Origin of the sequence: Nocardioides acrostichi (assembly GCF_015319165.1) — a bacterium.
GTDB classification, from domain to species: Bacteria; Actinomycetota; Actinomycetes; order Propionibacteriales; family Nocardioidaceae; genus Nocardioides; species Nocardioides acrostichi.
Window position 1 is genome coordinate 853462 of the sequence record NZ_JADIVZ010000001.1, and the last position, 54451, is coordinate 907912.

At 71.4% G+C, this 54451-nt stretch carries 61 protein-coding genes (2 of these 61 running past the window's edge); 27 read left to right on the plus strand and 34 right to left on the minus strand.

The window, feature by feature from the left end; genetic code table 11:
• Positions 1-642: the 3' portion of a hypothetical protein gene (locus tag ISG29_RS04005; protein WP_194502012.1), read on the plus strand. The gene continues 81 nt to the left of window position 1, outside the view; the window shows 642 of its 723 coding nt (coding positions 82-723); the start codon falls outside the window, past its left edge; its stop codon occupies positions 640-642.
• 99 nt (positions 643-741) lie between these two features.
• Here the strand turns inward: ISG29_RS04005 and ISG29_RS04010 are convergent, their stop codons facing one another.
• Complete coding sequence (locus ISG29_RS04010) at positions 742-1644, minus strand: alpha/beta fold hydrolase (protein WP_194502013.1); 903 nt, start codon at positions 1642-1644, stop codon at positions 742-744.
• A 136-nt stretch (positions 1645-1780) separates the two neighbouring features.
• On the opposite strand from ISG29_RS04010, the gene ISG29_RS04015 reads away from it, so the two are divergent.
• Genes ISG29_RS04015 through ISG29_RS04025 form a run of 3 tightly spaced genes read left to right on the plus strand, consistent with a single transcriptional unit; the run spans position 1781 to position 5720 of the window.
• The gene (locus tag ISG29_RS04015; protein ID WP_194502014.1) at positions 1781-4222 is read left to right on the plus strand and encodes an enoyl-CoA hydratase-related protein; all 2442 of its coding nucleotides are present in this window, start codon (positions 1781-1783) and stop codon (positions 4220-4222) included.
• Between the two features lie 28 nt (positions 4223-4250).
• The gene (locus ISG29_RS04020; RefSeq protein ID WP_194502015.1) at positions 4251-5159 is read left to right on the plus strand and encodes a cation diffusion facilitator family transporter; all 909 of its coding nucleotides are present in this window, start codon (positions 4251-4253) and stop codon (positions 5157-5159) included.
• A 36-nt stretch (positions 5160-5195) separates the two neighbouring features.
• Positions 5196-5720 carry a glycine cleavage system protein R gene (locus tag ISG29_RS04025; protein WP_194502016.1) on the plus strand — a complete coding sequence of 175 codons (525 nt, stop codon included), beginning with the start codon at positions 5196-5198 and terminating at the stop codon, positions 5718-5720.
• A 147-nt stretch (positions 5721-5867) separates the two neighbouring features.
• On the opposite strand, the gene ISG29_RS04030 is transcribed toward ISG29_RS04025, so the two are convergent.
• Both ISG29_RS04030 and ISG29_RS04035 read right to left on the minus strand, forming a co-directional pair.
• Positions 5868-6284, minus strand: coding sequence for a CBS domain-containing protein (locus tag ISG29_RS04030; RefSeq protein WP_194502017.1), 417 nt, complete (start codon positions 6282-6284; stop codon positions 5868-5870).
• Entirely contained in the window at positions 6281-6892 is a 612-nt protein-coding gene (locus ISG29_RS04035) for a TetR/AcrR family transcriptional regulator (RefSeq protein ID WP_194502018.1), read from the minus strand. Before ISG29_RS04035 ends, ISG29_RS04030 begins: the two co-directional genes overlap by 4 nt.
• A 115-nt stretch (positions 6893-7007) precedes the next feature.
• Here ISG29_RS04035 and ISG29_RS04040 point away from each other — a divergent pair, with 115 nt between their 5' ends.
• Genes ISG29_RS04040 through ISG29_RS04050 form a run of 3 tightly spaced genes read left to right on the plus strand, consistent with a single transcriptional unit; the run spans position 7008 to position 9604 of the window.
• A complete protein-coding gene (locus ISG29_RS04040) occupies positions 7008-8132 on the plus strand; it encodes a Rieske 2Fe-2S domain-containing protein (protein ID WP_328827883.1) in 1125 nt (374 codons plus the stop codon).
• The gene (locus tag ISG29_RS04045) at positions 8129-9220 is read left to right on the plus strand and encodes an NAD(P)H-dependent amine dehydrogenase family protein (RefSeq protein ID WP_194502019.1); all 1092 of its coding nucleotides are present in this window, start codon (positions 8129-8131) and stop codon (positions 9218-9220) included. Before ISG29_RS04040 ends, ISG29_RS04045 begins: the two co-directional genes overlap by 4 nt.
• Before the next feature lie 60 nt (positions 9221-9280).
• Entirely contained in the window at positions 9281-9604 is a 324-nt protein-coding gene (locus ISG29_RS04050; protein ID WP_194502020.1) for a DMT family transporter, read from the plus strand.
• A gap of 178 nt (positions 9605-9782) precedes the next feature.
• On the opposite strand, the gene katG is transcribed toward ISG29_RS04050, so the two are convergent.
• Both katG and ISG29_RS04060 read right to left on the minus strand, forming a co-directional pair.
• Complete coding sequence (katG, locus tag ISG29_RS04055) at positions 9783-11975, minus strand: catalase/peroxidase HPI (RefSeq protein WP_194502021.1); 2193 nt, start codon at positions 11973-11975, stop codon at positions 9783-9785.
• A 45-nt stretch (positions 11976-12020) separates the two neighbouring features.
• Positions 12021-12482 carry a Fur family transcriptional regulator gene (locus ISG29_RS04060; RefSeq protein WP_194502022.1) on the minus strand — a complete coding sequence of 154 codons (462 nt, stop codon included), beginning with the start codon at positions 12480-12482 and terminating at the stop codon, positions 12021-12023.
• A 154-nt stretch (positions 12483-12636) separates the two neighbouring features.
• Here ISG29_RS04060 and ISG29_RS04065 point away from each other — a divergent pair, with 154 nt between their 5' ends.
• On the plus strand, positions 12637-13536 hold the full coding sequence (locus ISG29_RS04065) for a DUF1295 domain-containing protein (RefSeq protein WP_328827887.1): 900 nt from the start codon (positions 12637-12639) through the stop codon (positions 13534-13536).
• Positions 13533-14666: an FAD-dependent oxidoreductase gene (locus ISG29_RS04070; RefSeq protein WP_328827889.1), complete on the plus strand. Its 1134-nt coding sequence runs from the start codon at positions 13533-13535 to the stop codon at positions 14664-14666. Before ISG29_RS04065 ends, ISG29_RS04070 begins: the two co-directional genes overlap by 4 nt.
• 4 nt (positions 14667-14670) lie before the next feature.
• Here ISG29_RS04070 and ISG29_RS04075 read toward each other — a convergent pair whose 3' ends face one another.
• From ISG29_RS04075 to ISG29_RS04100, 6 genes are all read right to left on the minus strand, one after another.
• The gene (locus ISG29_RS04075; RefSeq protein WP_194502023.1) at positions 14671-16344 is read right to left on the minus strand and encodes an amidohydrolase; all 1674 of its coding nucleotides are present in this window, start codon (positions 16342-16344) and stop codon (positions 14671-14673) included.
• Complete coding sequence (locus ISG29_RS04080; protein WP_194502024.1) at positions 16341-17573, minus strand: NAD(P)/FAD-dependent oxidoreductase; 1233 nt, start codon at positions 17571-17573, stop codon at positions 16341-16343. The genes ISG29_RS04075 and ISG29_RS04080 overlap by 4 nt, the downstream gene beginning before the upstream one ends.
• A gap of 64 nt (positions 17574-17637) precedes the next feature.
• On the minus strand, positions 17638-17967 hold the full coding sequence (locus ISG29_RS04085) for an antibiotic biosynthesis monooxygenase family protein (protein WP_194502025.1): 330 nt from the start codon (positions 17965-17967) through the stop codon (positions 17638-17640).
• 28 nt (positions 17968-17995) lie between these two features.
• On the minus strand, positions 17996-18193 hold the full coding sequence (locus ISG29_RS04090; protein ID WP_194502026.1) for a hypothetical protein: 198 nt from the start codon (positions 18191-18193) through the stop codon (positions 17996-17998).
• Between the two features lie 120 nt (positions 18194-18313).
• The gene (locus tag ISG29_RS04095) at positions 18314-19963 is read right to left on the minus strand and encodes an MXAN_6640 family putative metalloprotease (protein ID WP_194502027.1); all 1650 of its coding nucleotides are present in this window, start codon (positions 19961-19963) and stop codon (positions 18314-18316) included.
• Between the two features lie 124 nt (positions 19964-20087).
• Positions 20088-20489 carry an adenylyltransferase/cytidyltransferase family protein gene (locus tag ISG29_RS04100; protein ID WP_194502028.1) on the minus strand — a complete coding sequence of 134 codons (402 nt, stop codon included), beginning with the start codon at positions 20487-20489 and terminating at the stop codon, positions 20088-20090.
• Between the two features lie 83 nt (positions 20490-20572).
• Between ISG29_RS04100 and ISG29_RS04105 the strand changes: the two genes are divergently transcribed.
• Positions 20573-21853, plus strand: a complete 1281-nt coding sequence (locus ISG29_RS04105; RefSeq protein ID WP_194502029.1) for a DUF445 domain-containing protein — start codon at positions 20573-20575, stop codon at positions 21851-21853.
• A gap of 17 nt (positions 21854-21870) precedes the next feature.
• Positions 21871-22140 carry an RNA-binding S4 domain-containing protein gene (locus tag ISG29_RS04110; RefSeq protein ID WP_194502030.1) on the plus strand — a complete coding sequence of 90 codons (270 nt, stop codon included), beginning with the start codon at positions 21871-21873 and terminating at the stop codon, positions 22138-22140.
• A 27-nt stretch (positions 22141-22167) separates the two neighbouring features.
• On the opposite strand, the gene ISG29_RS04115 is transcribed toward ISG29_RS04110, so the two are convergent.
• Positions 22168-22536 (minus strand): FKBP-type peptidyl-prolyl cis-trans isomerase, encoded by a 369-nt coding sequence (locus ISG29_RS04115; protein WP_194502031.1) that lies wholly within the window; start codon positions 22534-22536, stop codon positions 22168-22170.
• A 120-nt stretch (positions 22537-22656) separates the two neighbouring features.
• Here ISG29_RS04115 and lepB point away from each other — a divergent pair, with 120 nt between their 5' ends.
• Complete coding sequence (gene lepB / locus ISG29_RS04120) at positions 22657-23481, plus strand: signal peptidase I (protein ID WP_328827897.1); 825 nt, start codon at positions 22657-22659, stop codon at positions 23479-23481.
• Between the two features lie 8 nt (positions 23482-23489).
• Here lepB and ISG29_RS04125 read toward each other — a convergent pair whose 3' ends face one another.
• From ISG29_RS04125 to ISG29_RS04150, 6 genes are all read right to left on the minus strand, one after another.
• A complete protein-coding gene (locus tag ISG29_RS04125) occupies positions 23490-23861 on the minus strand; it encodes a hypothetical protein (RefSeq protein ID WP_194502032.1) in 372 nt (123 codons plus the stop codon).
• Positions 23862-24132: 271 nt separating this feature from the next.
• Positions 24133-24567 carry a CBS domain-containing protein gene (locus ISG29_RS04130; RefSeq protein WP_194502033.1) on the minus strand — a complete coding sequence of 145 codons (435 nt, stop codon included), beginning with the start codon at positions 24565-24567 and terminating at the stop codon, positions 24133-24135.
• A 105-nt stretch (positions 24568-24672) separates the two neighbouring features.
• Positions 24673-25587 carry an inositol monophosphatase family protein gene (locus ISG29_RS04135; RefSeq protein ID WP_207792780.1) on the minus strand — a complete coding sequence of 305 codons (915 nt, stop codon included), beginning with the start codon at positions 25585-25587 and terminating at the stop codon, positions 24673-24675.
• Positions 25588-26610: a ribosome small subunit-dependent GTPase A gene (gene rsgA, locus ISG29_RS04140; protein ID WP_194502035.1), complete on the minus strand. Its 1023-nt coding sequence runs from the start codon at positions 26608-26610 to the stop codon at positions 25588-25590.
• Between the two features lie 6 nt (positions 26611-26616).
• Positions 26617-27915 (minus strand): 3-phosphoshikimate 1-carboxyvinyltransferase, encoded by a 1299-nt coding sequence (aroA, locus tag ISG29_RS04145; RefSeq protein WP_194502036.1) that lies wholly within the window; start codon positions 27913-27915, stop codon positions 26617-26619.
• Between the two features lie 37 nt (positions 27916-27952).
• A complete protein-coding gene (locus ISG29_RS04150) occupies positions 27953-28483 on the minus strand; it encodes a DoxX family membrane protein (RefSeq protein ID WP_194502037.1) in 531 nt (176 codons plus the stop codon).
• A 53-nt stretch (positions 28484-28536) separates the two neighbouring features.
• Here ISG29_RS04150 and ISG29_RS04155 point away from each other — a divergent pair, with 53 nt between their 5' ends.
• The 4 genes from ISG29_RS04155 to rsrA all read left to right on the plus strand — a co-directional run bounded on the left by ISG29_RS04155 (position 28537) and on the right by rsrA (position 30972).
• On the plus strand, positions 28537-29280 hold the full coding sequence (locus ISG29_RS04155) for an SOS response-associated peptidase (protein WP_194502038.1): 744 nt from the start codon (positions 28537-28539) through the stop codon (positions 29278-29280).
• The gene (locus tag ISG29_RS04160) at positions 29277-29930 is read left to right on the plus strand and encodes an alpha/beta hydrolase family protein (protein WP_194502039.1); all 654 of its coding nucleotides are present in this window, start codon (positions 29277-29279) and stop codon (positions 29928-29930) included. Before ISG29_RS04155 ends, ISG29_RS04160 begins: the two co-directional genes overlap by 4 nt.
• Before the next feature lie 110 nt (positions 29931-30040).
• A complete protein-coding gene (locus ISG29_RS04165; protein ID WP_194502040.1) occupies positions 30041-30682 on the plus strand; it encodes a sigma-70 family RNA polymerase sigma factor in 642 nt (213 codons plus the stop codon).
• Positions 30679-30972: a mycothiol system anti-sigma-R factor gene (gene rsrA, locus ISG29_RS04170; RefSeq protein ID WP_194502041.1), complete on the plus strand. Its 294-nt coding sequence runs from the start codon at positions 30679-30681 to the stop codon at positions 30970-30972. Before ISG29_RS04165 ends, rsrA begins: the two co-directional genes overlap by 4 nt.
• A 93-nt stretch (positions 30973-31065) precedes the next feature.
• On the opposite strand, the gene ISG29_RS21805 is transcribed toward rsrA, so the two are convergent.
• The 8 genes from ISG29_RS21805 to ISG29_RS04205 form a co-directional block, all read right to left on the minus strand.
• Positions 31066-31140 carry a 50S ribosomal protein bL37 gene (locus tag ISG29_RS21805; protein WP_407921286.1) on the minus strand — a complete coding sequence of 25 codons (75 nt, stop codon included), beginning with the start codon at positions 31138-31140 and terminating at the stop codon, positions 31066-31068.
• Positions 31141-31328: 188 nt separating this feature from the next.
• Complete coding sequence (locus tag ISG29_RS04175) at positions 31329-31931, minus strand: hypothetical protein (RefSeq protein ID WP_194502042.1); 603 nt, start codon at positions 31929-31931, stop codon at positions 31329-31331.
• Between the two features lie 4 nt (positions 31932-31935).
• A complete protein-coding gene (locus ISG29_RS04180; RefSeq protein WP_194502043.1) occupies positions 31936-33027 on the minus strand; it encodes a DNA glycosylase AlkZ-like family protein in 1092 nt (363 codons plus the stop codon).
• A gap of 6 nt (positions 33028-33033) precedes the next feature.
• Positions 33034-33561: a mycothiol transferase gene (locus ISG29_RS04185; protein WP_194502044.1), complete on the minus strand. Its 528-nt coding sequence runs from the start codon at positions 33559-33561 to the stop codon at positions 33034-33036.
• Positions 33562-33613: 52 nt separating this feature from the next.
• The gene (locus tag ISG29_RS04190; protein WP_194502045.1) at positions 33614-34006 is read right to left on the minus strand and encodes a thioesterase family protein; all 393 of its coding nucleotides are present in this window, start codon (positions 34004-34006) and stop codon (positions 33614-33616) included.
• Positions 34003-34482, minus strand: coding sequence for a GNAT family N-acetyltransferase (locus tag ISG29_RS04195; protein WP_194502046.1), 480 nt, complete (start codon positions 34480-34482; stop codon positions 34003-34005). Before ISG29_RS04195 ends, ISG29_RS04190 begins: the two co-directional genes overlap by 4 nt.
• The gene (locus tag ISG29_RS04200) at positions 34482-36206 is read right to left on the minus strand and encodes an acetolactate synthase (RefSeq protein WP_194502047.1); all 1725 of its coding nucleotides are present in this window, start codon (positions 36204-36206) and stop codon (positions 34482-34484) included. Before ISG29_RS04200 ends, ISG29_RS04195 begins: the two co-directional genes overlap by 1 nt.
• Positions 36207-36269: 63 nt before the next feature.
• Entirely contained in the window at positions 36270-37166 is an 897-nt protein-coding gene (locus tag ISG29_RS04205) for a DUF2785 domain-containing protein (protein ID WP_194502048.1), read from the minus strand.
• 111 nt (positions 37167-37277) lie between these two features.
• On the opposite strand from ISG29_RS04205, the gene ISG29_RS04210 reads away from it, so the two are divergent.
• Positions 37278-38756 (plus strand): sensor histidine kinase, encoded by a 1479-nt coding sequence (locus ISG29_RS04210; protein ID WP_207792782.1) that lies wholly within the window; start codon positions 37278-37280, stop codon positions 38754-38756.
• 49 nt (positions 38757-38805) lie between these two features.
• On the opposite strand, the gene ISG29_RS04215 is transcribed toward ISG29_RS04210, so the two are convergent.
• Positions 38806-39057: a WhiB family transcriptional regulator gene (locus tag ISG29_RS04215; protein WP_194502050.1), complete on the minus strand. Its 252-nt coding sequence runs from the start codon at positions 39055-39057 to the stop codon at positions 38806-38808.
• A gap of 276 nt (positions 39058-39333) precedes the next feature.
• Between ISG29_RS04215 and ISG29_RS04220 the strand changes: the two genes are divergently transcribed.
• Positions 39334-39729 (plus strand): hypothetical protein, encoded by a 396-nt coding sequence (locus tag ISG29_RS04220; RefSeq protein ID WP_194502051.1) that lies wholly within the window; start codon positions 39334-39336, stop codon positions 39727-39729.
• Between the two features lie 29 nt (positions 39730-39758).
• Here the strand turns inward: ISG29_RS04220 and ISG29_RS04225 are convergent, their stop codons facing one another.
• The 3 genes from ISG29_RS04225 to sodN form a co-directional block, all read right to left on the minus strand.
• The gene (locus ISG29_RS04225) at positions 39759-40640 is read right to left on the minus strand and encodes an RNA polymerase sigma factor SigF (RefSeq protein WP_194502052.1); all 882 of its coding nucleotides are present in this window, start codon (positions 40638-40640) and stop codon (positions 39759-39761) included.
• Positions 40637-41092: an ATP-binding protein gene (locus ISG29_RS04230; protein WP_235958426.1), complete on the minus strand. Its 456-nt coding sequence runs from the start codon at positions 41090-41092 to the stop codon at positions 40637-40639. The genes ISG29_RS04225 and ISG29_RS04230 overlap by 4 nt, the downstream gene beginning before the upstream one ends.
• A 181-nt stretch (positions 41093-41273) precedes the next feature.
• Positions 41274-41675: a superoxide dismutase, Ni gene (gene sodN / locus ISG29_RS04235; RefSeq protein ID WP_194502053.1), complete on the minus strand. Its 402-nt coding sequence runs from the start codon at positions 41673-41675 to the stop codon at positions 41274-41276.
• A gap of 50 nt (positions 41676-41725) precedes the next feature.
• On the opposite strand from sodN, the gene ISG29_RS04240 reads away from it, so the two are divergent.
• The 4 genes from ISG29_RS04240 to ISG29_RS04255 all read left to right on the plus strand — a co-directional run bounded on the left by ISG29_RS04240 (position 41726) and on the right by ISG29_RS04255 (position 45295).
• A complete protein-coding gene (locus ISG29_RS04240; protein WP_328827910.1) occupies positions 41726-42130 on the plus strand; it encodes a S24/S26 family peptidase in 405 nt (134 codons plus the stop codon).
• Between the two features lie 135 nt (positions 42131-42265).
• Positions 42266-43465: an NAD(P)-dependent malic enzyme gene (locus ISG29_RS04245; protein ID WP_194502055.1), complete on the plus strand. Its 1200-nt coding sequence runs from the start codon at positions 42266-42268 to the stop codon at positions 43463-43465.
• A gap of 190 nt (positions 43466-43655) precedes the next feature.
• Positions 43656-44624 (plus strand): zinc-binding dehydrogenase, encoded by a 969-nt coding sequence (locus ISG29_RS04250; protein WP_194502056.1) that lies wholly within the window; start codon positions 43656-43658, stop codon positions 44622-44624.
• Entirely contained in the window at positions 44621-45295 is a 675-nt protein-coding gene (locus tag ISG29_RS04255) for an SDR family oxidoreductase (protein ID WP_194502057.1), read from the plus strand. Before ISG29_RS04250 ends, ISG29_RS04255 begins: the two co-directional genes overlap by 4 nt.
• 43 nt (positions 45296-45338) lie before the next feature.
• Here the strand turns inward: ISG29_RS04255 and ISG29_RS04260 are convergent, their stop codons facing one another.
• On the minus strand, positions 45339-45977 hold the full coding sequence (locus ISG29_RS04260) for a TetR family transcriptional regulator (protein ID WP_328827913.1): 639 nt from the start codon (positions 45975-45977) through the stop codon (positions 45339-45341).
• Positions 45978-46114: 137 nt separating this feature from the next.
• Between ISG29_RS04260 and ISG29_RS04265 the strand changes: the two genes are divergently transcribed.
• The 5 genes from ISG29_RS04265 to ISG29_RS04285 are packed head-to-tail and all read left to right on the plus strand — an operon-like array spanning position 46115 to position 49941.
• Positions 46115-47209, plus strand: coding sequence for a flavin reductase family protein (locus ISG29_RS04265; protein WP_194502059.1), 1095 nt, complete (start codon positions 46115-46117; stop codon positions 47207-47209).
• Positions 47210-47263: 54 nt separating this feature from the next.
• Positions 47264-48433 (plus strand): fatty acid desaturase family protein, encoded by a 1170-nt coding sequence (locus ISG29_RS04270; RefSeq protein ID WP_194502060.1) that lies wholly within the window; start codon positions 47264-47266, stop codon positions 48431-48433.
• Between the two features lie 26 nt (positions 48434-48459).
• Positions 48460-49116 (plus strand): hypothetical protein, encoded by a 657-nt coding sequence (locus tag ISG29_RS04275; RefSeq protein WP_194502061.1) that lies wholly within the window; start codon positions 48460-48462, stop codon positions 49114-49116.
• Between the two features lie 33 nt (positions 49117-49149).
• The gene (locus ISG29_RS04280) at positions 49150-49674 is read left to right on the plus strand and encodes a hypothetical protein (protein ID WP_194502062.1); all 525 of its coding nucleotides are present in this window, start codon (positions 49150-49152) and stop codon (positions 49672-49674) included.
• A gap of 57 nt (positions 49675-49731) precedes the next feature.
• Entirely contained in the window at positions 49732-49941 is a 210-nt protein-coding gene (locus ISG29_RS04285; RefSeq protein ID WP_194502063.1) for a hypothetical protein, read from the plus strand.
• Positions 49942-49962: 21 nt separating this feature from the next.
• Here the strand turns inward: ISG29_RS04285 and ISG29_RS04290 are convergent, their stop codons facing one another.
• The 3 genes in view from ISG29_RS04290 to ISG29_RS04300 are tightly spaced (at most 36 nt apart) and all read right to left on the minus strand, a layout consistent with a single transcriptional unit that may run on beyond the window.
• The gene (locus ISG29_RS04290) at positions 49963-50622 is read right to left on the minus strand and encodes a hypothetical protein (RefSeq protein WP_194502064.1); all 660 of its coding nucleotides are present in this window, start codon (positions 50620-50622) and stop codon (positions 49963-49965) included.
• A 36-nt stretch (positions 50623-50658) separates the two neighbouring features.
• Positions 50659-50835, minus strand: coding sequence for a DUF6104 family protein (locus tag ISG29_RS04295; RefSeq protein WP_194502065.1), 177 nt, complete (start codon positions 50833-50835; stop codon positions 50659-50661).
• Position 50836: 1 nt separating this feature from the next.
• Positions 50837-54451 carry the 3' portion of a multifunctional oxoglutarate decarboxylase/oxoglutarate dehydrogenase thiamine pyrophosphate-binding subunit/dihydrolipoyllysine-residue succinyltransferase subunit gene (locus ISG29_RS04300; RefSeq protein ID WP_407940154.1) on the minus strand. The gene runs 63 nt beyond the window's last position, so only the last 3615 of its 3678 coding nucleotides appear in the window; its start codon lies beyond the right edge, outside the window — the gene reads right to left on this strand; the stop codon is at positions 50837-50839.

Consider the following 54451-nt stretch of genomic DNA (forward strand, 5'->3'; position numbering starts at 1 on the left):
ACCGTGCCCCTGCGCGGACGGCGCCACGCGCGCGCCGCGATCGCGTGCGGCGTGGTGGGGCTCGTCGTGCTCGCGGGGCTCGAGACCGTGCCGCGGGTCGCGGCGGGCCACGGGGTGGGCGACCCATGCCTGGGTGGCGCGATCGACGTGTCGTTCGCGGGCCGGTCGGTGACCCAGCAGCTGCTCACCGGGGGGCTCGAGTTCGACGTGCACGTGACGCCGCAGCAGCTCCAGACGATGGTCGGGGAGCGACTTGCGGGCTCCCAGGTCTCGGATCCGACCGTGCGCCTCGCGGCCGGGGCCCTCGAGATCGACGCGACGGTCGACTCGCCGCTCGGGTCGCTCCCCGTCGTGGTGCGCGTGGCGCCCGAGAGCAGCGGCGGCGGCACCCGGCTGGCACTCGACTCGGTGTCGGTCGGCGGCCAGGAGATCCCGAAGGCCGCCCTCGGCATGGCCTCGCAGCTCGGTGGTGCCGGCGACCTCCTCAGCGGACTCGACGAGGGACTCGCCGGTGCCGTGGGCACCGACAACGAGCTCGCCAGCTGTCTCGACGACCTCGACCTGACTCGCTACCTCGACTCCGCCGTCCTCGAGCGGGCCCGCATCGACCAGCGGGGTCTCGACCTCCGACTGCGGCTCTGACCATCGACCCTCGAGCGACGATGTGCGACCCCTCGCGGGACGATGTGCGACCCCTCGCGGGACGATGTCCGACCCCTCGCGGGTGACGGGTGGGCAGCCTCAGGCGAGGTGGCGGCGGACCAGGGCGAGGGTCTCCTCCGGGCGCTCCTCGGCCAGGAAGTGCCCGGCGTCCAGCGCCCGGCCTGTGGCTTGCGGGAACACGCGTCGCCACTCCTCGACCGGGTCGACCTGCGCGCCCACGACGCCGCGCGAGCCCCAGAGCACCAGGGTCGGCATCTCCAGGGTGCGTCCCTGGTCGAGGCGGTCGTGCTCGAGGTCGACATCGCCCGCGGCCGCGTAGTCGGCGCACCATGCCTGCGCCACGCCCGGCGAAGCAGCCGCCCGCTCGTACTCGGCGAGCGCGCGGGCGTCGAGCCAGTCCCCGACGCCGAGTGTGCGGAGCCCGGTGCGCAGCCAGGTCACGGGGTCCGGGCACACCACCGCGGGGCCGACGACGGGGTGCGCCAGCAGCGGCCAGTGCCAGTAGCGCCGGGCCAGCCACCCGTCGTCCGCCCCCATGAGCCGCCACACCGCCAGGGTCGGAAGGATGTCGAGCAGCGCGAGACTGCGAACCCGCCCGGGATGGTCGAGCGCCAGTCGGTGCGCCGCGCGGGCGCCGCGGTCGTGGGCGACGACGTGCGCCGCTTCGATGCCGCGCTCGTCGAGCAGGGCGGCGACGTCGGCAGCCATGGCTCGGAAGGAGAGGTTCCCGTCGATAGCCGAGGAGCGGCCGTACCCCCGCAGGTCGGGCACCAGCACTGGGCGCTCGGTCGCCAGCCCCGAGGCGACCTCGTGCCACATGGCACCGGTCTGCGGATAGCCGTGCAGCAGCACGACCGGTGGGCGGACGGGCGAGCCGGCTCGCTGCGGCCCGGGATGCGAGCGCAGGTGGATCCGGGCACCCGGCACGTCGACGTCGTCCTCGGAGAACCCGGCGAACCAGGTCGGGTCGGCAGCGGTCATCTGCCCATGGTGCGCCCCGTTCCCTGAACCCGGTGACCGCGATCGACCCCTCGAGGGACAATTCGCGACCCCTCGAGGGACGATTCGCGACCCCTCGCGGGTGATGGGTGGGGGACTGAACGGCTATACATACGCCATGGCTGTGTCTACCCACCGCACCGCGCACCCCGCTGACGTCTCGGTGACGATCGACGAGCTCGATCCGGCGACCCCTGTGCTGGTGGGCGTGGGGGAGGCGTCCGAGCGCATCGACGACCCCGGCTACGCGGCGCGTTCGGAGTGCGACCTCGCGGCGATGGCGCTGCGCGAGGCCGTCGCCGACATCTGTGTGGACGACGCCGCGGTGCTCGCCGCGCTCGACCTCGCGGCCATGACCCGCTCGTTCGACCAGATGAGCGTCGGGTCGCCGTTCGGACAACCCACCAACTTCCCGTGGGCGGTGTTGCGCCGAGTGGGGGCAGAGCCGGCGCTGGCCATCTACGAGCGCCTCGGCGGCGAGACCCCGCAGAGCCTGGTCAACGAGTTGGCGGCGCGCATCGCGGCGGGCGAGTCCGAGGTGGCGGCGGTGTTCGGTGCCGACATCACCTCGACGACCCGACACATCACCCGGGGCAAGCCGCGGGAGAAGTGGCCCGACTTCTCCGAGCAGGTGGACGCCGGCCCCACCGACGACCACGGCCGCGGCACGCACCGCGTCAACTCCCGGCACGGCGTGCTGCACGGCATGACCAGCGCCCCGGCTCAGTTCGCGGTCATGGAGAACGCGCGCCGGCATCGGCTGGGGCTCGACCGCGCCACCTACCGGCGTCAGATGGCCGAGCTGTTCGCCCCGCTGAGCGAGGTGGCGGCGTCCAACCCGCACAGCGCTTCGCCCGAGGTGCGCAGTGTCGAGGAGGTCGGCACCGTCACCGACGACAACCGACTCCTCTTCGATCCCTACCTGCGACTGATGGTCGCGCGCGACCAGGTCAACCAGGGCGCGGCAGTGGTGCTGATGTCGGTCGGTAGGGCGCAGAGCCTGGGCGTGGATCCCTCGCGCTGGGTCTTCTTGCACGGGCATGCGTCGCTGGCCGAGAAGCACGTGCTCGCGCGCCCGGACCTCTCCCGCAACCCCGCCGCGGGCGCCGCCTTCGAGCACGCCATGGACCTCGCCGGACCGGGCCTGGCGGGTGTCGGTGACCTGGTGGTCAAGGACATCTACAGCTGTTTCCCGGTGGCCGTCACCTCGGTCACCGAGCCCACCGGCATCGACACCAGCGACCCACGCACGCTCACCGTCACCGGTGGCCTGCCCTACTTCGGCGGCGCCGGCAGCAACTACTCCCTGCACGGCATCGCCGGCGTGGTACGGCACCTGCGCGCCGACGGCGCCGGCGGCTTCGGGGTGGTCAGCTCCAACGGCGGCATGATGAGCAAGTGCGCCGTCGGCGTCTACTCCACGACTCCGGCGCCGTGGGTCAACGACGACTCGAAGGTGATCCAAGCCGCCCTCGACGCCGCGCCGGACACGCCGTCCACCGAGGTGGGCGAGGGCCCCGCCACGGTCGAAGCATGGGCGGTGCAGTACCTGCGTGGTGGCGGGCGCAGTGCCATCGTGGTCGCCCGCGACCTGCAGGGACGCCGGTTCCTCGCGTTGGGGGTCGACGGTGACGAGGCCCTGCTCGACCGCCTCGACGGCACCGACGGCACCGACGATCCGGTGGGCACCCGCATCCATGCCCGTCGGGTCGGTACGACCAATCGGGTGGCGCTGACCCGACGGACCCTCGACGCCGCCCACCCGGTGCGCCGCCCGCGCTGGGATCGCGACTTCGAGCGCCTCGTGGTCAGCCGCGACGACCACGTGCTGCACATCGCGCTCGACCGGCCCGACGACGGCAACGCCCTCGACCAGACGATGAACACCGAGCTCGAGGAGGTCGTGGCCGCCTACCTGGCCGACCCCGAGCTCTGGGTTGCGGTGCTCGAGGGTCGGGGCAGCGACTTCTGCGTCGGGCACGAGCCCGCCGAGATCGGCTGGGGCAACACCCTGGTGCGTGGCGACAACGGCGTCGGTGGCATCACCCGCCGCACGGACCTGGAGAAGCCGCTGGTCGCGGCGGTGCACGGCCGAGTGCTCGACGAGGGCCTGGAGCTGATGATGGCCTGCCACCTCGTGGTCGCGGCCGACGACGTGCGGCTCGCGCTCACCCAGGCCCGTCGCGGCCTGATCGCCGAGGAGGGCGGCCTGGTGCGGCTGCCCCGTCAGGTGGGCTCGCGACTGGCCTTCGAGATGGTGCTCACCGGACGCCGCCTCGACGCCGGCCAGGCGCTCGCCGCCGGACTGCTGACTCGGTGCGTGCCGGCGTCCGAACTCGGATCCGCCGTCGACGGGCTCGTCGGCGAGCTGTTGTCGATGTCGCCGACGAGCCTGCGCGCCTCGCTGCGGCTGGCTCGTGCGGGTGCGGCCGAGGGCGACCCCGTGGCCGCCCTGAGGGTCGAGAGCGACGCTGCCGACCACATCACCTTCTCCCAGGATCTGCTCATCGGCCTCGACGCCGCGCGATCCGGCGGAGACCCGGAGTGGGGTGGCGTCTGACCCCGGCGGCACCGCTATACATGGGGGCATGTCGCACGGTCACGGGCACGGCCCCCCAGCCGACCAGCGTGGTCGGCTGGGGCTCGTGCTCGCACTCTCGCTCGTGGTGCTCGTCGTCGAGCTCGTGGGTGCGGTGGTCACCGGCTCTCTCGCCCTGCTCGCCGACGCCGGTCACATGCTCTCGGACGTCGCGGGGCTGGGCATGGCGTTCACCGCCGCGACGCTGGTGCGGCGCCCCGCGACCGACCGCCGCACCTGGGGGTTCCGGCGCGCGGAGATCCTGGCCGCGGCCGCTCAGGCGGCTCTGCTGCTGGTGGTCGGGCTGTGGGTGTTGGTGCAGGGCGTCGAGCGGCTCCTCGACCCGCCGAGCGTCGGCTCGGGCGGCATGCTGCTCTTCGGCGTCGTGGGCCTCGTCGCGAACCTGGTCGCGATCGGCGTCCTGCTGAGAGGTCGCGGAGCCTCGCTCAACACCCGGGCCGCGTTCCTCGAGGTCGTGAACGACGCCTTGGGTTCGATCGCGGTGGTGATCGCCGCGCTCGTGATCGCCCGCTGGGGCTGGGACCGCGCCGACGCCGTGGCCTCGCTGCTCATCGCCGGACTGATCCTGCCGCGCACGCTGCTCCTTCTGCGCGAGAGCGTCGAGGTCCTGATGGAGTCCACGCCGGCCGGCCTCGACCTGGCCGACGTGCGCGCCCGGGTGCTGGCGCTCGACCACGTGGTGGAGGTGCACGATCTGCACGCCAGCCAGGTCGCCACCGGGCTGCCCACGCTCACCGCCCACGTCGTGCTCGACGAGCGCTGCTTCCACAGTGGGCACTCCGCCGAGCTGCTCGACCAGGTGCAGGCCTGCCTCGTCGACGACTTCGACATCGCCCACTCCACCATCCAGTTCGAGGCGCCGCACCACGTTGAGCACGAGCAGCGCGGGCATCCCTGACAGCGGATTCCGAGCTCCGGCGATACCCTGGCGGCCATGGCCTCCCTGGTGCTCACCGTCGTCGGACCCGACCGTGCCGGACTCGTCTCCGAGGTCTCCCGCGTGGTCGAGGCCGCCGGCGGCAGCTGGCAGCGCAGCGCCCTGGCCCGACTGGCCGGCACCTTCGCCGGAGTCGTGCTCGTCGATGTCCCCGACCGCCAGCGCGGGGCTCTCGAGGCGACCCTCGCCGAGCTCGGCGCCCAGGGGCTCACGGTCACGGTCGCGGACGACGAGGGGTCGCCCTCGGATGCCCACGGCACGACCTGGCGGTTGCACCTACTCGGCCAGGACCGCCCCGGCATCGTCGCCGAGATCTCCGGTGCCCTCGCCGTGCACGGCGTCGGCATCGACGAGATCGCCACCCAGGTGCGCGAGGCTCCCATGGCCGGTGGCCTGCTCTTCGAGGTCGAAGCGGTGCTCAGCGTGCCGGCCGACCTCGACGAGTCCGTGGTGCGTTCCGACCTCGAGCGGGTCGCCGACGAGCTGCTGGTCGATCTCGAACTCGACGTCTCCACCGACTAGCACCGTCGTGGCATGTCGACTGAAAACTAGTGACGGGTCACGTGAAAACTAGCGACGGGTCACGTGAAAACTAGCGACGGGTCACGTGAAAACTGGCGACGGGTCACGTGAAAACTGGCGACGGGTCACGTGAAAACTGGCGACGGGTCAGCGGGAGGCCGCGCGTTCGTCGCGTCGTGATCTGATGCCGGCATCCGAGCAGTAGCCGTGGCCCGACCGCTTGCGGCACACCAGGCCGAGCAGGCGGCCGGTGTCGTCGACGACGGCCAGCCGGCGACTGGCACCGCCGACGAAGGCGGCGGCCAGGTCGGGTTCGGGCAGGTCGGCCCGGACGGTGCGACCCGCGAGGTCGGCGGCCTCGCTCGCGGGCGCGGCGTCGTCGAGCCCGTGGAGGTCGTCGCGCTGGACGGCGGCCACGAGGTGGCCGGCATCGTCGACGAGCAACGCGAGATGCACGTGCTCGCCGGCGAGGAAGGTCCGGACGTCGCCGACGGTCGCGTCGGCGGGGTGTGTGGTGGGGGAGCGGACGGCCACGTCGAGGGCCGTCGTGCCGTGCGTGGTCACGCGCGGCCCCCGGGTGTCTCGAGGAGTGCGCGGAGGTGGCGGAGCAGGTCGTCGACGAGGACGTCGGGAGAGCGGTCGCGTCCGCTCGCCACCCAGTCGGCGAGCCACACCTGGAGCGCCGAGACCACCATGCCGCCCGCGATGCGCGGACGAATGTCGGTGAGCTGACCGGCGGCGGCGACGGACTCCAGACCCGACACGATCATGTCGATGCCGGCGTCCCACACCGTGCCCTGCACCCCCTCGCCCGTGCTGGGAGCGAGCCAGCCTCCACCCGCGCCCAGGCTGAGGTCGAGGTAGGCGTCGTGCCGCATGAGGAACCGGCAGACCGCCCCGACGCCGCCGAGCATCCGGTCGAGCGATGACCCCAGGTCGGGTAGGTGGGAGATCTCGGCGAGGAGGCTCTCCATCCGCTCGCTGTGCAGAGCGTCCCAGATGCCGCTCTTGCCGTCGAAGGACTTGTAGACCGTCGCGAGCGACACGTCGGCGGTGGCCGCGATCGCGGTGACCTTGGTGGCGGCGAAGCCGAGCCGGCCGAACTCGGTCTCGGCGGCGGCGAGGATGCGCTCGCGGTAGAGGTCGCGCCGGGCCTCGGCGGTCGCCGTCATCGTGCCTCCTCGGGGACGTCGATCGGGGTCGGCGAGTCTCTTGACGCCGTGCGCAGAATCGTGGTTCTGTGCTGCAGAACGGTCATTCTATCGCGTGCGAAGGAGCGTCGTCGTCGTGAAACCGACCCTACCGATGAACCCCACCGGCTGGTTCCAGGTGGCGTGGTCCGACCAGGTCGACGTGGGCCAGGTCGTGCGAATGCGCTACTTCGACCGCGACCTGGTCGCCTGGCGCGCCGAGTCCGGCAAGGTCACCGTGATGGACGCCTACTGCGAGCACCTCGGTGCGCATCTCGGATACGGCGGCAAGGTCGTCGGCGAGAACATCCAGTGCCCCTTCCACGGCTGGCAGTGGAACGACCGCGGCCGCAACGTCTGCATCCCCTACGAGGACCGCCCCAACCTCGGCCGCCGCATCGACACGCTGCCCACCGAGGAGGTCAACGAGGCGATCTTCGTGTGGCACGACGTCGACCGCGGCCAACCGACCTTCGACGTCCCCGACATGTGGGCCGACTTCGAGGAGCACCCGCTCGGCGGCGGTACCACGCGCGAGGCCTACTACCCGCTGAACGAGACGTCGAAGCTGCACCACGCGGCTCTGGAGATGCACCCGCAGTACGTGCTCGAGAACGGCGTCGACTTCGCCCACTTCAAGTACGTGCACGAGACCCCCATCGTCCCGGAGTTCACTCGCCAGGACTTCGACGGCGCCGTCTCCTACGTCGACTTCACCATCACCTTCGACGCCCGTGACGAGGGCGGCACCATCGAGGACATCAACTCCGGCGTCCACGCCATCAACGGCGGCCTGGGGGTGGCCATCACTCGCAGTTGGGGCATGATCGACAACCGCACCATGACGGCCATCACGCCGGTCGACGACTCCACCAGCGCGGTCTTCTTCACCGTGTGGATCGGGCGCAAGCCCGGTGACAACCGCGACCGGTCCGACGGCGCCGACCGCCACGCCCAGGGTGTGATCGAGCAGTTCCAGAACGATGTCGACATCTGGAGCCACCAGAAGTACGCCAGTCCGGCGGCCCTGGCACGAGGCGAGTACGAGGGTTTCACCGCTCTGCGCGCGTGGGCCGAGCAGTTCTATCCCGGCGACACCCCGGCGACACCCCGGCGACACCCCGGTGACATCTCAGTGACGCCGCCCGACACCTCCCTCGCCGACCGGCCTTCCGGCTCTCGCGCGGCACCCCGTCCAGGATCACCAAGGAGCCCCGCATGACCAGCACCAACGACCAACCGATCCGCGTCTTCCAGGTCGCCACCGGCAACGTCGGCTCGGAGATGATCAAGCGTCTGGGCTCCCAGCCCGATCTCGAGCTCGTGGGCGTGCACTGCTACTCACCCGAGAAGGTCGGCACGGACGTCGGCGAGCTCGCCGGGGTCGGGCCGGTCGGCATCACCGCCACCGGCACGGTGGAGGAGATCCTCGCCGCTCGGCCCGACGTGCTGACCTTCCACGGCGTGTTCCCCGACGAGGATCTCTACGTGCAGGTGCTCGAGGCCGGTATCGACATCGTCACCACCGCCGATTGGATCACCGGCTTCCATCGCGACACCAATCACCCGCACCACTCCGGCCGCAAGGTCAGCGAGGTCATCGAGTCGGCGTGTCAGCGAGGCGGCTCCACCTTCTACGGCACCGGCATGAACCCAGGCCACAACCAGATCATCGGCGTGGCCGTGAGTGCCAACGTGGCCGACATCGAGAACGTCACCACCATCGAGTCGGTCGACGTCTCGTGTCACCACTCAGCCGACACCTGGCGCGAGGTCGGCTACGGCCTGCCGGTCGACGATCCGGCCCTGCCCGACATGCTGCGCAAGTACACCGAGGTCTTCGCCGACTCGGTCTACCTCAAGGCCGACTGCTTCGGCCTGGAGCTCGACGAGGTCAGGTTCTCCTACGAGCTCGGCGCCTGCACCAAGGACGTCGACCTCGGCTGGTACCAGCTGCCGAAGGGTTCGCTCGGCGGGAACTACATCAAGTACCAGGGCATGATCGACGGCGTGCCGCGCGTCGAGACGCACCTGGAGTGGCAGATGACGCCGGACACCGACCCGAGCTGGGACATCAAGGGCTGCTACATCACCCAGATCAAGGGCGACCCGCAGATCTACAACAAGCACATGATCTTTCCGGCGCCCGGCGTGGACCTCTCCGACCCCTCGGACTTCGCCTCGATCGGCATGACGGTGACCGGCATGCCGGCGTTGAACTCGATCAAGGCCGTGCACGCTGCCCGCCCGGGGATCATCACCAGTGCCGACCTGCCGCTGCGCGGCTTCGCGGGGCGCTTCAAGCTCTGAACCGGAACCGGAACCGGGGCACGGAGACGCGTCGACGACGACGCCTGGCAGGGTGGGCTCATGGTCTACCTCCTGCTGGGCGTCGCGATCGTCCTCGAGGTGATCGGCACCTCGCTGCTCCGGGCGACCGACGGGTTCACGCGGCTGCTGCCCTCGCTCGGGGTCGTGATCGGCTACGGCGGTGCCGCCCTCCTGCTCAGCCACGTGGTCAAGCACCTGCCGGTGGGCGTGACCTATGCCATCTGGAGCGCGGTCGGCACCGCGCTCGTGGTCACGATCGGGGTCACCGTGCTGGGCGACCGCTTCACTCCGGCCGTCGGCCTCGGCCTGGTCATGGTCGTCGCCGGCGTCGTCGTCCTCAATCTGTCGGGCTCGACGCACTGACGCAGGGGGTCATGGGTCGTCAGGTGTCGAGCAGTCGGTCCGAGGCCTGGCGTTCGAGGGGTGGCCTGGGCCCGACCGAGATCGTTGCGACCAGCCCAACAGACGGCGAGAGGCCGCCCGCCCGGACGGATCCGGTCGAGCGGCCTCGCGTGTCACGCCGCGACTCCCACGCGGGAGATCAGGCGTGCAGGTCGAACCGGTCGAGCTCGGTGACCTTCGCCCAGGCTGCCACGAAGTCGGTCACGAACTTCTCGGCGGCGTCGTCGGAGGCGTAGACCTCCGCGACGGCTCGCAACTCGCCGTTCGAGCCGAACACCAGGTCGGCGCGCGTGCCGGTCCAGGACTCGCCGTTCGGGCCGACACCGTTGAAGGTGTCCTGACCGTCGCCCGGCGTCCACGTGGTCTCGAGGTCGAGCAGGTTGACGAAGAAGTCGTTCGTCAGCACGCCCACCCGGTCGGTGAGCACGCCGTTCGTCGAGTCGCCGGTGTTGGCGCCGAGCACCCGCAGACCCCCCAGCAGCACCGTCATCTCCGGCGCGTTCAGGCCCAGCAGGTTGGCCCGGTTGAGCAGGTGGTACTCCGCGGGCAGCTTGCTGTTCTCGGCCTCGGTGTTGCGGAAGCCGTCGGTGACCGGCTCGAGGTAGGAGAACGACTCCACGTCGGTCTGCTCCTGCGTCGCGTCGCCGCGACCGCCGTGGAACGGCACGGTGACGTCGTGGCCGGCCGCCTTGGCCGCTTGCTCGACACCGTGGTTGCCGGCCAGCACGACGCAGTCGGCGAAGCTGACGCCGGAGTCGACCGCGATCTGCTCGAGCGCGACGATGACGGGCTCGATCGCCGCAGGGTCGTTGACCGACCAGGTGCGCTGCGGCTCCAGCCGCAGACGGCCACCGTTGGCACCGCCCCGCTTGTCGGAACTACGGAAGGAGGACGCCGCGGCCCAGCCCGTCTTGACCAGCTGCGACACGGAGAAGCCGGCGTCGGCGATGGCGGCCCTGGCCGCCGCGACGGCGTCGTCGGACGGCGCCTGCGCAGCGGGGATGGGATCCTGCCAGAGGAGCTCTTCGGCCGGAACCTCGGCGCCGATGAGGCGGGCCTTGGGGCCCATGTCGCGGTGGGTGAGCTTGTACCAGGCGCGGGCGAAGGCGTCGGCGAACTCGGCCGGATTCTCCAAGAAGCGCTTCGAGATCTTGCCGTACTCCTCGTCGAAGCGCAGCGAGAGGTCGGTGGTGAGCATCGTCGGCTTGCGCTTCTTGTCCGCCTGGGCGAACGGGATGATCTCCTCGGCGTCCTTGGCCACCCACTGCTTGGCGCCCGCGGGGCTCTCGGTCAGCTCCCACTCGTAGCCGAAGAGGATCTCGAAGAACCGGTTGCTCCACTGCGTCGGGGTGTCGGTCCAGGTGACCTCGGGGCCACCGCCGATGGTGTCGTCGCCGTGCCCGGTGCCCAGCGAGCTCTTCCAGCCGAAGCCCTGCTGCTCCATCGGGGCGGCCTCCGGCTCGGGGCCTACGTGGGCGTCGGGGTCGCCGGCGCCGTGGGTCTTGCCGAACGTGTGGCCGCCGGCGATGAGGGCGACGGTCTCCTCGTCGTTCATCGCCATCCGCTTGAAGGTCTCTCGGATGTCGACGGCCGCGGCGATCGGGTCGGGGTTGCCGTTGGGGCCCTCGGGGTTGACGTAGATCAGGCCCATCTGCACCGCCGCGAGGGGGTTCTCGAGGTCGCGCTCACCGGAGTAGCGCTCATCGCCGAGCCACTCGGTCTCGGGGCCCCAGTAGATGTCGTCGTCGGGCTCCCAGGCGTCGACGCGACCACCGGCGAAGCCGAAGGTCTCGAAACCCATCGACTCCAGCGCCACGTTGCCGGCGAGGATCATCAGGTCGGCCCACGACAGCGCCTTGCCGTACTTCTTCTTCACCGGCCACAGCAGCCGGCGCGCCTTGTCGAGGTTGACGTTGTCGGGCCACGAGGCCAGGGGAGCGAAGCGCTGCTGCCCCGTGCCGCCACCGCCGCGACCGTCCTGCACGCGGTAGGTGCCGGCGCTGTGCCACGCCATGCGGATCATGAACGGGCCGTAGTGCCCGAAGTCGGCGGGCCACCATTCCTTGGAGTCGGTGAGCACGTGCTCGATGTCGCTCTTGACGCCCGCGAGGTCGAGGCTCGCGAAGGCGGCGGCGTAGTCGAAGTCGTCACCCAGGGGATTGGACACCGCAGGGTTCTTGGCGAGGATCTTGAGGTTGAGCCGCTCGGGCCACCACTCGCGGTTGCGGTCGCTGGCCGCCGGTGCGGCCTCGCCGTGCAGGACGGGGCACTTGCCCTCGCGCGAGGAGTCGTCGAGCTTGGCCTCGACGGTGGTGTGCTGGGTCTCGGACACGTGGAGCCTTTCCGTTGGACGGGTGCTGCTGGACTGACGATCGGTTCAGACGGTGGGTGCCGGTGTCGACGGGCCGGCGTCGACTCGGCAGGTGGGGCATCGGCCCCAGTACACGACCTCGGCCTCGTCGATCGTGAAGCCATGGTCGTCGGACGCCGTGAGGCACGGCGTGTAGGCCACCGCGCAGTCGACGTCGGCGATGGCGCCGCAACCACGGCACACCACGTGGTGGTGGTTGTCGCCGATGCGGGTCTCGTACCTCGCCACCGAGCCCTGGGGCTGGATGCGACGGACCAGGCCGGCCTCGGTCAGCACCCGCAGGCAGTCGTAGACGGCTTGATGGGAGACCTCGGGCAGCGTGGCGCGGGCGGATCGGATGACGGTCTCGGTGTCGAGGTGCGGGTGGCCGTGCACCGCGGCGAGCACCGCGGTGCGCGGCTTGGTCACGCGAAGGCCCGCGGCACGCAGGTGGGCCTCGAGTTCGGCGGTGGTCGGTGCGAGTGACATCGGCACGACCTTGCCATGAGATCTTGAACGATTCAAGAGTAGCCGTCGGTCGGCGTGGCGGAACCGTCGCGCCGGGTCACGAACGGCACCCGCGTCCGGGCCTTCGTTGCAGAGGAGACGCATCCGCAACGCTCCCAGCCGCTACCGTGCGCAGGTGAGTCGTGGTGAGGCGCCGGGTCGCGGGCGGTCCCTGGCCCGGGTGACGGCGGTCTACGCGGTGGCGGTGCTGGCCGGCGCACTGTGGTTGCTGCTCGGCCCGCAGACGCCGTGGCGGTGGTTCGACACGCTGGTCGCCGACCTGTTGGCGACGCTGGTGGTGTTCTCGGGCAGCAGGGCGCTGGGCAACTCCTCGGTCTACGACGCCTACTGGAGCCTCGCGCCGCCGCTGCTCGTGTTGGCGTGGTGGCTCGATCGCGACCCCGGCTCGGACCCGGTGCGCGCGGTGCTGTTCGCCGGCGTCCTGCTCGCATGGGCGGTGCGGCTCACCGCCCACTGGGTGCGCGGCTGGTCCGGACTCGACCACGAGGACTGGCGGTACCCGCTGCTGCGTGACGGTGCCGGGCGGTTCGGGGTGGTGGTCGATCTGGTGGCGATCCACGTGATCCCGACCGTGCAGGTGTTCGTCGCGCTGCTGCCCGCCTACCTGCTCACCACGGGGGCACCGTCGTCGCACCCGCTGGCGATCCTCGTGCTCGCGGTGGGCCTGCTGGTGGGCCTCGTGGCCGTGACCCTCGAGACGGTCGCCGACGAGCAGATGCGGCGGTTCGTCGCCGCACGCACGCCCGGAGCCGTCATGGACGCCGGCCTCTGGGCCTGGTCGCGGCACCCGAACTACCTCGGAGAGTGGCTGTGGTGGCTCTCGGTGGCCCTGGTCGGCCTCGGCGCGGCCCCCGGTCAGTGGTGGTGGGCGCTGCCCGGGCCGGCAGTCATGCTGGCGATGTTCGCCTTCGCGAGCATCCCGATGATGGACCGGCGCTCTCTCGAGCGGCGGCCCGCCTACGCCGAGGTCGTCGCCCGGGTGCCGGCGTTCTTCCCGCGGCGGCCACGCGCGTGACCCGCATCGTCGTCGCCGGGCTCGGCGACACCGGGGTCCTCACCGCCGTCGGGTTGCGCCGCCGTCTGCCGCGGGCCGAGATCGTGGGGGTCTCACCCACCACGGAGCTGGTGAGCGGCCAGGAACTCGGGATGCGCCTCGCGGACCCCACCCGCTGGCAGCGCGACTACCGGTTCGGCTACGACCGCATCCGCGGCCTCGACGGCGTCCGTGCACTGCACGGCACGCTGACCGACCTCGACGTCGAGGGCCGGGTCGCGCATGCGCGGCGCCTCGACGGCACGACCGAGCAGCTGCCCTACGACGTGCTGGTCGTCGCCACCGGCGTGGCGAACGGCTTCTGGCGCGACGCCACCGCGCGCACCGGGTCCGATACCGACGCCGCGCTGAGGTCGGGCCACGAGCGCGTCGCGGCGGTGGCGGACGGCGGCACGCTGGCCGTCGTGGGCGGCGGAGCGGCCGCGGTGAGCGCGGCCGCAAACCTCGCAGCGCGGTGGCCGCGGCTGCGGGTGCACCTCTACCACCCCGGCGCCCTGCCACTGCCCTCGCACCACGCGCGCACCGCGCGTCGGGTGCGCGAGGTGCTGGCCCGACGTGGCGTCGTCCTGCACCCGGAGCACCGGGCCGAGCTACCGACGAACGCCGACACGCTGAGGTCGTGGGGCTCGGGACCGCTCGCCTTCACTACCGGCCAGCCCCCGGCGCCCGCAGACCTGGTGCTGTGGGCGGTCGGGCGGGTCTCGCCGCACACCGGCTGGCTACCCGCCGATCTGCTCGACGGCGACGGCTTCGTGCGTGCTCGGCTCGACCTCACCGTGCCCGGGGCGCCGGGTGTGTTCGCCATCGGTGACGTGGCGGCCACCGACCCGCTGCGCAGCTCGGCACGCAACTTCGGCCACCGCACGCTGGTGCGCAACGTGGCCGCGCACCTGCGTGGCGCACCCCTGCGCGAGTTCAGACCGCCGAGGTCGCGCTGGGGATCGGTTCTGGGCCCCCAGCCCGAGGGGCTCGACCTCTTCGGACCCACCGGACGACGCACCCGCGTGCCCGCGGCGGTCAACGACCACGTGCTCCAGGGGTTCGTCGTGCGACGAGTGCTCTACCGCGGCGTCGACCCGGACCGCTCGTGAAGCCTCAGCGTTCGTACACGCATCGCCCGCCGGCCCAGGTCGAGGCGACCTCGCACGCGCCGATCTCGGAGGAGGGCAGGGTGAAGGGATCGCGGTCGAGGACGACGAGGTCCGCGCGGGCGCCGACGTGCACGAACCCGGCGTCGACGCGGTGGTCGGCCCACGCGGAGCCGCGGGTGTAGGCCGAGAGGGCCTGCTCCAGGCCGATCGTCTGGTCGAGCACGAGGGGCTCGGTGAGCTGGGCGGGGTCGGAGGCCCAGGCGCGCCGGTTGACCAGCACGTGCACCGCTCCGAGCGGTTCGGGTGGATTGACCGGCCAGTCGCTGCCCCCCGAGAAGCGCGCCCGCCCCTCCAAGACGTCTCGGAAGGGGTAGTGCCAGCCGAAGCGCTCGGCGTCGAGATGCGGTGCGAGCAGGGTCACGGCCGGGGTCTCCCGACGTGCCCACATGCCCTGGAGGTTCGCGACCACCTGGAGGTCGCCGAATCGGTGCCGATCGCTCGGCCGGACGAGCTGGAGGTGCGCGATCTGGTGGCGTAGGTCGCGCAGACCGTGCTCGCGCTGCGCCTGCTCCACCGCGTCGAGTGCCGTGTGGACGGCGGCGTCGCCGATGGCGTGGAAGTGACATTGCAGGCCGGCCGCGTGCAGCGCCGAGACCGAGGCACGGGCAGCCGACTCGGAGAGGAACGGGAGGCCGTGGTCGCCGCACGGGCATCCGTGCAGATCGTCGTAGCCGTCGGTGAGCGTGGCGGTGAAGGTCTCCGAGATGCCGTCCATCATCACCTTGACCGAACCGGCGTCCAGGCCCCGGGCAGCGAGCTCGTCGCGGCGCTGGACCAGCTCGCCCACCTGCGCGGCGATGGCGTCGTCGTCGCCACAGCGAGCCCGGTCCCACCACTGCGAGCAGCGCACCGTGGCGCTGAGCTGGTCGGCCTCGAGGAGGTCGAGGTAGGCCTGGGTGGGGTCGTCGAGCCCGGCATACCCTCCGATGAGAGCGTCGTGCCACCCGGTGACCCCCCACCCGTGCAAGCACCGCTGCGCCTCGCGCAAGGCGTCGGCGTCCTCCTCGCGGCTACGGGTCACATGGTCGTGCACCAGCGCCATGGCGGCCTCGCGCAGGGTCCCCGTGGGATGACCGTGCTCGTCGCGCTCGATCCACCCGTCGGCAGGGTCGGGCGTGTCCCGGTTGACCCCGGCCACCTCCAGGGCGCGGGTGTTCACCCACGCGTCGTGGTGGTCGGTGCTGGGCAGGAACGCCGGGCGGTCGGGCACGACGCGGTCGAGCAACTCCGCGGTGGGGCCGCGCTGGTCGAAGGCGTCGACCGACCATCCGCCGCCGCGCACCCACTGGTCCCCGTGACGACGACGCGCCGCGTCGCCGATCGCGGTGAGGTACTCCTCGGGCCGGGAGAGACCCGACATCTCGCAGCGCAACCGCTCCAGACCCCCGACCAGCGGGTGACAGTGCGCATCGTGGAAGCCAGGCATGATCAATCCGCCACGCAGGTCGACGCGTTCCACGGGGCCATCGAGGTCGGCCACCCGCTCGAGTACACGGTCGGCGGGGCCGGTGTCGACGATCCGGAGCCCCTGCACCAGCACGGCGTGCCCCGGCCGCCGACGATGTCCGTCGAAGACGTGACCACCCACGAAGAGGGTGCGCCGAGGTGCATCGCTCACTGCGTGATCCGCCCGGCCAGGTCTGCGGCGTCGGCAGGTCGCGCCTTCTCGGCCAGCAGACTGCGCGCCTGCTCGAGGTCGGCGAAGAGGTTCCACATGAGCACCCCGCGCACCGCGTCGTCGTCGAGGTAGTACACGACCGCCGCATCCTGTTCGCCGTCGACGACGTCGACGAAGGTCTCCATCGACGGGTCGAGGACGCCCATTCCCTGGTAGCCCAGGTCGATCACGTCGGAGTAGAAGAACGGTGTGTGGTCGTAGACCTCCTCGGAGCCGGCCATGATCCGGCCCGCCGCGGCGCCGCTGGAGGTCGCGTGGTCCTCGTGCTCCACCCGGGTGCGGCCGAGCACGGGGTCGGGGTAGATCACGGCGTCACCGGCCGCCCAGACGTCGGGCGCAGAGGTGGCCAGCCGCTCGTCGACGACCACCCCGCCGTCGTCGGCCAGGTCCAAGGTGCCGCGCAGGAACGATGTCGGCGGTTCGACGCCCAGCCCGACGACGACCAGATCGGCGTCGAGCGAGCTGTCGTCGTCGAGAGTGAGGTGCACCCGGTCGCCGTCGACCCGCCCACCGGTCACCTCGCGTCCGCCGCGGGGCTGTACACCGGCTTGCACCAGACGTGACTCCAACCGCTCGGCGACGGTGCGGGGCAGCATGACGTCGCCCAGCACCTCACCGGGGTGCACGATCTGCACCGAACAGTCCTCGCCGGAGAGCGCTGCGGCGATCTCGGAACCGATGTACCCGGCGCCCACCACGACCACTTCCGCGCCGGGCTGGTCGGCGAGCAGCGTGCGCACCGCGCGGTAGTCGGCAGGGGTGCGAAAGTACACGACCCGCGGACCCGCGGAGAGGCCGTCGAGGGTGCGCGGCGAGCCGCCCGGCGCCAGCAGCAGCCGGTCGTAGCCGACCCGGCCTCCGTCGGCGCACGTCACGGTGTGGCCGGTGGCGTCGAGTCCGGTGACCTCGGTGCCCAGGTGCACCGACGCCCCGGTGGCCTCGGAGGTGCCGAGGAAGGAGTCGTCGAGGCTGTCGGCGTCCTCGGCCCAGAGATCCTTCGAGAGTGCCGGACGCGGGAAGGGGGCGTCGTGGCCGCGCTCGAGGATGCCGATGGTGCCGGTGAAGGCCTGCTCCCTCAGCCCGCGTGCGGCGGCGTCGGCAGCCATACCGCCGCCGACGATCAGCACCTCGTAGTGGTCGGTAGGGCCTGGGGATGACGGGTTGCTCATCCCTCCACCGTGCGGGGGCTCCACGGCGTACGCGAGACCCGGACGGGTGTCCTCGAACGGGGGATCAGCGCCGGAAGACGCTCGCGTGCGTGGTCTCGCCCACCGCGATCGAGTACTCGGCGTAGTACGACGCGACACCGTGCCGCTGCGCCTCCCGGTGTCGTGGGTGCTCGGCCCACCCGCGGTGCGAGACGGGGTCGGCGAAGGTCACGACCGTGCAGCGCTCACCGTCGTCGGCCACGAAGGTCTTGGTCTCGACGAACCCCGGCATCTCGTGCGCGAGAGCCACGACCTCGGCGAGTTCCTCGGTGTAGTCGGCGGCGGCCTCGGGCCGCAGCCGGTTGCGGAAGACCGTGACGACCTGGCCGACGAGTGGTCGCTGCTGGGCGCTCATGGCGCCAGCGTGTCAGACGACGCCGCGGTCAGTGGCGCGAGCGGTGGTAGCCGAGGCGGCGGGCGGCGGCGGAGCCGCCGGTGACAGCCGGGCGCAGGACCAGTGCGGCGGCGGTGGCCAGACCCATCAAGGAGAGGGAGGTGCCCTCGATGAGGGCCAGGCCTGCGCTCTCGCGACGAGGGGATCGCTGCGGCTCGAAGCGGGCATCAGCGGCGTGGGGGGACAAGCCTGACTCCTGACCTGGGGAACGGGCGTCACGTCAGGATGCGCTCGCCTGCGAACGCACGGGACCCCCGGACGGGTGAAGTCCGGGGGTCCGCGTGGTCAGGGCGGGTCAGCCGTGCCGCTAGTTCTTATAGGCCCGGGTGACCAGCTTGAACGCCTTGCCGTTGTCGACCGGGGTGCCGTCGCAGGAGTACTCCACGCTGCCGGTGCCCTGGCCGCAGTTCTTGAACCGGGTCGAGCCGTTGACCAAGGTGACCGACACGGCGCTGACCGCGTTGCCCGAGAACAGCACCTTCTTCACGCCGTTGCCCTGGGCGTTGAGGTTCATCGGCGAGCGCTTCCATGCGCCGTTCTTCATGCGGACCACCACGTAGGCGATCGGCGAGGTCTTGGCGACCGGACCGTCGACCTTGATCTTGAGCCGCCACTTCTTGTTGCCGACGCCGTCGCCCGGGGTGATCACGTAGCTCGCCGCGGACATGTGCGGCAGCGTCGCAGTGACGTTGTTGCCGGTGCTGGTGCCGGTGAGCGTCCAACCGCCGTGGTTGGCGCTGGGCCACGACCCACCCTCGGGGTAGGTGCGCTTCGGCGTGAGGTTCGCGGCGTTGTAGGAGGCGAAGTTGCGCACGAACCCGCCCTTGCTGCTGAGCGTGCTCTTGAGCGCCTTGGTCGAATACGACGGGCCGGCCGCCTTGTTCCACGTGGTCTTGACGATGCCGTTGTTGAACTTGTGGGTCAGGAACTCCCACCAGGCCCAGTTGCCGTACGGACGGCTCGAGCCGCTGGCGAAGTAGTCCAGGGCGGTGCTCGGGGCCTTCACGCTGCCGGAGGGCAGGTACTGGCGGTTGTCGTTGACACCGTCGGCGTAGCGCTCCTCCATCCACGTGGCCGTCGACTCCATGAACCAGCGGTCCTCGGTGTAGTCGTAGGCGTACTGCACGGCGTGGAAGAACTCGTGGGCCGCGGTGACCTTGAGGCTGTTGACCGGCCGCTGGCCGTACTCGGCCTTGGAGAAGTTGTTGTCGAGCACGCAGAAGCCGCCGCCCTGGCGGGTGGTCTTGCCGCTCTTGACCTTGGCGAACTCGGCGGCGCAGTAGCCGTAGTAACCGGCGCTGCCGAGATCCTTGAGGTAGACGTCGAACTTGCCGTTGCCGCCGTTGTTGCCGCTCAGGATGCGGTCGCTGACCGGGTGGCGGTAGCCCATCTTGCCGACCTCGACGTGCCAGACGCTGTTCATGGTCTTGAGCGTCTTGATCGCCCACGCGCGCTTGGCGGCGTCGGCGGTGTCGGTGACCCAGTGCACGCAGAAGTTGCCGGCGCACTTCCTCTTGCGCTTGTTGGTGGTGTAGCCGTCGCCGTAGGGGTCGCTGCTGCCGTCGGTGGGCCGGGCGAGGATCGCCTGCGCGGTGCGCCGGTCGGAGGCCGACATGTTCGGCAGCTGGAGAGCCAGGTCGCGCAGCGCCATGCTGACGTCGGGGGCCTGGTCGGCGCCCTGGGTGGCGTCTTGAGAGGTGCCGCGGGCGGGCGCGTCGCCCGACAGCGCGGCCTGGGCCGCGTCGAGCGCGTTGCTCGCGGCCTGCGTCGACTGGCTCGGCGCCTGGGAGGTGGCCTCCTGCGCGAGCTGGGCCAGCGAGGCGGTGCCGTCGGTGATGCCCGCGGGCGGCTGGGGGGTCGGTACGGAGTCGTCGGCGATGACGGGTGCGGTCGTCGCCGTGGTGGCGGCCAGGGCCAGGGCGGCCAAGGCGGCCATCCGCGCGAGGGAGCGGCGCATGGATCCTCTGATTTCTCGACGGGGAATGGGGCGGTGGGTCGCAGTCAGCGTGCCCTGCCGACCCGAGGGCAAACGTGCACCGACAGCGTAAGGGCCGCACCCTGGGCACCGGGTCGCGGCACGGTCATGATCGCGAGATCTTCTCGATGAGGGCGGTGGTCGAGATGGCGGGCGTGCGCGGCAGGTAGACGACCTCGCAGATGTCGCCGAACTCGTCGAAGCGGCCTGCCCAGTCGTCGCCCATGACGAGCACGTCGGCGCCATAGCGCACCAGGTACTCGCGCTTGAGCTCGAGGCTCTCCTCGAGGAAGACCTCGTCGACCGGCTTGAGGGCGCCGACGATCGCCATCCGCTCGGTCTCGTCGAAGACCGGCTCGCGGCCCTTCTTGCGCATGTTCAGCTCGTCGGCGGAGACCCCCACGACGAGCCGGTCGCCGAGCTCGGCGGCTCGCTGGATGACCTTGAGGTGGCCGACGTGGAAGACGTCGAAGGTGCCGAAGGTGACGACGGTGCGGGGGGCGGGCATGGCGCGCAGTCTTGCAGAGGCCGAGGTCGCGGTGCCGGAGGACGGCGATGCCGGAGACAGCTCGTGCTGCACAATCGCTCCTGATGAGCAAGCCGCCCCCGCCTCCGCGACTCGCCCTGCCCCTGGGAGACCCCAGCGCCGACGTCGAGCGTCGCCGCGGCCTGCGCCGCATGCGGCTGCTGGCGTCGTCGCTGCTGGTGGTCGCCGCCGTCGTCTACGTGCTGACCCGCGACCAGGGCGGCGTGCTGGGTTTCGTGAACGCCGGCGCCGAGGCCTCGATGGTCGGCGCGATCGCGGACTGGTTCGCCGTCACCGCGCTGTTCCGCCATCCGCTCGGGCTGCCGGTGCCCCACACGGCGCTCGTACCCAGGCGCAAGGACGAGCTGGGCCGAGGTCTGGAGGAGTTCGTCGGAGAGAACTTCCTCTCCGACGCCATCGTGCGCGAGAAGGTGCTGGGGGCGCAGGTCGCGCTGCGGGTCGGGCGCTGGCTCGAGGAGCCGGAGCACGCCCAACGCGTGGTCGACGAGGTCGCCGACGCCGTCGGTACGGCGTTGTCGAAGGTGCGGGACGACGACGTGCGCGCGCTGGTGACCGAGGCGCTGGTGCCGCGGTTCCACGAGGAGCCGATCGCGCCGCTGCTCGCCGACCTGCTGAGCGAGGCGATGCGCGACGACCTGCACCACGGGCTGGTCGACCTGGCGCTGGAGGAGCTGCACGCCTGGCTCATCGACAACCCCGACACGGTCGCCGAGGTGCTCGGGGAGCGGGCGCCGTGGTGGGCGCCGCAGAGCCTGAACGACCGGGTGACCTCGCGGGTGCACCTGGAGCTGGTGCGGTGGGTGGCCGACATCCGCGACGACCGCGGCCACCGGGCGCGGGCGGCCCTCGACACGTTGCTGCGACGCCTGGCCCACGACCTGCGTGAGGATCCCGCGACGCGCGAGCGTGCGGAGGCGCTGAAGGACCGGCTGCTCGACCAGCCGCAGGTGGTGGCGACGGCGGTGTCGTTGTGGCAGGCGCTGCGCCGGGCGCTCGCCGCCTCGCTCACGGATCCGGCCGGTGCGGTGCGGGTGCGGCTGCTCGACGAGGTCACCCGCTTCGCGCGTCGGCTGCTCGGCGACGACACCCTGCGCGAGCGTCTCGACCGGGCCGCCGCCGACGCCTCGGTGTTCGTGGTCGAGCGATACGGGCGAGAGCTCACCTCGGTCATCACCCAGACCATCGAGCGCTGGGACGGCCGCGAGGCCGCCGAGCGCATCGAACTGCACGTCGGTCGCGACCTCCAGTTCATCCGTATCAACGGCACCGTGGTCGGCGGTCTGGTGGGTGTGCTCATCCACCTCGTCAGCGTGCTGCTCGGGTGACGCGGCAGACTGCTGCCATGAGTGAGCCGCCCGGCGTCCCCATCCGCGACGAGTCGATCCGGCTCGGTCAGTTCCTCAAGCTCGCGAACCTCATCGAGAGCGGCTCGATGGCCAAGGAGGTCATCGCCGCGGGGCAGGTGCTGGTCAACGACGAGGTCGACACCCGCCGCGGTCGGCAGCTTCGGGTGGGCGACGTCGTCCGGCTCGACGACGCGCTGGGAGAGGGGCTGGGAGGCCTGAGCGCCAGGGTGGCCGACGAGTCCGAGCCCGACGGCCTGCCCTGGTAGTCGCGGAGGGCGCGATCGCGCCAGGGCTCAGGAGACGGCGAGCAGGTCGACCACGAAGATGAGGGTCTCGCCCGGCTTGATGACGCCGCCGGCGCCGCGCTCGCCGTAGCCGAGGTGCGGCGGGATCACGAGCTTGCGGCGGCCACCGACCTTCATGCCCTGCACGCCGGTGTCCCAGCCCTGGATCACCTGGCCGATGCCGAGCCGGAACCGCAGCGGCTCGCCGCGGTTGTAGGAGGCGTCGAACTCCTCGCCGGTGGAGTGGGCGACGCCGACGTAGTGCACGCTCACGGTCTGGCCGGCGGCGGCCTCCTCGCCGTCACCGGTGGTGACGTCCTCGATCACGAGGTCGGCGGGCGGGTCGAAGTCGGGGAAGTCGATCTCGGGCTTGTCCATGGGCCCGACCCTAGACGCTGCGGGGGAGCCGCCCGATCCGGGTGAGCCTCCACGCGGGCCTGGGATCGCCGGGTAGGGTTCCCGGGGCCGGGAGCCAGTCCGGTCGTGAGCGGAGGACATGTGTCGAAGGAGCCTGACGGGCCGGAGTCGGCGGCCGGTGCCACGGCGTCTCGTCCGCGCGCCGAGAAGCGGCGGATGCCCGTGTGGCAGGAGTCCCTGCTGCTGCTCGTGATGGCCGTGGTGCTGGCGCTCATCGTCAAGACGTTCCTGGTGCAGGCCTTCTACATCCCCTCGAAGTCGATGCAGCCCGGGCTCCAGGTCAACGACCGGATCCTCGTGCAGAAGGTCTCCTACTGGGGCAGCGGCACGCCGCAGCGAGGCGACGTCGTGGTCTTCGAGGATCCGGGCGAGATGCCCGGCGCCGAGGGTCAGGACCGCATCGACTGGCTCGACTCCAACGAGCAGCAGCCGGCCGACCCCTCGCTCCTCACCGACGTGCTCGGCAAGATCGGTCTGTATCCGACCGGCGGGCACCTGGTGAAGCGGGTCATCGGCGTCGCCGGCGACACCATCGTGTGCTGCGACAGCCAGGGCCGTCTCGAGGTCGACGGCGTGCCGCTGGACTCCAGCGGCTTCACCCTCAACAACTCCCGCTGCGACGGCCCCGAGAAGGCGACGTGCGACTGGTCGGCCGGCCCGATCCCCGACGGCATGCTCTTCGTCATGGGCGACCACCGCGACGACTCCGCGGACTCCAGCTACCACCTCAACTGCGTGGGGCGCGAGAAGGATGCGCCGTGCGATGCCAGTCAGGCCTACGTGCCGGTGAGTGCCGTCGTCGGCAAGGTGTTCGCGCGTGTCTGGCCGGCCAGCCGGATGGGGCTCGTCAAGCGCCCCACCGCCTTCGACTCCCTCGACTCCGCGATCGAGCAGCAGGACCAGTAGCGAACGACTCACGCCTCCCGGACGAGGGTGTCGAGCACCCGTAGCCCGTCGCTGACGGCGGAGAGGTTGCTCTCCCCGTGCATCCGGTCGTACTCGTGCGCCGGCACCTCCACGATCTCCGCGTCGGCCTGCGAGAAGCGACAGCACAGCAGCGTCTCGATCTCGAAGCCGTCGCCGAAGCGCATCTCCGGCTCGTCGCCGGAGGCGGTGGACGGCGGGCAGCCGCACGAGCGTCGGCGCTGCCGGCCGGCGTCGGGCAGGTCGAGCAGGGGCAGCTGGTCGAGCCAGAGGGCGTTGTAGCCGTAGCAGAGGTCGGTGATCTCCTCGTCGAAGGCGAGGTTGAACGCGCGGGTGAGCATCCGGTTGCCCCAGGCGCGCACCGGGTCAGGTCGTCGCTGCCCGCGCCCGGCACGAGCCGGCTGCCCTTGGCGTAATCGGCCCCGGCGACCAGCGCCGCCGGGGAGACGTCGGTCACCGCGGCTGCGGGTGCCACGTCGAGATCCTGCTCGGGCTGGTAGCGGTCCTTCACGAGGCGTCCTTGGGTGAGGTGTCCGCGCCGGGGGCTCCCGGGGCACGGAGGACGTTCTCAACCCTCGGCACGCGCCGCCCTCAGCTAAGACCCGCGTGGAGGTGTGCTGGACCAGCGCGGGCTCAGGTCTGGTGCACGTAGGAGTCGAGCTGGTCGCGCTCGAACTGGAGGTCGGCGATCTTCTGCTTCACGACGTCGCCGATGCTGACGACGCCCACGAGCGTGCCGTCGTCGACGACGGGCAGGTGCCGGATGCGTCGATCGGTCATCTGGCCCATCACCGCGTCGAGCTCCTCGTCGCTCGTGCAGGTGGCCACGACCGTGGTCATGATCGCGCCGACTGTGTTGTTCACGACCGTGCCGTCGGCGTGCAGGTGACGCACGACGTCGCGTTCGCTGACGATGCCGTCGAGGGACGCGCCGTCGGCGCTGACCACGACGGCTCCGACGTTGTGCTCGGCGAGCAGCGACAACAGCTCGCGGACGCCGGCGTCCGGCGTGATGGTGATGGGTGCGACGTTGGCGGACTTCGCCGCCAGAACCTCGGCGATCTTCACAGCTGACCTCCCGCATCGGATGTGACCTGGGTCACGACCCTAGCCGACGCGCAGCGTCCGGTGGGAGATCCGCGGGCGGCGTCCCATCGGCGTCCCATCGGCGTCTCAGCGGCGCCGGTGGCGGAGGTCGGAGACGGATCCGCCGGGCCGTCGCGGCCAGTCGGGGTCGTCGCGGTCGGGGTCGTCGGGGGAGGAGCCGAGGAACGCCAGCGCCGCCTCGTGGAGGTGGCCGTTGCTGGCGATCGCGTTCCCGCCCCACGGTCCGTCGTCGCCGGCCAGGGAGGTGAACCTGCCCCCGGACTCGCGCACGATCACGTCGAGGGCGGCCATGTCGTAGACCTCGAGCTCCGGCTCCGCGGCGAGGTCGACCGCGCCCTCGGCGACGAGCATGTAGGACCAGAAGTCGCCGTAGGCGCGGGTGCGCCACACCCGGCGCATCAGCGAGACCATGTCGTCGAGCTGGTCGCGCTCCTCCCACCCCGAGAGCGAGGAGTACGACAGCGACGCGTCCTCGAGACGACGTACGTCGGAGACCTGCATGCGGGTCGCCTTGAGCAGCGACTTGCCGGTCCAAGAACCCGCTCCGGTCGAGGCCCACCAGCGGCGGTTGAGCTGCGGCGCCGAGACCAGGCCGACCACGACCTCGTCGTCGACGGCCAGCGCGATCAACGTCGCCCACACGGGCACGCCACGCACGAAATTCTTGGTGCCGTCGATCGGATCGACGATCCAGCGGCGGTTGCTGCTGCCCGTCGTGCCCTGCTCCTCGCCGGTGACCGCGTCGCGCGAGCGGGCGCGCGAGAGCGTGCGCCGGATGCTCTCCTCGACACCCTGGTCGGCGTCGGTCACCGGGGTGAGGTCGGGCTTGCTCATCACGTGCAGGTCGAGCGCCTTGAAGCGAGACGTCGTCAACGCGTCGGCGTCGTCGGCGAGGACGTGGGCCAGGCGCAGGTCGTCGGTGAAGTCGCGAGGGTCGGTCGGGGGCACGTCTGTGAGGCTAGGGCATGGCGCGGGTCGCAGTTACCAGGCCGGCTCGGAGCGCGCGGCGAGCAGCCGCCGGAACGAGCGCACCCGGTCGGCGTCGGCCCGTCCCGCCTCGAGCGCTTCGTCGAGTCCGCACTCGGGCTCGTCGTCGCCGTGGGTGCACCCGCGAGGACACTCCTCGGTCTCCTCGTCGAGGTCGGGGAAGGCCTCGATCAGGTCCTCCGGCTGCACGTGCGCCAGCCCGAAGGAGCGGATGCCGGGGGTGTCGACGATCCAGCCGTCGGCGGGGTCGTCGGGCAGTGTCATGAGATAGGCCGAGACCGAGGTGTGCCGCCCACGGCCCGTGACCGCGTTGACGTGGCCGACCTCGCGGTCGGCGTCGGGCACCAGCGCGTTGACCAGCGTCGACTTGCCGACGCCACTGTGCCCGAGCAGCACGCTGCCGCGCCCGGCCAGCCGCTCGCGCAGCTCGGCCAGATCGCCGCCTCGCTGGGTGACGACCCAGGGCACGCCCAGGGAGCGGTACGTGGTGAGGAAGGCGTCTGGGTCGGCCAGGTCGGCCTTGGTGAGACACAGCAACGGCTGCATGCCGGCGTCGTAGGCGGCCACCAGGGCCCGGTCGACCAGTCCGGTGCGCGGCTCGGGATCGGCCAGCGCGGTGACGACGACCAGCTGCTCGGCGTTGGCCACGATGACCCGTTCGATCGCATCGTCGTCGTCCGCCGTGCGGCGCAGCACCGTACGACGCTCGGTCACCTCGACGATGCGGGCCAGGGATCCGTCGTCGCCGCTGAGGTCGCCCACGACCCGCACCCGGTCGCCGACGACGACGGCCTTGCGACCCAGCGGGCGGGCACGCATCGCCATCACCCGCTCGCCGACCCCGTCGCTCCCGGCGCCGTCGGGACGCAGCGTGTAGCGGCCGCGGTCGACGGTGACCACCACCGCCTCGGCAGCGTCGGCGTAGCTGGGGCGGTCCTTCGTGCGCGGGCGAGTGCGCCGGCGGGGTCGTTCGTAGTGCTCGTGGTCGTCGGTGCCGTAGCGCTGGCGGGGAGGCACGGCGCCTCAGTCCCGTTCGAGCAGGCCGGACCAGAAACCGGCGAAGTCGGGGAAGGTCTTGGAGGTGCAGGCGATGTCCTCGACGAGCACGTCGTCGACCGCCACGCCGACCAGGGTGCCCGCGTGGGCCATCCGGTGGTCGGCGTAGGTGCCGAACCTCCCGCCGTGCAGGGTGGCCGGAGAGAACGAGAGGCCGTCGGGGTGCTCCACGACCTCGGCGCCGAGAGCGTCGAGCTCCTTCGCGAGCGCGGCGATCCGGTCGGTCTCGTGGTGGCGGATGTGAGCGACCCCGCGCAGATGGCTGGGGGTGGTCGCCAGCGCACACAGGGCCGCGATGGCGGGTGTCAGCTCGCCGACGTCGTGCAGGTCGGCGTCGAGCCCGCTCAGGGCGCTGCGGCCGCCGTCCGGGCCGGTCAGGCGCAGGCCCTGCTCCTCGAGGGTGGCGGTGCAGCCCATCTGCGTGAGCAGGTCGGGCAGCACCGCGCCGGGCTGGGTGGTGTGCTCTGGCCAGTCGTGCACCAGGACCGTGCCGCCGGTGAGCGCTGCCAGGCCGAGGAAGGGCGCGGCGTTGGAGAGGTCGGGCTCGATGGTGCGGTCGACAGCCCGGATCGGGCCGGGGGCCACGGCCCAGCGGTTGGCGTCGGTGTCGTCGACCTCGACCCCGTGCTCGCGCAGCACCGCGACCGTCATGTCGATGTGGGGGAGTGAGGGCACCGGCTTGCCGTCGTGACGCACGTCGACGCCCTCGTCGTAGCGGGCACCGGAGAGCAGCAGCGCCGAGATGAACTGCGAGGACTGCGAGGCGTCGAGCACCACCCGGCCGCCGCGCACGTGCCCGCTGCCGTGCAGGGTGAAGGGGAGCGCGCCACGGCCTTCGTCGCGCACGTCCACGCCCAGGCCCACGAGGGCTGCGAGCACCTCGCCGACCGGGCGCGAGCGCATGTAGGGGTCGCCGTCGAAGGCCACGACACCCGAGGAGAGGGCCGCCGCGGGCGGCACGAACCGCATGACGGTGCCGGCGAGGCCGCAGTCGATCGCGGCGTCGCGGTCGAAGGCGCCCGGCGCGACCCGCCAGTGCTCGCCACTCGTGTCGAGGTCTGCTCCCAGGGCCTCGAGGGCACCCGCCATGAGCAGGGAGTCACGTGATCGCAGCGCACGCCGGACGAGCGAGGGTCCGTCGGCCAGGGCTGCGAGCAGTAGCGCCCGGTTCATCAGCGACTTGCTGCCCGGCAGGGTGACGGCCAGGTCGACCGGACGACGGGCGCGCGGCGCTGGCCAGGCAGGGGCATCGCTGTCGGTGGTCATCACCGGCAGCGTAGTGCCCACGCCTGCGTCGGTGCGCTCAGCCCAGTGGCGAGGATGCCACGGCGAGCTTGGCCTCCTGGCGAGCGGAGTGCGCGAGGTGGCCGGCCTCCTTGCGGGCGTCCTTCGCGGCCCGCTTGGTGCGCCAGGCCACTCCGGGCTTGCCGTCGGTGTCACCCGCGGCGATCACGAGACCACCCAGCATCGAGAGGTTCTTGAAGAAGTGCAGTTGCTGGGCCTTCTTGGTCGCCGGGTCGGTCTCCGACCAGAACGCGTGGCCGGCGACGGTGGTGGGCACCAGCGAGGCGGCCAGCACGGCGGAGGAGAGGCGGGGCGCCTTGCCGGTGGCCAGACCGAGGGCGGCGACCATCTGGGCGGCGGCATTGATGCGCACCAGGGTCTGCGGATCCTCGGGCACCACCGGCACGGCCTTCTTCAACTGGGGTACCACGGCGTCGGTGACCGGCTTGGCCTTGGCGGCCAGCGCGTCACTGTTCTTGATCGCGTTGACAGACCCGATGACGAAGGTGGAGGCGAGCAGGGGGCGGGCGATGAGTCTGCTGAGTGACATGACTCGTTCCTACACGACCCCACCCAGGGCCAGTCCCACCCTAGGGTGGAGTCATGTGCGGCCGGTACGCGTCGAGTCGGAACCCCGACGACCTCGTCGAGGAGTTCGAGGTCGACGAGCCGCTGATCCGTGAGCCTTTGGCGGCCGACTACAACGTGGCCCCCACCAAGGAGGTCTATGCGGTGCTCGAGCGACCGCCCCGGGGCGAGGAGCCCCCTGCGGCCGAGCGGCAGCTGCGGGTGCTCACCTGGGGACTCGTGCCGTCGTGGGCCAAGGATCCCTCGATCGGGAACCGGATGATCAACGCCCGCGTCGAGACCGTGGCCGAGAAGCCCGCGTACAAGCGGGCGTTCGCCAAGCGGCGCTGCCTGCTGCCCGCCGACGGCTACTTCGAGTGGTACCCGACCGAGCGGCTCACGGCGAAGGGAAAGCCCGCGAAGCAGCCCTTCTTCATCCGGCCCACCGACGGCGGTGTGCTCGCCATGGCCGGTCTCTACGAGATCTGGCGCGACCCCGACAAGTCCGACGACGACCCCGACCGGTTCCGCTGGACGTGCACCGTCATCACCACCGACGCCGAGGACGACATCGGGCGCATCCACGACCGGATGCCGATGATGGTCGACCGCGAGCGCTGGTCTGACTGGCTCGACCCGACCGTGGCGTCCGGTGACCTGCGCGACCTGCTGGTGCCGGCCGCGCCGGGCCGGCTCGAGGCGTTCCCGGTCTCGACCCTGGTGAGCAACGTGCGCAACAACGGACCCGAGCTCGTCGCCCCGCTGCCGGCGGAGTCGTGACGCCCGCCCGGCACGACGTCGAGACATCCCACGGGCCGGGGCGTCTCGAGGTGCACGAGGCCACGGGGGAGCCGGTGGCGGTCGTATTGCTCTCGCACGGCGCCGGTGCCGGCATCGACACCCGCGACCTCGTGGCCCTGGCCCAGTCGTTGCCGGCCCAGGGCTACACGGTCGCGCTCTTCGAGCAACCCTGGCGCGTGACCGGACGCAAAGTCGCGACCCCGCCGCCGACCCTGGACGACGGGCTCCGCGCGGCAGCCGCTCGTCTCGGGGAGGCCGCGGGAGCGGTGCCGCTGGTGCTCGGTGGCCGGTCGGCGGGTGCGCGCTCGGCGCTGCGGACCGCGGGCGAGCTCGGGGCGGTGGCGGTGCTGGGGCTCGCCTTCCCGCTGCATCCGCCGGGCAAGCCGGAGAAGTCGCGGCTGGCCGAGCTCGAGCAGGCGGGGGTGCCGGTACTGCTGGTGCAGGGAGACCGTGACCCGATGGGTCGTCCCGAGGAGTTCCCCGACCCGCTGCCCGACGGGGCCGAGATGGCCGTGCTGCCGGGCGGCGACCACTCGTTCGGCGTCCTCAAGAGTGGCCCGCTGGACCAGGCGGAGGCGATGGAGATGCTGGTCGAGGCCGTCCTGGAGTGGCTGGCCCGGAACGTGTGAGCCGCCAGGAGCCGCGCGGGAATGGTCGCGTTGCTCCCCGGGTTGGACATGTCGTGATGGCAGTGATGGACCCACCCGTGCGGGATGCGGTGTCGGTAGGCTGGAGCGCGATGAGTGACTCCGCCCTCGAGGCCGCCCCCGACCCCGTCGACCGGGAGACAGAGACCGACGCCGAGCGCTCGGCGCGCTTCGAGCGCGATGCGCTGCCGCTGCTCGACCAGCTCTACGCCGGTGCGATGCGCATGACCCGCAATCCGGCCGACGCCGAGGATCTGGTGCAGGAGACCTTCGCGAAGGCCTACTCCTCGTTCCACCAGTTCAAGCCGGGCACGAACCTCAAGGCGTGGATGTACCGCATCCTCACGAACACCTTCATCAACAACTACCGCAAGAAGCAGCGCCAGCCGCAGCAGTCGATGTCCGAGGACGTCGAGGACTGGCAGCTCGCGCGCGCCGAGTCGCACAGCTCCTCTGGACTGAAGTCCGCCGAGACCGAGGCCCTCGAGCACCTGCCCGACTCCGAGGTGAAGGACGCCCTCCAGCGGCTCCCCGAGGAGTTCCGTCTGGCCGTGTACCTCGCCGACGTCGAGGGGTTCGCGTACAAGGAGATCGCCGAGATCATGGACACCCCCATCGGCACCGTCATGTCGCGGCTGCACCGCGGCCGGCGTCAGCTGCGCGACATGCTCACCGGCTATGTGCGCGAGCACGACCTGCTGCCCGCCTCGAGCCTGCCGGGGGAGGACGCATGAGCACCGACCCCGCCCACCGGAACCACGACCACGAGCACCCCAGTGCGAGCGACTGCGTCGACTTCCTCGAGCAGATCGTCTACTTCATCGACAACGAGCTCGACGAGGCCGACTGCGCCGCCGTGCGGCTGCACCTCGACACCTGCAACCCGTGCCTGGCCAAGTACGACCTCCAGCGCACCGTCAAGGCCGTGGTCGCCCGCTCGTGCAGCGAGACCGCGCCGGCCGAGTTGCGAGCCCGCGTGATGATGCGCGTGCGGCAGGTGCAGATCGAGATCCGGGAGTCCTAAGACTCACCACTCCTCGCGCGCGACAAGAGCCCCGGACCCTGAGCGGGTTCGGGGCTCTGCTGCGCTCTGAGCGCCGATCTGGCAGAAGCCGGATCAGGCGTTGGGACGCTTGCCGTGGTTGGCGCTCTTCTTGCGACGAGCGCGGCGCTTGCGACCGGTCTTGCCCATGGTCATCTCCTCCGCTCGTGAGCCACCGGCTGGTTGGTGGCGCTGGATCAGTGGGTCAGTCTCCCAGGTCGGCTGGACTATCCGAAATCGAAGCGGTCCCGGTGGTGGTCGGCCGCGAGTCCGCGATGGTCCACCTCACCTGACCTGCGTCCGAGTAACCCACCTCGGCGGTCGGCCACTGGTGTGGGTCACCCGCGCCAGCCGCCGCAAGACGCCACGAGCGCGTCGGCGACCCGCTCGGCGTCCGCCTGCGCGACGTCATCGGGGTACTCGGGCAGCAGGTCGTCCCAGACGACCATCCAGGAGCCGAACAGCTGGGCCTGGCCCTCGGGGCGGGCGAAGAGCCAGAGGTGCAGGTGGGCGCCGCCGTCGCCGAGCCGGTAGGTGTGGCAGCGGGCGATGTGCGGCAGCGCCTCGACGTGCCGGGTCAGGTGCACGTCGAGCACCCCGAGCTCGGCGGCCATCTCGTCGCTCAGCTCGTCCATGTCGTAGTGGTCGCGCGGGTGCAGGATCAGCACCAGGGGCACACCGACGCCGTCGATCCGGGTCAGCCGCCACCGCTCGTTGAGCCAGAGCCCCTCGTCGCGCCGCTCGCACGATCGACACGACGACGCGTCGTCGCCGTGGCGCGGCGGCTCGGGCAGCACCGGTGGTTGGAGACGGGATACCACGAGGCCGTCGGGCTCGAAGGGGCTGATCTCCCAACCGGTCATCCGGGCCAGCGGCAACCGCCGCTCCGCGTCGGTGGCCGCGAGGGCGTGTGCATAGAACTCGTCCGGACTCAGGGGCATGAGGTCACAGTAGGGCGGCCACGCGCTCGACCTCGGCCGCCAGCGCCTCGGCGTCCAGCTCCGCCGGCGCGTCGTCGTCCGGCCAGGCCACCACGACCTCACCGGCACGTGCCCGCCAGGTGCCGCGCACGACGCCGTCGACGAGCACCAGGTCGGACTTCCTCGTGACCGCGGGCCGCATCATCGGCGGCACCACCAGCTGGTCGTCGCTGCCCGGACCCATCACCCACGCGTCGTGGCCGGGCAGCAGGCGCACCGCGCGCGACGGCTCGGCCGCCGTCAGGCCATCGGTGTGCTCCGCGAGCGCGTAGGTCGGTTCGTCGACACCCTCCAAGCGCGCCTGCGCGAGCCGATCGCCGAGTCCGGCCAGCCAGCGCTCGATGTTCTGACGACCCGCGCTCAGCCCCGCGCCGAGCCAGTGGTGGATGTTCGCGCGCGACGCGGGTCCGAACGCACCGAGGTACGCGACCACGCAGTGCGGCCCCGCCTCATCGAGATCCCAGATACCCCGCCAACCTCTCACGTGGTCGAGGGACCGCAGCGTCGCGCGACCCTCACGCGGTGGCCCGAAACAGCAGGCGCCCTGCCAGAAGAAGGGCTTGACCAGCGTGCCGTAGTCGCCCTCGAACGTGGCGCGCAGGTGGGCGAACCGGCGGTGCGCGGTGAGCGCCGCGCCCAGCTCGCCGAACGTGACCGGACCGTCCGCGACCGCGGCCCGCACGGCGTCGAGCAGCGGCGGCCAGTCGTCGGCCTCGAGGCGATAGTGCTCACGCCAGCTCTTCAGCTCCCACTGACGGCCGGCGCCGCGCACCGCCAGCCACGCGCCGGCGTCGTCGGGTGCCATCACGTGCACCGCGCCGCGGAAGGCGAAGGCCTGCACGACGTCGCCGTCCGCGATCGCCGTGGCCAGCTCGCCGGCCTGAGAGCCGGTTCGCCGCACGCGGACTGCCAGCTCGGCCTTGGCGGCGTCCATGGTCGGGACGCCGGTGAGCCGCCGCACCACCTCGGTCACCGAGGCACCACCGACGGGGTCGAGCAGGTGACGCTCGAGGCGCCACGAGCGAGCGGCCCCGCGGGAGACGCTGAGCGCGGCCATGGTCGCTCAGCCGCCGGGCGGCACGAGCTGACCGCGGAAGACGTCCCAGTGCGAGCCGTCGAGCAGCTCGCGTGCGAGGTCGAGGTGGCCGACGTGGGTGGCGACCTCGACGAGCAGGTGCGTGATGACCTGCTCGTTGGTCTCCAGCCGCCAGGTGCCGAACAGGTTCTCCGGCCACCACGCGGGTGCGGCGCCCAGGTCGAGGTCGGTGAGGACCGCCTGCGCGGCGGCCGACTCCGCGGCGTAGGAATCGCGGGCCTCGGCGATGGTCGCGGGCGCGGCGTTCTCGGCGTCCGGGGCGCAGCGCGCGATGGCGGCGGGGTCACCGGCGATCACGGCGGCGGTCCACAACAGCAGGTTGTCGACCGCGAGGTGGTGCAGCATCCAGGGCATGGTCCAGCCGGAGGGGACGACGCTGCTGGCCGCGTGCTCCTCGTCGAGCCCGGCCGTTACGCCGAGCACGTGCCGGTCGAGTCCGGCGAGGTGGGCGGCGAGCAGTTCGGCGGTGCTGGGCGGGTTGTTGCCTCGACTCATGGGTCTCCTCTCGGTGTCGTGCGTGGGTACGGACGGGTGTCGACGCCGGAACTCATCGCAGCCGCGACACGAACCGTTCGACGTCCACGATCACACGGGTGACCTCGCCGGTGGCGACGACTGCGCCCGCCCTGCCAACCGGTGAGTCGCGGGTGTGCCTGGCGCCGACGGTGAACCGGCGCAGCCGACCGTCGATGTGCATCACCGATGCGGTGACCTCGAGCCGTGCGCCCACCGGGCTGGGTGCCTGGTGCTCGATCGCCACCCGGGTGCCCACCGAGCTCTCGCCCTCGCGCAGGTCGGACTCGAGTGCCGCGCACGTGGCGGCCTCGCACCAGGCCAGCAGCCGAGGCGTGCCGAGCACCGGCAGGCTGCCCGAGCCGACGGCCAGCGCCGTGTCGTCGTCGGTGACCGTGAACGTGAGGGTGGCGGTCGAGTCGCTCACAGCTGCCTCCCGAAGGCGATGAGGTGTACGTCGGGCAGAGGTGACCAGTCGCGCTCCGGCAGCCGGACGAACCCGTGGCGCTCGTAGAGCCGGTGGGCGCTGTGCATCGCGGGCAGCGACGACAGCACGATGGAGCGACACCCAGAGGCTCGGCTGTGGTCGAGCACGTGACTCAGCAGGGCGGCGCCGACACCGCGGCCCTGCGCGTCGGGAGCCACCGCCAGCATCCGGAACTCGGCCTCGCCGTCGCGGGCGAGTTCGCGCCATGGCGAGCCGGGTGGGCAGGTGGTGACGCAGCCAGCGACCGCCGACTGCTCGGATGCCACCCACAGGTCCGCGTCTCTGGCGCGGGAGGCCGTGTCGCGGAGCCGGTCGACGTAGGGGTCGGTGGGGCCGTGGGTGAACGGTGCGTAGGCCGCGACCGTCACCTCGGCCGCGGCCTCGAGGTCGGCGTCCTGGGCCGCGCGGACCTGCATCAGATTCCGTGGGTGCTGCGCGGGTAGGCGGCCTCGACGTCGGTGATGACGTTGACCAGGTAGGGCACGTCGGCGGCGAAGGCGCGGTCGAGCGCCGGCCCGATCTGCTGGGGGTCGGTCACCGTCTCACCCGCGCCGCCGAGCGCCCTGACCACGTCGTCGTAGGGCGTGCGCTGGGCCAGGTCGGCGATCACGTCGTAGCCGTAGAGCATCTGCATGGGGCCCTTCTCCAGCGCCCACGCGGAGTTGTTGCCCATCACCATCACCACCGGTAGGCCGTGGCGCACCAGGGTGTCGACGTCCATGAGGGAGAAGCCGGCCGCGCCGTCGCCGAGCAACAGCACCACCTGCGCCGAGGGCCGCGCGATGCGGGCGGCGATGGCCGCGCCCAGCCCGGCGCCGAGGCAGCCGTAGGGGCCGGGATCGAGCCAGCCGCCGGGTCGCTTCGGCTCGACGTACTTGCCGGCGAAGGAGACGAAGTCGCCGCCGTCGCCGATGACGACCGCGTCGTCGGCCAGCCGCGGTACGAGTTCGCCGTAGATGCGGGCCGGGTGCACGGGGTCGGCCTCGGCCCGCAGCAGGTCGGCGTCGCGCTCGGCAGCGGCGAGCACGGCCCGCCGGAGTTCGTCGGACCACGGGGCGTACGAGCGCTGACCCTGCCGCTCCACCGCCTCCTGGAGGCCGGCGAGACAGGACGTGAGGTCGCCGGAGACGGACGCCGCGAGAGCGGCGTGCGCGGCGATCTGGCCGGGGGAGTCCGCGATGTGCACGACCTGCGCCGGGGTGGCGCTCGCCCCGTCCTTCGACCCGGTACCGCCGAAGACGCCGTACCCGAGCCGGAAGTCCAGCGGGGTGCCGACCACGATCACCAGGTCGGCGCCGTTCAGCGCTCGGCCGCGGGCCTTGGTGACCAGCAGCGGGTGCCCACCGGGCACCACACCGCGGCCCATGCCGTTGGTGATCGCCGGGATGCCCAGCGCCTCGACCAGGTCGAGGGCTGCTCCCTCGGCGCGGTCGGCCCACACGTCGGTGCCCAAGATCACGACCGGTCGCTCGGCCCGAGTGAGCAGCCGGGCGATGTCATCGATCGCGTCGGTGTCGGGAGCGGCCCCCCGCGGCCGGTCGGCCTCGGGGGCGAGCACCGAGGAGGTGCCGAAGAGTTCGTCCATCGGCACGTCGACGAACACCGGGCCGCGGTGCGAGGAGCCGGCGACGGTGAACGCCTCGTGGAGACCCGGCACCACGTCGTCGGCGGTCATCAGCGTGCGGGCGAGCTTCGAGACCGGTGCCACGATGGGCGGCTGGTCGAGCTCTTGGAGCGCACCGGTGCCCCACCGGTTCTGTGGCGACCGCCCGCCCACGACCACCATCGGCGAACCGGCGAACTGCGCCTGCGCGATGGCGCTGACGCCGTTGGTGACACCGGGCCCCGCGGTCAGGGCGGCGAGCCCGGGTGTACGGGTCAGTTTGCCGGTGGCCTCGGCCGCGAACGCCGCGGTCTGCTCGTGCCGTACGTCGAGCAGCCGCATGGGCGGCTCCGCCTTCACCGCCCCGTCGTAGAGCGGGAAGACGTGCGCACCCGACAGCGTGAAGAGCGTCTCGACGCCGTGAGCGCGCGCCACCTCGACCGCACCGTGCCCCACGGGCCGTGCAGCCGCCGCGCTGCCGCCGTCCGCCGGGCTGCCGTCGACGCCCGTGACGCTGTCTGACCTGACCTCACTCATGCTGCGCACCGTACCCCCGCGCCCACGCCGACGGGTCACGTGAAACTGGCGCCGGGTCAGTGGCTACGCGGTGGGGCCCAGGGCCCAGGGGGTGCTGCGTCGCAGTGCGTCCACGAGCACCAGCACGAGGTCGCCGCGCACCTCGGGTGGCCGGGGCCCGATGGCCAGGCGCAGGTAGAGGGCGCGCAGGAACGCCTCGGCGTTGTGGGTGGCCGCGTAGGGGTCGGCGCCGGTGTCCTCGACCGATGCCGGGTCCATGGTCGCGGCGGTGAGCAGTCGCTCGATCCAGGGTTCGAGCACGCTCATCGGCACCAGGTCGCGGCGCAGGACGGCGAGCACCGAGCCCGCGAGCCGGTCCGGCTCGCCTGCGGTCCAGCGCTGCTCGGTGCTGGTGATGGCCAGGTCGGCGACGACGTCGAGCAGGACGGTGAGCTCGGGGGTACCGAGGTGTCGCGACGCCGCCAGGGCGGCCAGCGCGTCGGCCCCGTGAGCGACCGCGTGCGCCCAGCCCTTGCCGGGCACCCAGCCACGCTGGTCGGTCTCGCCGAGCAGCCACGTGACCAGCCGGTCGCCCCAGCCCAGCACCGTGGTGTCGGGCAGCACGGAGACGGCATTGTCGCGCTCGATGCACACGCCCAGCACGAGCGCCGAGAACGAGCGGCGGAACACGGCGTCCGGGCCCGTCGGCCCCAGCGACGCGTCGTCGCCGCGTACCCGGCGTCCACCGCCGAGGCCCCGGGAGAGCCCGGTCGTCATGCCGTCGCCGAGCCCGGCGAGCAGGTCGTCGTAGACGCCTCGCTCGATCCAGGTCGCCAGCGTGGGCAGGGCGATGTCGTCGCGCAGGAGTGGATCGGTGTCTCCGAGCATGCGCGTGAGCTCGGCCGTCAGGTCCCCGAGAGGGCGGTCGGTGGGCACCGACATGTCGTCGGCGATCACCTGTTCCCAGTAGCTGCCCGCCATGGCCAGCATCCTGCCAAATGAGTCTGAGGACGACGAGTGGGGTCTCGGCGTGTGGAGGCCGGTGTGACGAATGCCCCTGGCCGGCACCACTACGCTGCGCTCGTGCCCTCGATGAGCGAGCTCGTGCGCAGCCACACCGACCTCGACGAGAGCGACGTCCGGTGGCTCCAGCTGCTCCAGGCCGACTGGCAGATCATCGCCGACCTCTCGTTCGCCGACCTCGTGTTGTGGCTGCCCGATCGCGAAGGGCACGGGTTCTGGGCCGGCGGCCAGATGCGCCCGACAACGGCGCCGACGGCCTACGTCGACGACGTCGTGGGCACCTTCGTGCCGGTCGGACGCCGCCCTCCGCTCGACGAGGCGCTCGCCACCGGACGGCTGGTGCGTGAAGGTGAGCCGGAGTGGCGCGACGACGTGCCGGTGCGAGTGGAGGCGATCCCGGTGCGGCACCGCGACAAGGTGGTCGCGGTGGTGGCCCGTAACACCAACCTGCTCGGCGTGCGGGCTCCCAGCCGGCTGGAGCTCTCCTACCTCCAGGCCGCAGGCGAGCTCACCACGATGATCGCCGAAGGTCGCTTCCCGGCTCCCGGCCAGCGCAGTGACCACGCGGACTCGCCGCGGGTCGGCGACGGCTTCGTGCGCGTGGACTCCGAGGGGCGGGTCGTCTACGCGAGCCCGAACGCCCAGTCGGTCTTCCGGCGGCTCGGGCTCTCCGGTGACCTCGCCGGCCACGCGCTCGCCGACCTGACGCGCAGCCTGGTGCCGCCGCGGCGTCGTCTCGACGAGGAGACGCTCAGCGCGGTGATGGGCGGCCGCGTGCATCGCGACACCGAGCTGTCGGGGGAGTCGGTCTCGCTCATCGCGCGCTCGATCCCCCTGCGCCCGGGCGGCGAGCACATCGGCGCGCTGGTGCTGGTGCGCGACGTCTCCGACCTGCGTCGTCGCGACCGAGAACTGGTGACCAAGGACGCCACGATCCGCGAGATCCACCACCGCGTGAAGAACAACCTCCAGACCGTCGCGGCGCTCTTGCGACTCCAGGCACGCCGTATCGATGCCGTCGAGGCCCGCGCCGCACTGGAGGAGGCGGTGCGCCGGGTCGGGTCGATCGCCCTGGTGCACGAGACGCTGAGCCAGGCGGTCGAAGAGGACGTCGAGTTCGACGAGATCGCCGACCGGTTGGGCGTCATGGTGGGCGAGGTGTCCAGCGTCGCCGGACGGGTCAGGGTGCGACGCGAGGGCTCCTTCGGCCGGCTGCTCTCCGAGACCGCGACGCCGCTGGCCATGGTGCTCACCGAGGTCATCCAGAACGCGGTCGAGCACGGCTACCCCGGCGAGTCGCCCTCAGGCGCCGACGGCGCAGTGGGCAGCATCGTCATGGGCGTGCGGCGAGAGGCCGGACGTCTCCGGCTCGGCGTCGAGGACGACGGCCGCGGGCTGCCGCCGGGCTTCGATCTGGATGCCTCGACGAGCCTGGGGCTCTCGATCGTGCGCACGCTGGTGGAGTCCGAGCTCGGCGGTCGCCTGGAGATCGGCCGGGTCGCCAGCGGACGAGGCACGCGGGTGGCGATCGACCTGCCTTTGGACTGAGCCTGGGACCGTACGTTCCCGGGAGGGTCGGTGTGGCTGAGGGGCCGGGTCAGGCGCTGCGCACGCGCGATCGGGCGTTACGGCGCTTGAGTGCGCGACGCTCGTCCTCGCTCAGGCCGCCCCACACCCCATGGTCCTGGCCCGCCTCGAGCGCCCACTGCAAGCACTGCTCGCGCACGTCGCAGCGGCGGCACACCTGCTTGGCCTCTTCGATCTGGAGGATGGCCGGACCGGTGTTGCCGATCGGGAAGAACAGCTCGGGATCCTCGTCGAGGCAGGCAGAGCGATGGCGCCAATCCATGGCCGGGATGGTCCTTCTTTCCTTTCGGATGCGTGCACGCCTCCCGGGGGAGAGGCATGATGTGCGCGCGTGCGGTGGGCACAGCGATAGGCGGCTTCGACGAGCGCGAAACCCCAGCGTGGCAACAATCCCGCAACAAGACAACCCTTTCGGGGGGCTGGGCCGGGTTTGCTATGTCACACGCGCCGCGCCACCGCGACCCGTGCCGGTCGTGGTAGCGAGCACGCGCAGCCACGGGCGGTCGGCTCCAGACGAGGATGCCCTACCCTCGGGCCGGTGGACCAGCCCAGCCCCTCCTTGTCGCCCCGACGCCCGGCCCCGCTGAGCGTCGCGGCCTCGCTCGGCTTCGTCGAGGGGGTCGTGCTCGTCGCGGTGGCCGTGCTCGAGGCCCTCTCGATCGAGCGCGACCGACTCTCACTCGGGCTCTCCACCGCGGTGTTCTTCGCGATCGTGGCGGTGGCCCTGCTGGCCTGCGCGGGCGCCCTGTGGAGGCTGCACCCCTGGGCGCGCGGGCCGTTGCTGCTCACGCAGCTCATGGCGCTGGGCCTGGCCTGGAACCTGCGCGGTGCACCGGTGGTCGCGGTCATGCTCGTGGTCACCGCGCTCGTGGCCCTGGCCGGGCTGCTGCACCCCGACACGATGCGCGCCCTGGAACGCGACCGAGAGGTCTGACTGCATCCGGGTCGTGCGCGGGCGTGGCGTCAGGCGTCGGCCTCGAGCGTGGTGCGCAGTTGTTCCAGGGTGCGGTTGAGAAGCCGCGACACGTGCATCTGGGAGACCCCGATCTCCTCGGCGATCTGCGACTGCGTCATGTTCTTGAAGAACCGCAGCAGCAGGATCTTCTTCTCCCGGGCCGGCAACTGCGCCAGCAAGGGGCGCAGCGACTCGCGCACCTCGACGTGCTCGATACCGGCGTCCTCGGAGCCGAGCATGTCGAGCATCGACGGCGGTCCGTCGTCCGAGCTGTCCTGGGAGTCCAGGGAGAGGGTCGAGTAGGCGTGCGAGGACTCGATGCCCTCGACGATGTCCTCGACGGTGCAGCCGATGTGGGCCGCGAGCTCGGCGGCCGTGGGGGAGCGGCCGAGCTCCTGGTTGAGCAGTCCGGTGGCGCTGCTGATCTGCATCCGCAACTCCTGGAGCCGGCGCGGCACCCGGATCGCCCAGCCCTTGTCGCGGAAGTACCGCTTGATCTCGCCGATGATCGTCGGCGTGGCGTAGGTCGAGAACTCGACGCCCCGGCCGGTGTCGAAGCGGTCGATGGACTTGATCAGGCCGATGGTGCCGACCTGCACGAGATCCTCCAGCGGCTCCCCGCGGTTGCGGAAGCGCCGCGCGCAGTGCTCGACGAGCGGCAGGTGGAGGTGCACGAGTCCGTCGCGAGCGGCCTCGCGTCGCGCCTCGTCGCCGCGGGCGACCGCGTCGTCGATGACAGCGAACAGCTCGGTGCTGCGGCGGCGGGTCTCCTCGACGTTCACCCGGTGGTGCTCGGTGGGTGCGTCGGGAACCTCGGGGAGGTGGAGCTCGGGTACCGCGGTGTCGCTGGACGCCGGGGCCTGGGAGGTCGGGGAGGTCACGGTGCTCACGGACCAGCCGGGGCGTCCAGCGCGCTGGCCCGCACGACCATCCGCAGGTGCAGGCGCCCCTCTGTCGTGCTGGCCGCCACGTCGCCGGCGAGGGTGGTGAGCACCTGCCAGGCGAAGGAGTCCTCGTCGAGAGCGTGACCCTCGGTCGCGGGCACGCTGACGTCGACGCCCAGTTCGCGCTGCCCCAGGGTGAAGCGCCCCAGAAGGTCACCGCCGGCCGTGGCCTCGGAGAGCACGATGGCGCAGGCCTCGCCGACCACGATCCGCAGATCCTCGATGTCGTCGATGGTGAAGTCGAGCCTGGCCGCGAGCCCGGCCGTCAGAGTGCGCAGCACCGAGACGTAGGCGCGCTCGGCCGGTAGCCGCACCTCGACGTCGGCGCGCGGCGCGGCAGGGGCGGGTGCGTCCGTGGCGGCGTCCGTGGCGGCTTCCGTGGAGGAGGGGAGCGACATGGGGATCCTCTGCGGCTCGGAGTCGTGGTGGGTCGCGGCAGCCTAACCCCGTGACGCCGGCCGCGTCGGCGAAAGTGAAGGGACCGCGGGCGAGGTCACCTGCTCGGGCGAGGTGGCCCGGACGACCCGACGCCCCGCACCGAGTTCGGTGCGGGGCGTCGGATGTCGCGCGAGCGGTCGCTCAGGCCTTCTTGGTCTCCCAGAAGATCTCGGCGATCTCGTCGATCTTCGCCAGCAGCTGGTCGGCGACATCGGCGTCGAGGGCGCCCTTGGCGCCACTGGCGCCGGCGAGCTTGGTGGCCTCGTTCACGAGCACGTGCAGCTGCGGGTACTTCTCGAAGTGCGGCGGCTTGAAGTAGTCGGTCCACAGCACCCAGAGGTGGTGCTTGACCATCTCGGCGCGCTGCTCCTTGATGAGGATGGCGCGGGTACGGAAGTCGGGGTCGTCGTTGTCGGCGACCTTGGCGATGATGCCCTTGATCGACTCCGCCTCGATGCGGGCCTGGGCCGGGTCGTAGACGCCGCAGGGGAGGTCGCAGTGAGCGCTGACCTCGAGGGTGGGGGCGAACAGCGTGGCGAGCATTCCATCTCCTCGTCGTTTGGATCTCGGTTGACCCTTGCGACACTACTCCCGTGCCAGGTCCAGCAGCACCCGTCCCACCCACCCGGACGGGTAGAGGCACCCGGTGGAGGCCGCCGCGTCTCGGCCTGGCGGTCGTGTCGGGGGAGTCGATGCTGCCGACCCTGCGACCGAGCGACCGGCTGCTGGTCGTGCACAGGCGCGCGGGCGCGCCCCACCCGCGCGCGGGTGGGATCGTGGTGGCGCGCTTCGTCGACGGCACGCTCACGGTGAAGAGATGCGTCGAGCCCCGGCAGACGTCGTCCGGGCGGTCGGGCTGGTGGCTGCTCAGTGACAATCCAGAACGCGGTGTCGACTCCCGTCACCGCGGCCCGGTGGCGGACGACGCCGTGCTCGCGCTCGTCGTCGGACGTCTCTGGCCGCGCCCTCGAGTGCGGCTGGCGCGCACGGTGCTGTGACCCAGCACACGCGTGCACGCCAGGGCCAGCGGGGGTCCGGCTGTGCCACACTGCCACGGCACCCGAGCCGATGCTCGGGCCGGACAACGTGACGTCTCCGGACGCCGACGCCGCACCGTCAGAAAGCCTCGACTGATGCCCGACGCCCGACCGCAGCCCTACCGCGACCCCGCCCACCCGAAGAAGGGCGACCCTGTCTTCGACCTGCACGTGGGCGGCAAGATGGAGGTGACCTCGGCGCCGTTGCGCGGACGCGAGGATCTCTCGTTGGCCTACACGCCCGGCGTCGCGCTGGTCTGCTCGGCCATCGCCGAGGATCCCAGCCTCACCCAGCACTACACGTGGGTGCCGAACACCGTCGCGGTCGTCACCGACGGCACCGCCGTGCTCGGACTGGGAGACATCGGTCCGGCTGCGGCCATGCCCGTGATGGAGGGCAAGGCCGTGCTCTTCAAGCAGTTCGGGGGCGTCGACGGCGTGCCGATCTGCCTCGACACCACCGACGCCGACGAGATCATCGAGACCGTGGCCCGGCTGGCGCCGAGCTTCGGCGGCATCAACCTCGAGGACATCTCGGCCCCGCGCTGCTTCGAGATCGAGGACCGGCTCAAGGAGCGCCTCGACATCCCCGTCTTCCACGACGACCAGCACGGCACCGCCGTAGTGGCCCTGGCGGCGCTCGAGAACGCGCTGAAGCTCACCGGGCGCAAGCACGCCGAGACCAGGGTCGTCATCTCGGGTGCGGGCGCGGCGGGCGTCGCCATCGCCAAGATCCTCATCGAGGCCGGGATCAGCGACCTCGCCGTCACCGACCGCAAGGGCGTCGTGCACTCGGGCCGCGACGACCTCACGCCGGTCAAGAAGGCGCTCGCCGAGATCACCGCCGACAGGTGCGGCCGCACCGGCTCGCTGTCCGAGGCGCTCGACGGCGCCGACGTCTACCTCGGCGTCTCCGGCGGCACCATCCCCGAGGAGGACGTCGCGCGCATGGCGACCGAGGCGATCATCTTCGCCATGGCCAACCCCACGCCCGAGGTGCACCCCGACGTCGCGCACAAGTACGCCCGCGTCGTCGCCACCGGCCGCTCGGACTTCCCGAACCAGATCAACAACGTGCTCGCCTTCCCTGGCATCTTCCGCGGCGCGCTCGACGTGCAGGCCACCGGCATCACGGAGGGCATGAAGCTCGCGGCCGCCAACGCGCTGGCCGACCTGGTCGGTGACCAGCTCAGCGAGGAGTACGTCATCCCCGACCCGTTCGACCCGCGGGTTCCCGGCGCCGTCTCCGACGCCGTCGCCGCGGCCGCGCGGGCCGAGGGCGTCGCCCGCCGCTGAGACCGGCGCTGAAAACCTCTCGGCGGTCGCTGACGGGTCCAGGTCCGCGATCGTCTCACCTGGTCTCGACGCGCCGTCACGACCTCGCAGGCTCGGTCGTCACGACCTCGCAGGCTCGGTCGTGGGCTTGCTCGACCTCCCGGCCCACGCCGGGATCTCCCTCGTCGTCGGTCCCGGCTAGGGTCGGGACATGTTCGCCGTCTACGCCGAGTCCTTCTCCTCCGACGACCCGCTGTCCGGCCTGGTGGTCGGCGAGCGCCCCGACCCGACGGCCCCCGAGGGGTGGACCACGGTCACCGTCAAGGCCGCCTCGCTGAACCACCACGACGTGTGGTCGCTGCGCGGGGTGGGCCTGCGCGAGGACGCCCTGCCGATGATCTTGGGCTGCGATGCCGCCGGACTCGACGAGGACGGCAACGAGGTCGTCGTGCACGCCGTGGTCAGCGACCCCGACTGGACCGGCGACGAGACCTTCGACCCCAAGCGCTCGCTGCTCTCCGAGCGGCACCAGGGCACCTTCGCCGACCGGGTGATCGTGCCGAAGCGCAACGTGGTGCCCAAGCCGGCGTCCCTCTCGTTCGAGGAGGCCGCGTGCCTGCCGACCGCGTGGCTCACCGCCTACCGGATGCTCTTCACCCGCGGCGGCCTCAGGGCCGGCGACACCGTGCTCGTGCAGGGCGCGGGAGGCGGTGTCGCCACCGCGTGCATCATCCTGGGGCGGGCGGCGGGGCTGAGGGTGCTCGCCACCAGCCGTGACGAGACCAAGCGCGCTCGCGCCCTCGAGATCGGCGCGCACGACGTCTTAGAGTCCGGGGCTCGCCTCCCGGTCAAGGTCGACGCCGTCATGGAGACGGTCGGGCGAGCCACCTGGTCGCACTCGATCCGCTCGCTGCGCCCCGGTGGCAGCCTCGTCATCAGCGGCACCACGTCGGGCCCGAAGCTGGACGACGCCGAGCTCACCCGCATCTTCTTCCTCCAGCTCTCGGTGGTCGGCTCGACCATGGGCACCCGTGACGAGCTGGCCTCGCTGGTGGGCCTGCTCGACGCGACCGGCGCCAAGCCGCTCATCGACCGCACCGTCTCGATGGAGCAGGCGGCGGAGGCGTTCGGTGCGATGGTCGACGGCGAGGTGTTCGGCAAGATCGTGATGACCCGGTGAGCGTCCACCTGCTCACCGGTGCCGGCTCCGGCATCGGCGCGCTCGTGGCGGCGTCCCTGCTCGACCGCGGCGACGAGGTCCACGTCGTCGCGCGCTCGCAGGAGCGGGCAAGTGAGCTGGCCACGGCCCTCCCGGGGGTCCGCGCAGTCGTGGCCGACCTGGCGCACCCGGAGTCCGTGGAGGCCCTCGACCTCCCCGATCGGCTCGACTCCCTGGTGCACGCCGCGGGCGTCGTCGAGCTGGGCACCGTCGCCGAGCTCTCCGTCGCCGACTGGGCGACCCAGCTGCGGGTCAACCTGGTCGCCCCGGCGGCCCTGACCCGGGTCGCCCTGCCGGCGTTGCGCGCCGCGCACGGCACCGTCGTCCTGGTCAACTCCGGTGCCGGCCTGGCCGCCCACCCGCAGTGGTCGGCCTATGCCGCCTCCAAGCACGGGCTCAAGGCGCTGGCCGACTCCCTGCGCGGGGAGGAGCAGACCAACGGCGTGCGCGTCACGACGGTGTACCCCGGTCGCACGGCCACGCCGATGCAGGCCAAGGTGCACGAGCAGGAGGGCAAGAGCTACGACCCTGCCGACTGGATCCAGCCGAGCACGGTGGCCGAGGCGATCCTGCACGTGCTCGACCTGCCCGACGACGCGACCATCCCCGACCTCACGGTCCGGCCGCGCTGACCCGGCGCAGCGACACTCGCGCGCCCGAGAGAGGGCCGCGAGCTCAGGACCGCTGGCTCGAACGCCACTGCAGCGCCCCGATGAGCACCATGCGCAGCTGGGTGCGAGCCACCTCGGCGGTCCGCTCCTCGACCGCGCGTCGGCCGTGGCCGGAGATGACCTGCTCTGCGGTGGAGACCATGGCGGTGACGATCAGCCCGGAGAGGATGCGCAGGTCGTCGGTGCTCCAGTCGTCGGCCACGGCAGGGAGCTTGGCGATGTCGGTGGCGAGCTCGAGCTCGCACAGCTCGATCTCGTGCCGGATGGCGTCACGCACCGACGGCTGACCGGCGGTGCGCTCCCGAGCGATGAACGCGAAGTGGCGCGGATGCGCGTGCACGTGCTCGAGCAGGATGTCGACCGACGCGTCGACGATCGAGGCGAAGCTGCCGTCGAAGCGGTCGGTCTGCCGGACCGCGCGCAGCATGCTGCGCAACGAGGCGAAGGACTCGTCGACCAGTGCCAGGCCGAGCTCCTCGATCGACTCGAAGTGGCGGTAGAAGCCGGTCGGCACGATGCCGACCTCCTTGGCGACCTGGCGTAGCGAGAGCGCGACCAGGCTGCTCTCCTCGCAGAGCTCGAGGGCGGCGTCGAGGATCGCGCGTCGCGTGCGTTCCTTGCGCTCGACCCTTGTCTCCGTCACGCGCACGAGGGTAGCGGTGGGTGGCGTGGGCCGGGTCACGCGTACGGCCCTTGACCGGTCGGGGGGTGCATCCCCTACCTTTGAGTGCACGGATGTACACCGAAAGTGCATCGGTCGACGAGGAGGATCACCCACCCATGAGCATCGCCGCAACCCTGCTCCGCTCCCGGGCCGTGGCAGCCCTGACGTCGCCGCACGGGGTCGACCGCTACCTCGAGTTGGTCAACCCGCTGTGGGCGGCCAACGAGGTCCGAGCGCGCGTCGTCTCCGTGCACCGGGAGACGTCGGGGGAGCATCCGGTGGGCACCGTCGTGCTCCAGCCCACGAGCACCTGGCGCGGCCACCGCGCCGGCCAGTACGTGCAGGTCGGTGTGGAGCTGCCGGGCGGACGACGCGTCACACGGTGCTTCTCGATCTCCTCGGCCGCCTCGATGCCGGGGGAGCAGATCACGCTCACCATCCGCTCGAACGCCGCCGTGCGCGGCGAGCGCTCGGTCTCGCGCTTCCTGGTCGAGGAGGCCGGTCCGGGCACGATCGTGCACCTGGGGCAGGCCGAGGGCCGCTTCGTGCTCGACGAGAGCCCGGCGACCCCCACGAACAACCACCTGCTCTTCATCACCGGCGGATCCGGCATCACGCCCGCCATGTCGATCCTGCGCACGCTGCTGCGCGACGGGTACGACGGCCGCGCGGGCCGCAAGGTCACCTTCGTGCACTACGCCCGCAGCGGCGAGGACCAGATCTTCGCCGAAGAGCTCGCGCGAATCGCCGCCGACGACAACGACGTCACCGTGCACCTGCGCCACGACAGCGTCTTCAGCGAGTTCGAGCTGCGCCGCCTGGCCCCGGAGTACGAACGCCTCGACACCTGGGCGTGCGGTCCGGCGCCGATGATGGCCCTGGTGCGCGAGTCCTTCGGCGACTCCCCGCGGCTGCGCACCGAGATGTTCAAGCTCGGCGGCGAGGCGTCTGGCACCGCGGAGGGCCAGGTCGCCTTCACCTCGTCCGCGCTCGAGGCTCCCAACACCGGGGCGACGCTGCTCGAGCAGGCCGAGGCCGCGGGGCTGACGCCGGAGTTCGGGTGCCGGATGGGCATCTGCTTCTCCTGCACGGCCCGCAAGACCAGCGGCACGGTGCGCAACGTGCTCACCGGCGAGGAGTCCGATCTGCCGGACGAGGACGTCCGCGTCTGTGTCAGCACCCCAGTCGGCGACTGCGCCGTCGACCTCTGACCCGCCTCCGCGCCACCTGCCACCCATCGACCGCCTTCCACGAAGGGACACCCCATGACCACCACCGCCACCTCCCAGACCGACGGGGCCACCCGGCGTCCGAGCGACAAGGTGCACCTGACTCCCGAGCAGCTGCGCGCCTTCGGTGAGGAGCTCGACGCGATCCGCCAGCGGATCGTCGACGACCTCGGCGAGGCCGACGCCGCCTACATCCGCAAGATCCTGAAGATCCAGCGAGGCTTCGAGGTCGCGGGGCGCGCACTGTTCTACCTGCCGCCGGCCTGGCCGCTGGCCGTCGGCGCCCTCTCGATCTCCAAGATCCTCGACAACATGGAGATCGGGCACAACGTCATGCACGGTCAGTACGACTGGATGGGCGACCCCGGCCTCTCGTCGCGCATGTTCGACTGGGACACCGTCTGCCCGAGCAGCCAGTGGAAGTACAGCCACAACTACATCCACCACACCTTCACCAACATCCTCGGCAAGGACCGCGACATCGGCTACGGCATCCTGCGCATGGACGAGGACCAGGCCTGGAAGCCGTACTACCTGGGCAATCCGGTGTACGCCTTCCTGCTCATGGTGCTCTTCGAGTGGGGCGTGGCGCTGCACGACCTCGAGGTCGAGAACATCGTCGCCGGCAAGCGGTCGCTGGACGACAACCTGCCCCTCTACCCGGGGCTGCTGCGCAAGATCCGCAACCAGGCGCTCAAGGACTACCTGCTCTTCCCGGCCCTCACCGGCCCGCTCTTCCCGATGACGCTGGCCGGCAACGCGGTCGCGAACCTGGTGCGCAACATCTGGGCGTTCAACATCATCTTCTGTGGTCACTTCCCCGCCGGCGTCGAGACCTTCACCGAGGAGGAGTGCCTCGACGAGGAGGGCCCCGACGGCCCGCGCGAGTCCCGTGGTCACTGGTACTACCGCCAGGTGCTCGGCTCGGCCAACATCACCGGGGGACCGCTCTTCCACATCATGAGCGGCAACCTCTCCCACCAGATCGAGCACCACCTCTTCCCGGACCTGCCCGCCAAGCGCTATCCGCAGATCGCCCCGGAGATCCGGGATCTCTGCGATCGCTACGGCCTGCCCTACAACACCGGGCCGCTGCACAAGCAGGTCGGCAGCGTGGTCGCCAAGATCTGCCGCCTGGCCCTGCCCGGACGCCGCTCGCGCGGCGGCGACCAGGTGGCGCCGTCCGCTGAGCGAGAGGCGGCCTGAGCGGCCCACGCGCTAGCCTGCCAGGCATGTCAGACCCCCGGGCAGAGCCCCCGATCTCGCAGGCCGCCGAGTCCGGTGGCACGCCGGCCTACCCGCCCGCACCCTGGCTCATGGCCGGCCAGCTGTGGATGTCGCTGTTCAAGCTCGGGCACGACGTCGACGAGCTCCGGCCCGCCGGGGTGTACGGCGCGGCCGTGGTGTCCTACGAGGCGCCCAGCCCGCTGACCTACGCCGAGCTGCTGGTCGCCCGCCCCCTGCCGAAGAGGGGGCGCCCGGTGAGCATCACCGACATCTGGGTCGACTCACCGGCCTCGGTGGCCGGTGGCCGCGCCCTGTGGGCGATCCCGAAGGGCCTTGCGACGTTCGCGCGCGACAACCGTAGGCGTGGGCCGCTGCGCACGACCTCGTGGTCGGTGGCGACCCCGGACCGAGCCCCGATCGCGTCGGCGTCGTTCACCGACGCCTCCCACCTGGCCCCCCGGGTGCCGTTCAGAGGTGCCACGTGGCAGCCACCGATCGACGATCACGTCACGGCGGTCAGCGCCGTGATGAAGGGGTCGGCCAAGGCACTGCCCTGCCGGGCCGAGTGGACCTTCGACCTTCACGGACCGCTCGGCTGGCTCGTCGGAGCCACGCAGCTGGCCTCGGTGCGCATGAGCGGCTTCCGGATGAGCTTCGGGTGACCTGCGGCGCAGGAGCAACCTGTCGGCCCGCTCGTGCGTCCACTCCACGTGATCGTGCGCGCGTGGCTGCTGGCTGCCCTCCTGCTCGGCGGCCTGCCGTTGGCCGCCTGCTCCAACGACGCGGACCCCGAACTCACGCAGGCGTTGGCCGCGACCGGGTTCGACCTCTACCTGCCCGAGATGGACGGCTACGAGGTGGGAGATGTCGAGGTGTCCACTGAGGCGATGGTGAGCGCCGAGGTCGCCCGCACCGGCTTCTCGATGAGACTGGAGGAGCGGCCGGCGGCGGGTCTGGAGACCGTGACGGATCTCTGCCACACCCGGCTCATGCGGCCGTACCGCCAAGGAGGGGACAGCTGCGCGCCCTCCGACGACGAGGGGATCCACGCGGCGGCGATCTCGTTCGAGGAGATGACCGACGTGTTCGTGGTGCGCGGCAACACCCTGCTGGCGATCCGAGGTGTGGTGAGCGAGGCCGACCCCGGTGCCGTGCCCGACGCGCTCGCCGCGCTGCGCGACGCGCCGGAGGTCTCGGCGTCCGAGCTGGCCAGCCGGTGACCAGGCGCACCCGACCGACCGGTGGCGCGCGCGCCGCTGGACCAGCACACTGGACGCATGGCGCGACTGAGCAAGGCAGAGATCACCAAGGACACCGTGCAGAACGCCGTCGGTGCCACGGCGAGCACGGTCGGTGAGGTCGCCGGCATCATCACCGGAGCGGTGCGCGACGTCGCCAACGCGGTGGGCAACCTCGGCACCGAGCTGTTCGAGATGGGCGATGCCGCCAAGCAGGCCGCCGAGGACGACGACCCGGCCACGACGTAGGTCAGCGAGCTGCGCCGGCGTTCAGAAGTCGGATTCCTCCTCGTCGATCGCGCCCCGGCCCGCGCACTGGCCGCGCGCGAGCGTGTAGGACTCGCCGGAGATGCCCGAGACGTCGGGCGCGACGTCGTTGCCGGCGCAGTAGAGGGAGCCGAGGTCGAAGGTGAGGCCGCGGATCCTGGTGGGTCCGTGCATATCGAGCACCAGGTAGCGGCCGTCGAGCTCGCCGTCGGTGATGGTCAGCCGCGAGCCTGACTGGAACACGAAGTCGACGACCATGCCGTCCTCGGCGCTGTCCACCACCAGCGGGCCGCGCCCCTTCTCTCGGCGGGGCAGGAGGTCGACGCGGCGGAACCCGTGGGCACCGATGCCCTCACCGAACGTGGAGCCGTGCGAGACCAGGGTGGAACCGAAGCCGACCACCGTGCGGCCACCGACCAGCACGCGGTCGAGCCGGCAGGTCGCGCGGTTCGGCACGACCAGGTCGCCGACGACGCGCTCGCCGGACATGCGCCCGCGGCAGGTGGTGGCCGGCGGCTCCTCGAGCCCGCCGTGCTCGCCGCGGTGCCAGCCGGTGATCGTGACCTCCGCGGGATCGCTACGCGACGCCTGGTCGGAGTCGCCGGAGCAACCCGACAGCGCCACGACGACGAGCGTGAGGGCGGCACCGAGGCGAGGAGTCATCCCACCGTGCTATCACACGGAGGGCTCTGGGCGAGGTCAGTCGTCGGGGTCGTCGAGGCGGGCCAGCCAGGTGGCCAGCCGCTCGACGGTGTTCTCGGCCTCGGGATACATGTCGACGAACGCCTGGAGCTGCTCGGCGAGCCACGCCAGGGTGACCTCCTCGTCACCCCGGCGCGCGATCAGCTCCTCGAGGCCGCGGTCGGTGAAGTACACGTCACTCGAAGGCCCGGGCGAGCAGATCCTTCTGCTCCTCGGTGTGCCGCTTGACCGTGCCGACCGACGGTGACGACGACTCCGGCCGCGCCACCGGCACGACCGTCGCGTCGACGTCGTCCCAGGCGCTGAGCCGGTAGTGCGGCCACGGGCCCATGTTGATGGGCTCGTCTTGGACCCAGCGGACCTCCTTCAGGTGCGGGTACCGGGCGATCTCGGCCTTGATGTCGTCGATCGGCCGCGGGTAGAGCTGCTCGACCCGGGCGATGGCGAAGCGCTCCGGATGGTCGACCTTGCCGCGCTGCACCATGAGATCCCAGGTGACCCGGCCCGAGCACAACAGCAGGGTGTCGACCTTGTCCTGGTCGGCATCGGCGTCGGCGATGAAGGGCCGGAACCCGCCCTCGGTGAAGTCGGCGGGCTGCGAGGCCGCCTCCTTGCGCTTGAGCATCGACTTGGGGGTGAAGACGATGAGCGGGCGGTGCGCCTCGCCCAGCGCGTGGTGGCGCAGCAGGTGGAAGTAGGAGGCCGGCGTGGAGGGCTGGGCCACCACGAAGGCCTCGTCGGCGGCCATGGTCAAGAACCGCTCGATGCGGGCCGAGGAGTGATCGGGGCCCTGGCCCTCGTAGCCGTGTGGCAGCAGCAGCACGACGCCGGAGTCCTGGCGCCACTTGGTCTTGCCCGAGGTGATGAACTCGTCGATCACCGTCTGCGCGCCGTTCACGAAGTCGCCGAACTGCGCCTCCCAGGCCACGAGCGCCTCGGGGCGGGCCACGGAGTAGCCGTACTCGAAGCCGAGGGCGGCGTACTCGCTGAGCAGCGAGTCGTAGATGTAGAACTTCGCCTGGTCCTCGGTGAGGGACGACAGCGGCGTCCACTCGTCGGCGTTCGTGCGGTCGATGATGGTGCCGAATCGCGACACGAACGTGCCACGACGGGAGTCCTGGCCGGCCAGGCGCACCGGGCGCCCCTCCATGAGCAGGGAGCCGAACGCGAGGATCTCGCCGGTTCCCCAGTCGATGGGGCCCTCGGTGATCGACGTGGCTCGGCGCTGGAGCTGCGGCATCACCTTGGGGTGCACGGTGAAGCCGTCGGGCGGGGTCGTGTAGGAGTCGGCGATGCGCTTGAGCACCTCGGGCGTGGTCGCCGTGCGGGTCTCGCCGCTCGGCTTGTCGGGGTAGTCCGGCACCGTGGTCCACTCCGAGGGCTGGCTGGTCGCCTCGCGCACCTCGGTGAAGACCCGCTCCAACTGCTGCTGGTAGTCCTTGAGAACCTGCTCGGCCTCCTCGATCGTGATGTCGCCACGACCGATGAGCGACTCGGTGTAGAGCTTGCGCACCGAACGCTTCTGCTCGATGAGGTCGTACATGAGTGGCTGGGTGTAGCTCGGGTCGTCGCCCTCGTTGTGGCCGCGGCGCCGGTAGCAGACGAGGTCGATGACGACGTCCTTGTGGAACTGCTGGCGGTACTCGAACGCCAGCTGGGCCACCCTGATGCACGCCTCGGGGTCGTCGCCGTTCACGTGGAAGATCGGCGCCTGCACCATGCGGGCGACGTCGGTGCAGTACAGCGACGAGCGCGAGGAGCCCGGCGAGGTGGTGAACCCGACCTGGTTGTTGACGATGAGGTGGATGGTGCCGCCGGTGCGGTAGCCACGCAGCTGGGAGAGGTTGAGCGTCTCGGCCACCACGCCCTGGCCCGCGAACGCGGCGTCGCCGTGCACGAGCATCGGGAGCACGGGGTACTCCAAGCCGCGGTCGAGCACATCCTGCTTGGCGCGCGCGATGCCCTCGAGCACCGGGTCGACCGCCTCGAGGTGCGAGGGGTTCGCGGCGACCGACACCTTGATGGTGGAGCCGGACTCGGCAGAGAACTCGCCCTCGGCGCCGAGGTGGTACTTCACGTCGCCGGAGCCCTGCACCGTGCGGGGGTCGATGTTGCCCTCGAACTCGCGGAAGATCTGGGAGTAGTTCTTGCCGACGATGTTCGCCAGCACGTTGAGGCGGCCGCGGTGGGCCATGCCGATCGTGACCTCGTCGAGGCCCGCCTCGGCGGCCGCCTCGCAGATCTCGTCGATGACCGGGACGGTGGTCTCGCCACCCTCGAGGCTGAACCGCTTCTGGCCGACGAACTTGGTCTGGAGGAACGTCTCGAACGCCTCGGCCTGGTTGAGCTTGAGCAGGATCCGCAGCTGCTCCTCACGCGGCGGCTTCTGGTGCGGCTGCTCGACGCGCTCCTGGAGCCAGCGGCGCTGCTCGGGGTCCATGATGTGCATGTACTCGATGCCGGTGGTGCGGCAGTAGGAGTCGCGCAGGATGCCGAGGATGTCGCGCAGCTTCATGAACCGGCGACCGGCGCCGCCGAAGGAGCCGGTGGCGAACTCGCGGTCGAGATCCCACAGCGTGAGGTCGTGGTTCTCGACCTCGAGGTCGGGGTGGGTGCGCTGGCGGTACTCCAGCGGGTCGGTGTCGGCCATGAGGTGGCCGCGCACGCGGTAGGCGTGGATGAGCTCGAGGGTGCGGGCCTGCTTGGAGATCTCGTCGTCGTGGGACGTCGCGATGTCGGCGCCCCAGCGGATCGGCTGGTAGGGGATCCGCAGCGAGCGGAAGATCTCGTCGTAGAAGCCCTCCTCGCCGAGCAGCAGCTGGTGCACGCGGCGCAGGAACTCACCCGACTGCGCGCCCTGGATCACGCGGTGGTCGTAGGTCGAGGTGAGGGTCATGACCTTGCTGATCGCGCTGCGTGCGATCGCCTCGGCCGAGGCGCCCTGCCACTCCGGGGGGTACTCCATGGCGCCGACGCCGATGATGGCGCTCTGGCCGGTCATCAGGCGGGGCACGGAGTGGTTGGTGCCCAGGCCGCCCACGTTGGTGAGGCTGATCGTGGTGCCCGCGAAGTCGGCGACCGTGAGCTTGGAGTCGCGCGCCTTGGTGACGACGTCCTCGTAGGCGGTCCAGAAGCTGGCGAAGTCCATCGACTCGCACGCCTTGATGCTCGGCACCAGGAGCTGACGCTTGTCGCCCTTCTTGATGTCGATGGCCAGACCGAGGTTGATGTGGGCCGGCTCGACGAGGTTGGGCTTGCCGTCGCGCTCCTCGTAGGAGTTGTTCATCTCCGGCATCGACTTCAGCGCCTGCACGAGGGCGTAGCCGATGAGGTGGGTGAAGGAGACCTTGCCGCCTCGGGCGCGGGCGAGGTGGTTGTTGATGACGGTGCGGTTGTCCCACAGCAGCTTCACCGGCACCGAGCGGATCGAGGTGGCGGTGGGCACCGTGAGGGAGACGTCCATGTTCTGCGCCGTGCGCGCCGGTGCGCCGCGCAGCACGGTGTAGGTGGGCTCGTCGTTCGCCTCGGCCTTCGCGGCGGGCGCAGACTCCTTCGGGGTCGGCTTGCTGGTGCCCTTCGAGGGCTCGGCCGCCTTCGAGTCGGGCCGCGGCTTGGCCACCGGCTTCGGGGCGCTGGCCTTCTCGGAGTCCTGCGCGGGCTTCTCCTCGGCCCGCTTCGGGGCCGAGGCGGCCGGCTTCGATGCACCGTTGCTCGCCGAGCCGTTCTGGGAGTTCTTCTGGGAGCCGTTCTGGGCGCCGTTCTGGGAGCCGTGGGCGCTCATGCCCTGGTT

Excerpts from the sequence above, each read along its gene's own strand:
- ISG29_RS04080 (WP_194502024.1), bottom strand. The coding sequence starts at position 17,573 with ATGAGCAACCCGTCATCCCCAGGCCCTACCGACCACTACGAGGTGCTG.
- ISG29_RS04205 (WP_194502048.1), bottom strand. The coding sequence starts at position 37,166 with ATGGCGGGCAGCTACTGGGAACAGGTGATCGCCGACGACATGTCGGTG.
- ISG29_RS04010 (WP_194502013.1), bottom strand. The coding sequence starts at position 1,644 with ATGACCGCTGCCGACCCGACCTGGTTCGCCGGGTTCTCCGAGGACGAC.
- ISG29_RS04110 (WP_194502030.1), top strand. The coding sequence starts at position 21,871 with ATGAGTGAGCCGCCCGGCGTCCCCATCCGCGACGAGTCGATCCGGCTC.
- ISG29_RS04105 (WP_194502029.1), top strand. The coding sequence starts at position 20,573 with ATGAGCAAGCCGCCCCCGCCTCCGCGACTCGCCCTGCCCCTGGGAGAC.
- ISG29_RS04165 (WP_194502040.1), top strand. The coding sequence starts at position 30,041 with ATGAGTGACTCCGCCCTCGAGGCCGCCCCCGACCCCGTCGACCGGGAG.
- ISG29_RS04210 (WP_207792782.1), top strand. The coding sequence starts at position 37,278 with ATGAGCGAGCTCGTGCGCAGCCACACCGACCTCGACGAGAGCGACGTC.
- ISG29_RS04195 (WP_194502046.1), bottom strand. The coding sequence starts at position 34,482 with ATGCAGGTCCGCGCGGCCCAGGACGCCGACCTCGAGGCCGCGGCCGAG.
- ISG29_RS04270 (WP_194502060.1), top strand. The coding sequence starts at position 47,264 with ATGACCACCACCGCCACCTCCCAGACCGACGGGGCCACCCGGCGTCCG.
- ISG29_RS04085 (WP_194502025.1), bottom strand. The coding sequence starts at position 17,967 with ATGAGCGCCCAGCAGCGACCACTCGTCGGCCAGGTCGTCACGGTCTTC.
- ISG29_RS04155 (WP_194502038.1), top strand. The coding sequence starts at position 28,537 with ATGTGCGGCCGGTACGCGTCGAGTCGGAACCCCGACGACCTCGTCGAG.
- ISG29_RS04115 (WP_194502031.1), bottom strand. The coding sequence starts at position 22,536 with ATGGACAAGCCCGAGATCGACTTCCCCGACTTCGACCCGCCCGCCGAC.
- ISG29_RS04285 (WP_194502063.1), top strand. The coding sequence starts at position 49,732 with ATGGCGCGACTGAGCAAGGCAGAGATCACCAAGGACACCGTGCAGAAC.
- ISG29_RS04230 (WP_235958426.1), bottom strand. The coding sequence starts at position 41,092 with ATGTCGCTCCCCTCCTCCACGGAAGCCGCCACGGACGCCGCCACGGAC.
- aroA (WP_194502036.1), bottom strand. The coding sequence starts at position 27,915 with ATGACCACCGACAGCGATGCCCCTGCCTGGCCAGCGCCGCGCGCCCGT.
- ISG29_RS04175 (WP_194502042.1), bottom strand. The coding sequence starts at position 31,931 with ATGCCCCTGAGTCCGGACGAGTTCTATGCACACGCCCTCGCGGCCACC.
- ISG29_RS04180 (WP_194502043.1), bottom strand. The coding sequence starts at position 33,027 with ATGGCCGCGCTCAGCGTCTCCCGCGGGGCCGCTCGCTCGTGGCGCCTC.
- ISG29_RS04060 (WP_194502022.1), bottom strand. The coding sequence starts at position 12,482 with ATGTCACTCGCACCGACCACCGCCGAACTCGAGGCCCACCTGCGTGCC.
- ISG29_RS04265 (WP_194502059.1), top strand. The coding sequence starts at position 46,115 with ATGAGCATCGCCGCAACCCTGCTCCGCTCCCGGGCCGTGGCAGCCCTG.
- ISG29_RS04035 (WP_194502018.1), bottom strand. The coding sequence starts at position 6,892 with ATGACGGCGACCGCCGAGGCCCGGCGCGACCTCTACCGCGAGCGCATC.
- ISG29_RS04150 (WP_194502037.1), bottom strand. The coding sequence starts at position 28,483 with ATGTCACTCAGCAGACTCATCGCCCGCCCCCTGCTCGCCTCCACCTTC.
- ISG29_RS04020 (WP_194502015.1), top strand. The coding sequence starts at position 4,251 with ATGTCGCACGGTCACGGGCACGGCCCCCCAGCCGACCAGCGTGGTCGG.
- ISG29_RS04050 (WP_194502020.1), top strand. The coding sequence starts at position 9,281 with ATGGTCTACCTCCTGCTGGGCGTCGCGATCGTCCTCGAGGTGATCGGC.
- ISG29_RS04290 (WP_194502064.1), bottom strand. The coding sequence starts at position 50,622 with ATGACTCCTCGCCTCGGTGCCGCCCTCACGCTCGTCGTCGTGGCGCTG.
- rsrA (WP_194502041.1), top strand. The coding sequence starts at position 30,679 with ATGAGCACCGACCCCGCCCACCGGAACCACGACCACGAGCACCCCAGT.
- ISG29_RS04200 (WP_194502047.1), bottom strand. The coding sequence starts at position 36,206 with ATGAGTGAGGTCAGGTCAGACAGCGTCACGGGCGTCGACGGCAGCCCG.
- ISG29_RS04095 (WP_194502027.1), bottom strand. The coding sequence starts at position 19,963 with ATGCGCCGCTCCCTCGCGCGGATGGCCGCCTTGGCCGCCCTGGCCCTG.
- ISG29_RS04025 (WP_194502016.1), top strand. The coding sequence starts at position 5,196 with ATGGCCTCCCTGGTGCTCACCGTCGTCGGACCCGACCGTGCCGGACTC.
- ISG29_RS04275 (WP_194502061.1), top strand. The coding sequence starts at position 48,460 with ATGTCAGACCCCCGGGCAGAGCCCCCGATCTCGCAGGCCGCCGAGTCC.
- ISG29_RS04100 (WP_194502028.1), bottom strand. The coding sequence starts at position 20,489 with ATGCCCGCCCCCCGCACCGTCGTCACCTTCGGCACCTTCGACGTCTTC.
- ISG29_RS04185 (WP_194502044.1), bottom strand. The coding sequence starts at position 33,561 with ATGAGTCGAGGCAACAACCCGCCCAGCACCGCCGAACTGCTCGCCGCC.
- ISG29_RS04245 (WP_194502055.1), top strand. The coding sequence starts at position 42,266 with ATGCCCGACGCCCGACCGCAGCCCTACCGCGACCCCGCCCACCCGAAG.
- ISG29_RS04215 (WP_194502050.1), bottom strand. The coding sequence starts at position 39,057 with ATGGATTGGCGCCATCGCTCTGCCTGCCTCGACGAGGATCCCGAGCTG.
- ISG29_RS04250 (WP_194502056.1), top strand. The coding sequence starts at position 43,656 with ATGTTCGCCGTCTACGCCGAGTCCTTCTCCTCCGACGACCCGCTGTCC.
- sodN (WP_194502053.1), bottom strand. The coding sequence starts at position 41,675 with ATGCTCGCCACGCTGTTCGCCCCCACCCTCGAGGTCAGCGCTCACTGC.
- ISG29_RS04045 (WP_194502019.1), top strand. The coding sequence starts at position 8,129 with ATGACCAGCACCAACGACCAACCGATCCGCGTCTTCCAGGTCGCCACC.
- ISG29_RS04015 (WP_194502014.1), top strand. The coding sequence starts at position 1,781 with ATGGCTGTGTCTACCCACCGCACCGCGCACCCCGCTGACGTCTCGGTG.